Origin of the sequence: Aliidongia dinghuensis, from assembly GCF_014643535.1 — a bacterium.
GTDB lineage: Bacteria > Pseudomonadota > Alphaproteobacteria > ATCC43930 > CGMCC-115725 > Aliidongia > Aliidongia dinghuensis.
The window spans coordinates 168,756-223,100 of the sequence record NZ_BMJQ01000013.1 but is presented as its reverse complement, the minus strand read 5'-3'; the positions used below and the strand labels follow the sequence as shown (position 1 = coordinate 223,100).

Genomic DNA, 54,345 nt, shown 5'->3' with positions numbered 1-54,345 from the left:
CTTCAACAAGCTCAAGCACTTCAGGCGCATCGCCACCAGATATGACCGCAGAGCTATCTATTTCCTCGCCGCCCTGCATCTCGCCAGCGCGATGATCTGGATGCGCTGAATGTCGATTCGTCCTAGGGTCGGATCGAATTGACTGGGATCGCTATGCGTTTCCAGTCAATTCGTGAATCCGTCCCTCATCAAACAGTTAGCGCGCCGCCGTCTCGCTCGGCGGCAGGACGCCGTGCTCCGCGAGCCAGTGCTCGGCCAGCCGAGCCGCCAGGCGATGCCCGGTTGTCGACCAATGGGTGTCGTTCGGCAGATAGAGATCGACGTGCGCCGTCGGATCGAAGCCCTGGTCGAAGCGGACGAGATTGAGCGCTGGATAGTTCGCGAGCAGGTCGAGGCGCGAGACGTGGCGGAACTCCGCCGCCGCGAGGAACGGGCCGTAGGCCGTGAGCTTGTCGGGCGCCACCATGGCGAGGAACAGCGTCCGGCCGTTGGCCTCGACCCGGGCCTGCATCCTGAGCAGGTTGCAGGCTGCCCCCCGCCAGTCCGCCTCGGTCCAGCCGAGCTTGTTGAAATCCTCGCCATAGACCAGGAGCGCGCGGTCGCGACGGCTCGAGAACAGGCCGCCGCGTTCGAGGTCGAGCTCGACCGAGTTCGTCGTCTCCCGGCCCATGATCCAGCGCCGGACATTCTGCGTCAGGTAGGCCGCGGCATAGGATGCCGGCCAGTCGTTCCACGGCCGGTCGGTCGAGCGCATGACGGGCACCGGTGCTGCGGTGGGCGGACCGGGCGTCAGCGCGACCTGCGGCATGGCCGTCTCGGTCGGGCAGGCCTCGCCGGGCGCGCTCGGATGGCCCGGCACGAGGTTGCGCTCGACGATCTCGTAGATGACGACGGCCGGCGGGTCGGTCTTGAACCCATCGCTCGCAAGCAGCCGGCCGACCATGTCGTCATCGCTGTCGAAGATCGCGACCTTGAGGCCGGTGTCGTGCGCCAGATAATGCGGCCAGGTCGTCCCCGGGTGCCAGGGCGATTCGCCGGTGAAACTGTCGCCGATCGCGACGATGTCGTAATGGGCGTCGAGCGTGCCGACGGTGGCCGCGAGCGGCTGGAAATGCTCCTCGGGCCGGGTCCAGCCGAAATCGTTCTCGCTGCGCCAGCCGATGCGCGTGAGGTCGCCCGAGAGCGGCTCCAACAAATGGCCATAGACGCCGAGCGCCGCCGCCAGGCCCAGCGAGAACAGGATCAGCAGATAGGCGTAGCGGCGATGCAAACGGGTGCCCCGGCGACGGAACGGATACGTGGCCGGGATAGCAGGAATCCGACCACGCCGCCATTGGCGCTACACCTGGATGTTCACGCTCACCTGCAGGCCGATCGTCGTGCTGGCGGTCGAGCCCGGGGCGATCTCGGCTGCGCCCACACCGCCATCGTCGGCCTCCGCGGTGTCGCCGAAGCCGAGGCCGGCGTCGCCGCCGGTCGTGCCGCCCTCATTGTTGCCGGCGTTGGGACCGTTGATCACCGCGTCGGCCGCGTCGATCGCCGCCTTGGTTGCCGGGCTCGGCGTGCCGTCGCTGCCGCCTTCGGCCTCGACCTCGCTCTTGGCGAAGTAATAGTCGCCGATCGCATTCACGGTCTTGGCGACCGCGTCGGCGAACTTGTCCTCGGCCTTCTTCGCCTCGCGCGCGACCTTCTTGTCGGGCGAGTTCAGCAGTGGCGGCAAGGCCTTCTTCAAGCCCTTGCCGATCGCGGCCAATGCCGCGACCGCGTCCTTGATCAGCTCGTCATAGGGATCGTCGATCGCGGCGACCGCGGCGCTGGCCGAAACGCCGGACGCGGCGGCGCTGCGCGGGTCGGTAAGCGTGCTTTTGACGTCGAGCGAGGTTGCGACCGTGACGTTGAGCCCGGCGGCCTTGGCGCTCGCCTGCAGCTCTTCAGCACCCTTCAGCGGATTCTGGATCAGGTCCTGCAGCGCCTTCACCAGGTTGGCGCCGTTGACCGGCAGGCCGGCCGTCTGCAGCTGGGCGACCAGCGTCTTTGCGAGGCTGGACGTGACCTTGTTGTCCGCCGTGGTGCCGCTGCCGAGCCCCGCCGCGTTGGCGACGAGCCCCGTCACGGCATTGCCGACCTCGTTCGAATAGCCGCCCTCGACGATATCGGGCACGGACGAGCCATTGCGCGGCGTAGTCGGATTGCTGGCCGCGGCGGTGCCCGCCGTCGCCGTGCCGGAAAGGGTAGGCGAGGTGGGGGCGGCGCCCGCCCCGGCCGACGCCGATGCGCTCGCCGCTTCGGCTTCCGCCGCGGCGCCGATGCTGGCTGCGTCCGCACTGCCAGACGCGCCGCCGGCCTCGGCGATCGCCTGTTCCGCCTGCGCCAGGTCGCGCACGGCGCTTGCGATCTCCTGGGCGATGCGCACCGCCTCCTGCACCGCGCGCAGGCCGCCGCCGAGCAGGTTGAGCGTGCGCAATTGCTGGATCGCGCGGGCGAGCCGGCCGGCGGCGGCATCCTTCGGCGCCTGGGTGCGCTCCTGGGTCGCGACCTGGGTCAAGGTGTTGACCGCGCGCAGCCCGTCCTTGATCGCCTGCGACGCCGGCTTCTGCTTGACGTCGAGCACGATGGCCGAGCCGTATTGCGCGCCGTCGCTGGTACCGACGGTGACCCCGGCCTGCAATGCGCCTGATTGGTTTGTCGACCCGTCGGCATTGGTGTTCGACGTGTATTGCTCATACACGGAAAAGCCGAGTGACGAGACGGCGACCATTTTGGTCCCCTCACAGCAGGTTTAACCTACCGGCGATTGTGCGCCTTGCCCCGGCTCCCGTCAATCGGGCGGGCTTGCTATTTTTAGAAACGGTAATAGAGGAACGGGCTGACGTCGGACATCTGGCCCAGCGCCACGACGAAGCCCAGCGCCAGCAGCAGCGCCCAGGCCGGCGTCGGGCGCCAGGTGAGGTGCCTCCAAGCCTCGGGCCCGCCCAGCACCAGGCTTTGGCTGTTCGGCAGCAGGAAGGCGACGGCGCCGAGCGCGGCGAGCTCGACCCAGACCTCCCGGCCGGGAACGAGGGCGGCGAATGCGCCGCCGTGGCCGGCCAAGGCCGCGAAGATCCGGCCGGCGGTGTCGAACCCGTCGGCGCGGAACAGGACCCACCCCAGCATCACCGCAAGGAAGGTCAAGGCCCAGCCGACCAACCGCGCCGGTGCGCTGGCCGCGACCGTCTCGAGGCCCATGCGCGTGGCGATCGCTCGCCAGGCGTGGTTCAGCATCAGCAGCAGGCCGTGAAAGGCACCCCAGGCGACGAAGGTCCAGGCAGCGCCATGCCAGAGCCCGCCCAGCAGCATGGTCAGGAACAGGTTCAGATAGCGCCGGGCCCGCCCCTGGCGGTTGCCGCCGAGCGAGATGTAGAGATAGTCGCGCAGGAAGCGCGAGAGCGTCATGTGCCAGCGCCGCCAGAACTCGATCGGGCTCGCCGCCTGGTAGGGCGAGGCGAAATTGAGCGGCAGCACGATGCCGAAAAGCCGCGCGGCGCCCAGCGCCATATCGCTGTAGCCGGAAAAGTCGAAATAAAGCTCGAAGCTGTAGGCGAGGGTGGCGGCCCACGCCTCGGCCATGCCGGGCTGGCCGCCGTGCGCGGTCGCATCGAACACCAGGGTCGCGACGGGTGCTATGCCGTCGGCGAGCACGGTCTTCTTGACGAGGCCGATCAGGAACAGGGTGAGGCCGGTCGAGATCATCTGGGCGCTGGGCCGGGCCGTCCGCGGATCGGCGAACTGCGGCATCATCTCGGCATGATGCAGCACCGGGCCGGCCAGGAGATGCGGGAAGAAACTTACAAACAGCAGATAGTCGAGCGGGTCGGCCTCGCGCACCTTGCCGGCGGCGACGTCGACCAGGAAGGCGATCTGGGTGAAGGTGAAGAACGAGATGCCGAGCGGCAGCGCCACGCCCAAGGGCGCCCAGTGGGTCCCGGCGAGCGCTGCCAGGCTCTCGCGGAAGAAATCGGCATATTTGAACCAGCCGAGCAGCGCCAGATCGACCGCGATGGCGCCGCCCAGCAGCAAGCGCCGCCGCTTGAGCTCCGCCGCGGCGATCAGGCGGCCGGCCATATAGTTGAAGGCGACCGAGCCTAGCAGCAGCGCCAGGTAGCGCCAATCCCACCAGCCGTAGAACAGAAGCGAGGCGCCCGCGAGCCACAGCCGCCCGCCGCGCCGGCTCGACCGGGCGAGCCAGAACCAGCCGGCGAGCGTCAGCGGCAGGAATGCCAGGATGTAGGGGAGGGAATTGAACAGCATGGATGTCTAGGCGGGCTCGGGCGGCGACGGTCGCCCATCCTTGCCGCGAGCGACGGCCGGACCCAAGGATTTTTGCGTGGGGGGACCTGCTCGGCTGAGAACCTGCTCAACGGCGACTGGTTCAGGGGATTTCTGCCGGACTGATTACGGGACGCCCGTCCGAATAGCGGTCATTCGGTTCAAGGCTCGGTTGGGCCGCTTTGGGCATCGGCTGCGCGAGCCTCATGCACATGGGCTTGGGCTGTTCGAGGCGACGGTGGCGCGCTGCATGACGGAAGGCCTGGTCGGCGGCGAGGGTTCGCGGTCGATGGCAGCATGATCAAGGCCGGCGCCGGCCGCCCCACCCCAATTGCATCACTTCTGTCAAGCCTGGAACGCGAGTATTAGAGTCGGCAGGTCAGACTTGCGCGATGCAGCGGGGATGATCAGACATGAAGCGCCGCAACTTCATCGCCGCTGCGAGCGTCGTGGCCGGAATGCCGCTCGCGGCCGTGGCGCAGCTGGGTGCAAGCGCGCGCATCGGTTGGATCGCCGGCTACAGACGCCAGATGTCGCAGCCCTTCGTCGCGGCGGTACGGGCCGGCCTCAGCCAGCACGGGTATGTGGAGGGGCGCAATCTCACCATCGAGGAACGGTATCCCGACGACTTGCAGCAGGTTTCGGTCGCGGTTGAGGAATTGCGGCGCATTCCAGTCGATCTGTTTGTGACGCAGGGAGCCGCAACTCGCAGCGTCATCGAGAATGCCGGTCCGATCCCGGTTGTCTACGTCTTCAGCGCCGACCCGATCGAGTATGGACTGGCGCAAAGCCTGGCCCGTCCGACCGGCAACGCGACCGGCATCACGTTGATGATGTTCGACCTCGCCGGCAAGCGGCTGGAACTGCTGCATGAGATCCTGCCGGGGTTGCGTCGCGTCGCGATCGTCGCCAGCCCCGACCATCGCGGCGAAGCCCGCGAACGCCAGAACGCTATCGCAGTGGCAAACCAGCTCGGCATCGAGATCCAATATCTTCCGGCCCGCAGCCGAGCAGAGCTTGATGGTCGGCTCAGTGAGCTTGCCAGCGGAGGGGCGGAGGCGGTCGACGTCTATCCAGATCCGGTCACGACCGGCAACCGAGAGCTGATCATCGAGGTCGCAACGGCGCGGGGTATCCCGGTGATCTCGGGATGGGCAATGTTCGCCGAAAGCGGTGCGTTGTGCACCTATGGGCCTCGGCTGAGTGACTCTTACCAGCGCACGGCCTACTACATTGATCGCATCCTCAAGGGCGCCAAACCCGCCGAGTTGCCGATTGAGCAGCCGACCGTCTTCGATCTCGTCATCAACATGAAGACGGCGAAAACACTCGGCATCGCCATCCCGTCGGCGATCCTGGCTCGCTCGGACCAGGTGATCGAATGAGGGCGGCGCGAAGCCTCTCGAAGGACCGCTATGAGTCGCGAGCGGCCGCTGCTAATTCGGCTTTCAGCCTAGTCCTGATGGCGTGAAGCACGCCAGACGGCCTGGTCTTCGCGCAGCTTGTCGGCCATCGTGTCGGCGGCGCGCTCGAGCCAGGAGCGGCGCCGGCCGTTCAGGTCCTTGCGGATCGCGTCGGCGGCGCCGGCCGTGCCCAGGTGAATGTTCGCGGTTTCCGACCCCATCGCCGTCAGTAGCCGGTCCTCGAGCTTCTTCTTCGGCAGTGCCGCGAGGTCGATGCCGATGCTCTCGGGGGCGAGGCGCCGGATCAGCCATTCGTCTACGGCACCGGCATAGGGGTCGGGGCAGCGGATCGCGCGGGCGAGCAGGTCGTTGTAGCGGATGCGCTTCCGCCCCTTGTCGCGCGCCCAGACCCAGGCGGACGGCAGGAGCGCCTTCGCCTCGCGGGCCACGGTCGAGCCGTGCCATGGGCCAAGCGCCACGTAGCGCGGCCGGCCGAGGCTGCCGAGGCCGGCGGTGCGGTGGACGAAGCGGAGCGCCAGGCCGGTCTGCGGGAAGCGCTTCTCCAGATGCTTCTTCACCTTGTGCGGGATCGTGCCGTCGACATCGGGCAACCCGTTGAGCTTGGCCCAGAACGGCTCCGGATCGCGGAACTCGCCGAACGCGAGCCTGCGCAGCCAGCGGTTCGGCTCCTCCAGCACGAAGGGGCGCGCTTCGCCGTCGAGATGCTTCATATAGCCGGCGAGGATCGTATCGGCGATGCGGTCGCGCGCGATGTCGGCCTGGTTCGATTCGAGCGCCAAGAGGGCCGAGGCGGTGAGGCGCACGAGGTCGAGCGTGTAGGGCGCCATGTGCGCCTCGTCGAAATCATTGACGCCCCAGACGAGCCGCCCCTCGATGTCGCGCCAGGTGCCGAAATTCTCGACATGGAGATCGCCGACCGACAGCACGCGTGGCGCGTCGTTGAGATCCTCGCACAGCCTCGGCCAGAGCTGCGCCCAGCGATAATAGGTCGCGCGCAGGAAGGGAAAGGGGCCCGAGGCCATCGCCTCGTGCTTGCGCGCAAGATCGCTCCGCACCTTGGGAATCTGGGCGAACGCCCAGTGCTCATACGCTTCCGTCGCTTCGATAACGTCCATCATCTGGGCGTTCCTCACTGCGGCATATTGCAACAATGTGATAACGAGCAAATATTACAAATGCTTGTGCAACGCGTCCCGCGACCGCTTGCCGTCATGAACCGGTTCATGTTCCGACAACGGAGGACGTGATGACTTTGATCTTGAACATCCTTTGGCTGATCCTGGGCGGCGGCTTGCTGAGCGGCGCCGCCTGGATCCTGGCCGGCTTGCTGTTCGCGCTGTCGATCGTGGGCCTGCCCTGGGCGCGGGCCGCCTTCAACATCGGCTTCTATACGCTGCTGCCGTTCGGGCAGATGTCGGTCTCGCGCGAGGAACTGTCCGGGCGCATGGATCTCGGCACCGGGCCGTTGGGCACGCTCGGCAACATCATCTGGTTCCTGGTCATCGGCTGGTGGCTGGCGCTGGGTCACCTGGTGCTGGCGGCCGGCTATGCCGTCACCATCATCGGCCTGCCGTTCGCCTGGGTGCATCTGAAGCTGGTGCCGATCGCGCTCTTCCCGATCGGCCAGACCATCGTGTCGACCGACGTCGCCTACGGCCCCCGCTACGGCTGGCGGCGGTAGCGCGGGTGAGGGGCGTGCCGCCGCTCAAAACTGTCCGGTTCCGAACAGGTCTCCGTCCGCTTCCGGACGATCCTCGGCGTTCACCGCTCGGTCAACTCTGAGCAACCTATTGATTTAAAAGGAAACGTACTGCTGGCCCGCGCGTTGCTCCTGATCCTCTCGCAACCCTCGTTGGAGATGGATCATGAACAGCCCCGCTTTCGCCTCTGCCACCAGCTCGCTCCGCCCGGTCCGCGTCGCGTCCGTCCGGAAGCCGGCTCGTGCCGCGCGTTCGAAGAGCCGGCCGGCCACCCTGGCGCCCTCGGTCGGCGGTCGGATCGAGGCGGTGCTGATGGGCGTCACTTTCCTGGCGCTCGCCGGCCTCGCCGTCGCCATGGAAGCAGTCGGCGTTGCGACGGCACTCATCGGCTGAAGCGTTGCTGACGGAGAGCCGTCAATGCCCCGGCAGCGCCGCGATGAAGCGGCGGGCGGCGGCGCCGACCTGCTCGGCCGTGTCGCCGGGCTTGTAGAGCGCCGAGCCCAGGCCGAAGCCGGCGGCGCCGACCTGGAAATAGTCGGCCATGCGCTCGGGCGTGATGCCGCCGACCGGCAGGACCGGCACGTCGGCGGGCAGGACCGCCTTCATTGCCTTGAGGACCGCGGGCGGGTTCGCCTCGGCCGGGAACAGCTTCAGGCCGTCGGCGCCGGCATGGAAGGCCGCGAAGGCCTCGGTCGGCGTCGCGAAGCCGGGCAGCGCCACCATGCGCAGGGCCTTCGCCGCCCGGATCACCTCGGTGTCGGCGTGCGGCATGACGATAAGCCGGCCGCCGGCGGCGCTCACCTCGCTCGCCTGCGTCGGCGACAGCACCGTGCCGGCGCCGATCAGCGCCAGATCGCCGAACTGATGGGCGAGCCGCCCGATGCTGGTGAACGGGTCCGGCGAATTGAGCGGGATCTCGATGATCGAGAAGCCGGCGTCGATGAGTGCCGCCGCAACCGGGGGCGCCTCGTCGGGCTTGATGCCGCGCAGAATGGCGACGAGCGGGCAGCGGGCGAGCGCAGTCTTGAGATCGATCATCGGGGTTACAGTCCTTGTGCCAGGAGGTGGAGACCGGCCGCAGCCCGGTCCGGCGCCAGGGGCTGCGCCACGCGGCCCGTGAGCTCGAGCGCGCGGGCATAGCGCCGGGTCAAATTCTCGTTGCCGATCAGATAGACCGGCCCGGGGATCGCCGCCGTCGCCTGCAGCTCGTGCCCGATCAGCAGGCCCGAGAGATAGGCGGGCAGCGCCGCCGCAGGCAGGTCGTCCATGAGGCCGAGGCTGCGCACGCCGAAGAGATGATGCAGCAGCCCGCCCGCAGTCTTGGCCCGGGCGAGGCCCTCGGCGAAGGCGCGGTCGTCCGGATCGGCCTCGGCCTCCGGCACCGGCATGAGGCGCCCGAGGATCGAATGCTGGCGCAGCACGGCGAACGCCTCGCCGGTCATGTGGGTCTCGAAGCCCGCAATCCGGCCGCCTGAGACCCGCGCCCATTTCGAGTGGGTGCCCGGCAGGCAGACGAGCCCGTCGCCTTGGCCAAGATCGCCAAGCGCGCCCAGGATCTGCACCTCCTCGCCGCGCATCACGTCGGGCACGCCGTGGGCCCGGGTGCTGAGGCCCGGCGCCAGCCAGGTCTGGCCTGGCCAGTCGAAGTCGAGCCGGATCATCGCCTGCCTGATCTCCGCCTCGCCGGCCGGGCAGGGCACATAGGGTGCCTCGCGCCAGCCCTGCCGGCTGCCGATCATGCCGCCGAGCAGCATCAGCCGCTCGGTGCCGAGCCACGGCTCGACCGCCGCACGTAGCACGGCCGCGAAATCGCCGTCGGTCACGGTCAAGATGCCGCGGGGCGAAGCGCAAGCGTCGAGGATCGCGCCGTCCGCAGCGAGCCGATAGGCCCGGAAGCTCGAAGTTCCCCAATCGACGGCGATCATGCAGCCCTCCCACGCGGTGCCTTTTCGTCAGACTATTGGCCCGGCCGGGTCGTTGACAATCGCCGAGAGCAGAGGACACCCTGCCGCAAACAGCGAGGCTCGAGGGAGGGAAGTCGGCATGCGGCTTGATGGATTGCGCGCATTGGTCACGGGCGGCACCGGCGGGATCGGCGGCGCCATCGCCCAGGCGCTTCGGGACGCCGGGGCGGAGGTGCTTGCGACGGGCCTCGGCGCCGGCGAGGTCGCGGCCGCCGAGACGGCCCCTGCCTTCGCCGGCATCGCAGCACGGCCGCTCGACGTCGCCGACCCGGCTGCCGTCCGGGACTTGGTCGACAGCCTCGACCGGCTCGACATCCTGGTGAATGCCGCCGGCATGATCGTGCGCGGTGGTGCCGGTGGGCAGGGCGGCGAGTTCGAGGTCGAGACGTTCCAGCGCGTGGTCGAGGTCAACCTGACCGGCTCGATGCGGCTCGCGACCGCCTGCCGGCCGCTCCTGGCCGAGCGCGGCGGGGCCGTCGTCAACATCGCCTCGATGCTGAGCTTCTTCGGCAGCGGCGCCTCGCCCGCCTACAGCGCCAGCAAGGGCGGCGTCGCGCAGCTCACCAAGAGCCTCGCGATCGCCTGGGCGCCGGATCGCATCCGGGTCAACGCCATCGCGCCCGGCTGGATCGAGACGACCTTGACCAAGCCGCTGCAGCAGGATGCCGCGCGCAGTGCCGCGATCATTGCGCGCACGCCGCTCGGCCGCTGGGGCCGGCCGGAGGACATCGGCGGTGCCGCGGTGTTCCTGTGTTCGCCCGCCGCTGCCTTCGTCACGGGCGTGGTGCTGCCGGTCGACGGCGGCTACGCGATCGCTTGAGGAGAGATGCGATGAAGTTCGAACAGGCGACCGGCATCCAGCCTGAGATCGCGATCCCCGCCATCCCCGAGGATGAGCGGATTTGGGTCCCGCAGGCCGACAATGTGTGGTTCCGGCCGCTCTTGCTCAATACGGTCACCGGCGGCTGGTCCAACCTGCTGCGCGTGCGCAAGTCGGGCGTGCTGAGCCGGCATCGCCACCCGATGATCGTCACCGGCTATGTCATCAAGGGCAGCTGGCGCTACCTGGAGCATGACTGGGTCGCGACCGAGGGCAGCTTCGTCTACGAGCCGCCGGGCGAGATCCACACGCTCGTCGTCGACGAGGGCGTGCCGGAGATGATCACCTTCTTCACCATCTCCGGCGCCATGATCTATCTCGATGCCGAGGGCCGGACGACCGGCTACGAGGACGTGTTCAGCAAGATCGAGATGTGCCGACGGCACTACCACGCCGTCGGCCTCGGCGACTACGTCGATCAGTTCATCAGATGATGAACTGGTCCATCAGGTGAGTGCCTCGAGGTCGGCGCCCGAGATCGGGCGGCGGACCACGAAGGTGTAGACGAGCGCGGAGCAGAGCGCGATGGCGGCGCCCACGATCAAGGCCGGCACGAAGGAGCCGGTGTTGTAGACGATGACGCCGGTCAGCGCCGGCGCCAGCGTGCCGCCCAGGTAGCCGCCGAAATTCTGGATCGAGCCGATCGAGGCGACGTAGTTGGGCGGCGCCGCGGCGGTGACGAGCGCCCAGGACGTTGCGCTCGACACATTGCCGCAGAACACCGCGAGGCAGATGAAGAACAGGGCCAGCTGCCAGCTGTCGGTGAAGGCGGCTGGAATGGTGAAGAGCGCCATACCGGCGAGCCCGCCGATGATCGGGATCTTGCGGCTCATCATCGGCGTATGGCCGCGGGCGGCGAGCCAGTCCGAGATGGCGCCGCCGACGATCGAGCCGATGAAGCCGAACACATAGGGCACCGACGCATAGATGCCAGTCTTCATGATGCTCATGTGCCGCTCGATCTCGAGATAGCCCGGCAGCCAGGTGAGGTAGAGCCAGATCAGATAGACCGTGCCGAAGAAGCCCAGCACCATGCCCCAGGTCGTGCGGAAGCGGAACAGGCGCAGCCATTGGCCGAAGCTGACGCCCTCGGTACGCGGCGGCTCGCCCTCGCGGATAGCGGCCTTGTCGGCCTCGCTGACGCCGGCGTCGCCCGGGTCGCGATAGATCAGGTACCAGATGATCGCCGCCAGCACGCCCATGACGCCCATGGCAATGAACATGGCGCGCCAGCCCCAGCCCAGCATCAGCCACGTCAAGAGCGGCGGCGCGAGGGCCGGACCCAGGGTCGAGGCCGAATTGAAGATGCCGGTCGGCAGGCCGCGGTCGCGCACGTTGAACCAGTTGGAGACGACGCGCGCGCCGGTCGGGAATTGCGGCGCCTCGCCGATGCCGAGCACGATGCGGGCATAGAGGAATTGGGCATAGCCGTTGACGAAGCCGGCCGCCCCCTGTGCCAGCGACCAGATGGCGAGGCCGACGCCCAGGAGCGTGCGCGGGCCGACCCGATCCACCAGGCCGCCGGTCGGCAGCTGCGAGAAGGCGTAGCTTAGCGAGAAGGCGGACAGGAGATAGCCCATCTGCGCCACGTCCAGCCTGAGTTCCGAACGGATCTCCGGATTGCCGATCGCAAGCGTCTGACGGTCAAGATAGTTGATGGCGCCGGTGATCAGCAGCAGCAGCAGGGACAAGCGCTGCATGCGCCGGACCTTCGGCGAGACGGGTGATGCCATGTCACTCCCCTTCGCGCGCCCGCGGCTTCGGCGCGCGTTCGTTCTGGTTGTTCGGCCGCGGCGGTCAAGAGTGCCGATTTGTCCGACAACTGACAATCGGCTTTTGTCAGACAAAACGACGCCTCGAAATTGACGAGATCTCTTCCCATATCGAGGCCGGTCTTTCGTTGCTGGGGGATAGCCATGGGTGCCTCACGCTTGCTTGCCGCAGCACTGCTCGTGACCTTGCCGTCGCTGGGTTTCGCCCAAGGCACCGTGCCGGAGTCGGCATTGGTCGGGCCGACTTTCTCCATGCAGCCTGGCTCCATGCAGCCTGGTGCCAATGGCGCCCAGGCCCCGCAGGTGGCGACGCCCAATCAGAACGTGCTCGGCAACAGCGGCGTGCAGGCCGCGCCGACACTGAAATCGCCGCCTGTTGCACCCGGCACGCCCGGTGCGCTCATCCCGAAACGGCCGATGGGCACGGTGACGGCGGATGACCCGGTCCGTCGTGCCTATGTCCAGTCGCTGCAGGAGCAGCTGCCAGCCCACGGCTACCGGCCGGGACCGGTCACCGGCCGGCTCGACGCCCAGACCGAGCGGGCGATCCGGGCCTATCAGCGCGACGCCGGCATCACGCCCAACGTCCAGTCCGCCTACGTGCTGAAGCAGACGCTCGACAGCGTCAGTTTTGCCCGACCGCCGATCCAGGCGGCGGCGGGCCCCGCGGTGAACAGGGCTGGTGGCGGCTCGATCGCCTTCGTCCAGCGCAGCCTCGCCGCCAAGGGCTATGATCCGGGGCCGGCCGACGGCAAGCTCGGCGCCCGTACGGTGAACGCCATCAAGCAATTCCAGGGCGACCGCGGCCTGCCGCGCGACGGCAAGGTGACGCCGCAGCTGCTGGGGCTGCTGGGCAAGGCCTGAGCCCGATCCGATCCGTTACCGGGGTGGGCGCCGGAACCCCATCCTGGCTCGCTCGACCTCGGCTCTGATCGCGCAGCCTTCCGCATGGTCGTTGATCAGTCCCATGGCCTGCATGAACGCATAGACGGTCGTGGGACCGACGAATGACCAGCCTCGTTTCTTCAGATCCTTCGACAAGGCAATCGATGCGGCGGAGGTCGAGACCGTCTGCGGCTTCGCAAGCTCTTCGGCAGCCGGCTCGTAGCGCCAGACGTAGCGCGCGAGCGATCCCGCCTCCTTGACGAGTTCCTGCGCCCGTTTCGCATTGTTGATGACGGCCGCGATCTTGCCGCGATGGCGAACGATCCCGTCATCCTTGAGCAGACGCTCGACATCGCTGTCGGTGAAGCGGGCAATCCTGTCGAAATCAAAACGGTGGAACGCCGCGCGGAAATTCTCGCGCTTGGCCAGGATTGTGCGCCAGCTCAGACCCGACTGGAAACCTTCCAGGCAAAGTTTCTCGAAGAGCCGGCGGTCGTCATCGACCGGGAACCCCCATTCGGTGTCGTGATAGGGGAGGAACTCCGGCGCCGCCGCACTCCAGCGGCAGCGCGGCTGGCCGTCCGGCCCCGGTGTGGTCTCGCTCATCGATCAGCCTGCAAGAAAGGCCAGCCGTTCATCGGTCCGGCCTGGCGTGATTTCGAGGACATCCGGCGCAACGCGACAAATACTCCAGCCGGTTCTCCTATAAGATGTTTGGGTGAGCATTTCATCCCCGATCCGCTCCCGCCCATCGAGCGACTAATTGAGAAACCTAACTTTCGATTGAGTCGCTGACCCGAAAGCGTCATATCGTCGCGTTAGATTGACTCGGGAATGAGAATTTTCCGAGGAGATCGGCCATGGCAGACGCAGCGGTATTCGAAGGTTCGGCGGGCGGCAGGACACGGCGCCTCAGCCTCGGGATCTTCTTCGCGGTGCTCGCGGTTGGCCTCGGCTATGTCGCGGTGCACCTGTCCGACGATCTGGCTCCGGTCAAGGAAAGCTCGTCGCTGCCGTTCATTCTCTTGGGCATCGCGCTGCTGATCGCACTCGGCTTCGAGTTCGTGAACGGCTTCCACGACACGGCCAACGCCGTCGCGACCGTGATCTATACCCACTCGATGCAGCCGAGCATCGCGGTCGTCTGGTCCGGCTTCTTCAACTTTCTGGGCGTGCTGACCTCGACCGGGGCGGTCGCTTTCGGCATCATTTCGCTCCTTCCGGTCGAGCTCATCCTGCAGGTCGGCAGCCAGGCCGGCTTCGCCATGGTGTTCGCGCTCCTGATCGCGGCGATCCTGTGGAACCTCGGCACCTGGTACTTCGGCCTGCCCAATTCGAGCTCGCACACGCTCATCGGCTCGATCATCGGCGTCGGCCTGATGAACCAGCTGCTGGCCGGCTCGTCCGGCACCAGCGGCGTCGACTGGGGCCAGGCGGTCGGCATCGGCCGAGCGCTGCTGTTCTCACCGCTCGTCGGCTTCGTCCTGTCAGCCGTGCTCCTGTTGATCGCCAAGGCGGTCATCAAGTCACGCAAGCTCTACGAGGCGCCCAAGGGCAAGACGCCGCCGCCGTTCTGGATCCGTGGCTTGCTGGTCTTGACCTGCACCGGTGTCAGCTTCGCCCATGGCTCGAACGACGGGCAGAAGGGCATGGGCCTCATCATGCTGATCCTGATCGGCACGGTGCCGACCGCCTTCGCGCTCAACCGCGCGGTGACGCCGGACCAGACGCAGGTGTTCGTCGCCGTATCGCAGCAGGCAACCGGCGCGCTCGCGCACTATGCTCCGGCCGGCGCGCCGGCCTCGGTCGATGCGCGCAAGGAAGTGACGGACTATGTCCGGACCCGCGAGTTGGCGCCGGTCACCATCCCTGCGCTCGCGGCGCTCGCCACCACGATCGGCCAGAACGTCGCGAAGTACCATGATTTCACTGCCGTGCCGCAGGGCCAGGTGAGCAACGTGCGCAACGACATGTATCTGGCCAGCGAGGCGCTCAGGCTGATCGGCAAGAGTGGCCAGCCGGCGTTCAGCGACAATGACAAGGACGTGCTCAAGACCTACTCGAAGCAGCTCGACACCGCGACGAAGTTCATCCCGACCTGGGTCAAGGTCGCGGTCGCGCTGGCGCTGGGCATGGGCACCATGGTCGGCTGGAAACGCATCGTCGTGACCGTCGGCGAAAAGATCGGCAAGGACCACCTGACCTATGCCCAGGGCGCCTCGGCTGAGCTGATCGCAGCCACGACGATTGCGGCGGCCGACGCGTGGGGCCTGCCGGTTTCGACGACCCACGTGCTGTCGTCCGGCGTCGCCGGCACGATGGCGGCCAACGGCTCGGGCCTGCAGTGGGAGACCATCCGCAACATGATCCTGGCCTGGGTGCTGACGCTCCCGGCCTCGATCATCATCTCGGGCTGCCTGTTCTTCCTGTTCCGCCAGGTGTTCTGACGAGGGGGGCGCTCTCAGGCGGAGCGGACTCGCGCCAGGAACCGCCGGACCTCCTCATCGAGGGTCGTCGCCTGGGTCTTGAGCGAGTCCGCAGCCGTCAGCACATGGCCCGCGGCACTGCCCGTTTCGCTGGCGCCGTTTGCGACCGTGCCGATGATCTGCGTCACTTCCCGCGTGCCGCTCGCGGCCTCCTGGGCATTGCGCGAGATCTCGACGGTCGCCGCCCCCTGTTCTTCGACCGCGCTTGCGATGCTGGTGGCGATGCCGTCGACCTCCTCGATCGTGCGCGAGATCGCGGTGATGGCGCCTGCGGCGTCGCGCGTCGCGGTCTGGATCTCGGCGATCTGGGCGCCAATCTCCTCGGTCGCGCGCGCCGTGCGGTTGGCGAGGTTCTTGACCTCGGAGGCGACGATGCCGAAGCCGCGCCCGGCCTCGCCGGCCCGCGCCGCTTCGATGTTGGCGTTCAGGGCCAGGAGATTGGTCTGGCCGGCGATGTCGGCGATCAGCCCCACGACCTCGCCGATCCGGTCGGTCGTTGCCGTGAGCGCGCGCACGACGTCGTCGGTCCGCCGCGCCTCCGCGGCAGCCTGGCGCGTGGCTGTCGCTGACTGCTCGACCCGCTGGCCGATCTCGCGGCTGGAGGCGCTCAGTTCCTCGACCGCGGCCGCGACAGCGCCGACGCTGTGGGCGGCGAGCTCGGCGGCCGACGCCACGCGCTCCGTCAGCGCCTGCGTCTCACCCGCCGTGCCGTGCATGCCCTGGGCGGTGCCGCGCAGGTCGCCTGCCGCGTGGCCGAGCGTCTCGACCATCACGCCGACGCGCTGTTCGAACTCCTTCGTGACGGCGGCGAGATGGGCGGCGCTCTCCAGCTTCGCGCGGGTTTCCGCCTCGGCCACGCGCCCGAGCCGCTCCGCCTCGGCCGAATGGCCGCGCAGCACCTCGACTGCCGTCGCCATGGCGCCGATCTCGTCGCTCCGGTCGCGGTAGGCGACGTCGAGCTCGAACTCGCCCCGAGCGATACGCGAGACGGTGTCGGTCATGGCCTGCACGGGTGCCACCAGGCGGCGCAGCAGGATCATGAGCGTGGCACCGACGATCGCGACCTCGCCCAGCACGATCAGCAGGGCGACGGTGAGCTTCGCCGCCGCATCGGCGCTTTCCGCCTCGCCAAGGCCGACCGCCTCGTCCATCGCCGCCTCGCGCACGGGCACGATATCGGTCAGCGCCGCGACGGTGAATTTGCGGTAATCGGCGTACGACATTCCCCAGTCGACATGATTGAGCGCGGCGTTGACCAGCGCCTGGTAGTGCGGCTCCGACTGTGCGAAGAAGCCGTCGCGCGCCCGGTCGCGGGCAGCGATGAGCCGGGCGCTCGGCCGGATCTGCTCAATGGTGACGAGCGCCCGCTCCCAGGCGCCGGCGATCCGGCCCGACAGGGCCATGGCCTTGGCGACGTCGTCGGGTGCGAAGGGCTTGCCGTTGATCCAGGGCGTCATGAGCGTGCTGCGCGCCCCGGCATTATCGCGCATCGCCATCATCTGGCTGCCCAGCTGGGCCAGCATGCCGATTGCCGGGTCGGCCTGGACGATGCCGGTCTCGAGCGCGCCGAGGCGCGCGCGGATGCGGTCGGCGAGACCGACGCGCGCCGCGAGCAATTCCTTCGGGAAGTTGGCGTCACGCGCGCCGAGCGGCTTCGCGATCGCGGCGGCCGTCTTGCCGCGCAGGTCCATGATGGTGTTGCGCGCGTCGTCGACGATCGCCAGCGAACCGGCGTCGGCCATCGTCACAGTGCTGCGGGCAAGCGCCTCGTCGGTTGCGGCCTTGGACTTCGCCAGCGCCTCGAGATTGGGCGTCTCGGCGAGCACCGCCTCCTGAAGCTGCCCGGATTCGATTGCGATCGTGGTGAGCACGCGCATGAGATCGCTCATGGCGCGTGCCTCCCGCGTCACGGTGCGGGCGTGGAGCCACTCAGCCGTCGCCGCGGAGGCCATCCAGCCCGAAACGCCGACGGCCGGTACGGCCAGCGCGGCGAGGCCGACCAAAAATAACGTGCGGATACGCATGTCTTCGCTCCAGGATCCCCGTCCCAGGGTGGCGCGATCACGGCGGCGCACCTGGCCCGGGACGAGCTCATCTATGGAGCAGCGGCGGCTTCCGGATGGTTAATGCCGCCGGCAAACGTCGGCCTATCCACTAGGCCCGTGGATAGACCCGCACCTGGCGGGGACGCCAGCGACACCGGTGCCCCTCGGCAAGCGCGTGGCGCCGGGCTTCCTCGACGCCGAGCTCCGCCGTCACCAGCGCGCCATCATGATCGAGCGTCAGGCGCGCACGAGGCCCGATGGCATGCAGATCGACGAGCATGCCGTCGAGCGCCGGCCCGTCGACAAAGGGGGCGAGCTCGACCTGATGCGGCCGGAACCAGGCGACGGCCGGGCCGTCAGGCAGGGCCACACCCTCGTCCAGGACCACGCTGCCCGCGCGGGCGACGCCGGCCGTGATCGTGCAGGGGATCTCGTTCGCATGGCCGAGGAAGCCGTAGACGAAGGGCGAGGCGGGTGCCGCATAGACGTCCGCCGGCGTGCCGACCTGCTCGATCCGGCCGGCGCGCATGACGACGATCCGGTCGGCGAGCTCCATCGCCTCTTCCTGGTCGTGGGTGACGAAGACGGTGGTGACGCCCAAGCGCCGGTGCAGCTCCTTCAGCCAGAGACGCAGCTCGGTCCTGACCTTGGCGTCGAGCGCGCCGAACGGCTCATCCAGCAGCAGGATCTTCGGCTCGACTGCCAGCGCGCGGGCGAGCGCCACGCGCTGCCGCTGGCCGCCCGACAGCTGCTGCGGATAGCGCTGGCCCAGGCCCGGCAGATGAACGAGCTCCAAGAGCTCCGCGACGCGGGCTGCGATCACGGCCTTGCCGGGCCGCCTGGAGCGCGGCCGGATCGTAAGGCCGAACGCGATATTGTCCGCGACGGTCATGTGCTTGAACAGCGCGTAATGCTGGAACACGAATCCCACGCCGCGCCGGTTGGGCGGCAGCGCCAGCGCGTCGGTCTCGCCGAAGTGCAAACTGCCGGCCTCGGGCGTCTCGAGCCCGGCCATCGTGCGGAGCAGCGTGGTCTTGCCTGAGCCGGATGGGCCCAAGAGCGCCAGGAATTCGCCGTCGGCGATCGTGAGATCGACGCCGGAAACGGCCGGCGTCGTGCCGTATCGGCAGACGATGCCGGAAATCTCGATCTGCATGGGTCCTCTTATCGGCCGGCGGTCGACGGATCGCCGCTGAGGCGCCATTCGAGCAGGCTCTTCGCGACCAGGGTCACGAGCGCCAGGAGCGCCAGCAGTGCAGCGACGGTGAAGGCCGCGGGCAGGTTGTACTCGTTATAAAGCACTTCGATGTGCAGCGGCATGGTGTTGGTCAGGCCGCGGATGTGGCCCGACACGACCGAGACGGCGCCGAACTCGCCCATCGCCCGCGCGTTGCTGAGCAGCACACCGTAGAGCAGGCCCCAGCGCACGTTCGGCAGTGTTACGCGGCGGAAGGTCTGCCAGCCGCTGGCGCCGAGCGTGAGCGCCGCTTCCTCCTCGTGCCGCCCCTGGGCTTCCATGAGCGGGATGAGCTCGCGCGCGACGAACGGCAAAGTCACGAACACGCTCGCCAACACGATGCCCGGCACGGCGAACACGATCTTGATGCCATGGGCCGAGAGCCAGGGGCCGAGCAGCCCCTGGGCGCCGAACACCAGCACATAGACGAGGCCCGAGACGACCGGGGAGATCGACAGCGGCAGGTCGATCAGGGTCACCAGCAGGCTGCGGCCGGGAAAGTCGAACTTGGCGATCGCCCAGGAGGCGGCGAGGCCGAAGACGAGGTTGAGCGGCACCGCGATACCGGCGATCAGCAGGGTGAGCCGGATCGCCGACTGGGCGTCCGGCTCCTGAAGGGCGGCGAGCGGTGCCGCGAGCCCCTCGCCGAGCGCGCGGGCGAAGACCAGCACGAGCGGCGCCACCAGAAAGACCAGCAGGATCAGGAAGGTGAGCGCGATCAGGCCCCCTGAGGCAAGGCGGTTTGGCGCGAGGCGGTTAGTGACCACGGCGATGCCGGTTCCAATATTGCAGCCCGTTGATCGCGAGCATGATCGCGAACGAGGCGACGAGCATCAGCGAGCCCAGGACGGAGGCGCCGAGCACGTCGAACTGCTCGAGCTTGACCACGATCAGCAGCGGCACGATTTCCGACAGGCCGGGCACGTTGCCGGCGATGAAGATGACCGAGCCGTATTCGCCGATGCCGCGGCCGAAGGCGAGGGTGAAGCCGGTCAAGAGCGCCGGCCAGAGCGCCGGCAGGATGACCCGGCGGAAGATCTGCCAGGATGTGGCGCCAAGCGTCGCCGCCGCTTCCTCGACGTCGCGGTCGAGGTCGGCCAGCACCGGCTCGACCGCGCGCACGACGAACGGCAGCCCGACGAAGGCGAGCGCCACGCCGATGCCGAGCGGCGTGAACGCGACGGGGATGCCGAGTGCGGCAAGCGGTGCGCCGAACCAGCCGGTCTCGGCATAGAGTTCGGTCAGCGCAATGCCGGCGACGGCGGTCGGCAGCGCGATCGGCAGGTCGACCAGCGCGTCGAGCAGGCGCCGGCCCCAGAAACGGTAGCGCACCAGCACCCAGGCGACGAGCAGGCCCAGGCCGACGTCGAACGTCGCCGTCAGGAACGAGATGCCGAAGCTGGCACGGAACGCGGCCTCGACGCGCGGCTGGGCCGCCTGGGCGACGAAACCGGCCCAGCCGATGCCGCTCGCGCGGAGGACCAGGGCCGCGAGCGGCAGCAGTACCACGATCGAGAGATAGGCGAGCGTGAATCCCAGCGTCACCGGCAGGCCCGGCAGCACCCGGCGGGATCGGCGACGGGGCGATGCACGGGTACGCGAAATCGCGCTGTCCGCCCGACCCTCACCCGGCTCGCGGGAGAGGGCAGGGGCGCGGCCCGTCAGGGCCGGGAAGGGTGAGGGCGCCGCCGCGGGATGGGCCTTCGTCATGGACCCGGCTTGTAGATCTGGTCGAACGTGCCGCCGTCGGCGAAATGCTTGGCCTGCGCCGCCTGCCAGCCGCCGAAGTCGTGGTCGATCGTCACCAGCTCAAGCTTGGGGAAGCGGTCGGCGTATTTCGCCGCGACCTCGGCCAGGCGCGGGCGGAAATAGTGCTTCGCCGCCAGTTCCTGGCCCTCCGGCGTATAGAGGAAGCGCAGGTAAGCCTCGGCGACCTTCGCGGTGCCGTGCTTCTGGGCGTTGGCGTCGACGACCGCGACCGTGGGCTCGGCCAGGATGCTGATCGACGGCACGACGATCTCGAGCCCCTCGCGGCTCATCTCCCGGCTGGCCAGGAACGCCTCGTTCTCCCAGGCGATCAGCACGTCGCCCTGCCGGCGCTGGGCGAAGGTGATCGTGGCACCGCGGGAGCCGGTGTCGAGCACGGGCACGTGCTTGAACAGGTCGGCGACGAACGCCTTGGCCTTCGCCTCGTCGCCGTTGCCGGCCTTGAGGCCATAGGCCCAGGCCGCGAGATAGTTCCAGCGCGCGCCGCCCGAGGTCTTGGGATTGGGCGTGATGACCGAGACGCCCGGCTTCACCAGGTCGCCCCAGTCGTGGATGCCTTTGGGATTGCCCTTCCGGACCAGGAACACGATGGTCGAGGTATAGGGCGCGCTGTTGTCCGGCAGGCGGCTCTGCCAGTCGGCCGGCAGCAGCTTCGCCTGGCGGGCGATGGCGTCGATGTCATAGGCAAGCGCCAGCGTCACGACATCGGCTTCGAGCCCGTCGATCACCGCGCGCGCCTGGGCGCCCGAGCCGCCGTGCGAGGTGCGGATGGCGACCGTCTCGCCAGTCTCGGCCTGCCATTTGGGGGCGAAGACCTTGCCGACCTCGGCATAGAACTCACGGGTCGGGTCATAGCTCACGTTCAGGAGCGTGGTCTCGCCGTGGGCCTGGGCGGTGAGTGCCGAGAGGGCCAGGAGCGCGAGGCCCACCAGGCCGAGCGTCGTCAGTCGGAACGTCATGGGATCGGTCTTTCGCGGCATGGATCAGGCGCGCCTTCGGTCAGGTGCGGGCGAGCGCCTGGGCCACGTCGGCCAGGATGTCGTCGATATGCTCGATGCCGACCGCAAGCCGGACATAGCCGTCGGTCACGCCGGTCTTGAGCCGGTCTTCGGGCGAGAGCTGGGCGTGCGTGGTCGACGCCGGATGGATCGCGAGGCTGCGCACGTCGCCGATATTGGCGACGTGGTAGAACAGCTCGAGCGCGTCGATGAAGGCCCGGCCGGCGTCGGCGCCGCCGGTGAGCTCGAAGCCCACGAGCGCACCCAGGCCGCCCTTGAGGTAGGTCTCGGCGCGGCGCTTGTCCTCGCCGGTCGCGAAACCCGGATAGATCACCCGCTCGACCTTCGGATGGCCGGCCAGATAGTCGGCCACCGCCTTGGCGTTCGCCGCATGGGCCTTGATGCGGAGCGGCAGGGTCTCGAGCCCCTGGATGAACTGGAAGGCGTTGAACGGGCTCAGGGCGGCGCCGATGTCGCGCAGCAACGTCACGCGTGCCTTCAGGATATAGGCGATGGGCCCAAGCGGCTTCGCGGCCTCGGTCCAGATGGCGCCGTGATAGCTGGGGTCGGGCGTGTTCAGGCTTGGGAACCGGTCGGCGTGGGCTGCCCAGTCGAAGGTGCCGCTGTCGATGATCACGCCGCCGATCGAGGTGCCGTGGCCGCCGATGTATTTCGTCGTCGAATGGACGACGACCGCGGCGCCATGGTCGAGCGGGCGGCAGAGGATGGGTGCCGCGGTATTGTCGACGATGAGCGGCACGCCCAGGCGCCGGCCGAGGGCGGCGACCTCGGCGATCGGGAAGACGCGCAGGCTCGGGTTCGGCAGGGTTTCGGCGAACCAGGCGCGCGTCCGGCTGTCGCTCGCTCGGGCAAACGCCTCCGGATCGGCCGGGTCGACGAAGCGTGCCTCGATGCCGAGCGTCTTGAACGTGTTCGCGAACAGGTTCCAGGTGCCGCCGTAGAGGTCGGTCGAGCTCACGAAATTGTCGCCGGCATGGGCGATGTTCTGCAGCGCGATGAAGGCTGCCGCCTGGCCCGAGCTCAGGGCGAGGGCGGCAGCACCGCCCTCGAGCGCCGCCAGCCGCTCCTCGAGCACGGCGGTCGTCGGGTTCATGATGCGGGTATAGATGTTGCCCAGTTCCTCGAGGCCGAACAGGCGGCCCGCCTGGGCCGTGTCGTCGAACTGGAAGGACGTGGTCTGATAGATCGGCACCGCAACCGCGTGGGTCGCCGGATCGCGCCGGTAGCCGGCATGGAGCGCCAGCGTCTCCGGATTTTTCCAATTTGACATTGTAAAATTAGACCCCTCTCGCCGATGTGACAGGTGCGTCCGAACAATGCGATTAAGTCATTGATAAGACGCGTCTCAGCTATCCGAGGCAGGAGACGCCACGCTTAGCCGTACTTGTAGAGCGCCCGCAAGCTCAAGCTCAAATCGGCGCTGACGGCCCTTACGATAGGGCGCTAAGGCCATCTGTCAAATGTATTTTACGACGTGCGTATGTGTAAAAATGACTGAGTACGGTTGTGGAATGTAAGCGAGCCTCGCCCGCTGGCTCGCCGAGGGGCTTGCGTCGGCGGAAACGGGCGACTAGGGTGGCGCCTTCGTGGAATTTGGGCCGGCCGGCTTGCGACCACGTAAAAAATCGCTAAAAGGTCGGAGAGCCGCGGCAAAGCGGCGCTTCCACCGAGGCCGGCATGGCAACGGGAGTATCCCGCGGTGGAAGAATTCGATCCCGAGACCCAATTGATCCGTGGCGGCCTGGCCCGCTCGTCGTTCGGCGAGACGGCCGAGGCGATCTACATGACCTCGGGTTTCGTCTATCAGTCGGCCGAGGCGGCGGAGGCGCGCTTCAAGGGCGAGGAGCCCGGCTTCATCTATTCGCGCTACGGCAACCCGACCGTGCGCATGTTCGAAGAGCGCCTGGCCGGCCTCGACGGGGCGGAGCTGGCCTACGCGACGGCGAGCGGCATGGCGGCGGTGTTCAACGGGCTCTTGGCCTGCGTCAAGGCCGGCGACCATGTGCTGGCGAGCCGGGTGCTGTTCGGCTCCTGCTTCTACATCATCCAGACCCTGCTGCCGCGCTACGGCGTCGAGACGAGCTTCGTCGACAGCGCCGATCCGGCCGACTGGGCGAAGGCCATGCGGCCCAACACCAAGGTCGTGTTCCTGGAAACGCCGGCCAACCCGACCCTGGCGCTGCTCGACCTTAAGGCGATCGCCGACATCGCCCACGCCGGCGGCGCCCGGCTGATGGTCGACAATGCGCTGGCGAGCCCGATCGTGCAGCGGCCGTTCGAGTTCGGCGCTGATATCGTCGTCTATTCCGCGACCAAGCATATCGACGGCCAGGGCCGCTGTCTCGGCGGCGCCATCCTCGCCGACAAGGCGTTCCTCGAGACCGAGTTCCAGCCGTTCCTGCGCCACACCGGCCCGGCCTTGAGCCCGTTCAACGCCTGGGTCCTGGTCAAGGGCCTCGAAACCCTGGCGCTCCGCGTCGAGCGGCAGAGCGAGACCGCGTTGAAGCTCGCGCGCCGGGTCGAGGCGCACGGCGCCGTCAAGGCGACACTCTATCCGTTCCTCGAAAGCCACCCGCAGCACGCGCTCGCGCGCAGCCAGATGACGACCGGCGGCACGCTCTTGTCGCTTGATCTCGGGTCCAAGGCGGCCGCCTTCGCCTTCCTGAACGCACTCGAGATCGTCGACATCTCGAACAATCTCGGCGATGCGAAGTCGCTCGCGACCCATCCGGCGACCACGACCCACCGGGCCCTGCCCGAGGCCGACCGCCGCGCCATCGGTATCGGCGACGGGCTCGTGCGCGTCTCGATCGGGCTCGAGAGCGAGGCAGCACTCGCCCGCGATTTCGAACGCGCGCTCGATGCCGCCCACGCTGCGGCGTGACCTGAAAAAAGGACGTCATTCCCCGCGCAGGCGGGAATGACGGAAAGCTTGTAGACCTTAGGAGAGTGATGATGAGTCTTGGATACGCTGGCGACGTTTCGCCGACTGAAGCCTGGCAGAAGCTCGCGACCGACCCGCGCGCCGTCCTCGTCGACGTGCGCACCAACGCCGAATGGTCCTATGTCGGCCTGCCGGACCTGGCGCAGCTCGGCAAGCCGGTGCACAAGCTCGCCTGGCAGATCTTCCCGGAGATGCAGGTGAATACCGGCTTCGTCGACGGCATCAAGGCGGCCGGCATCGGGCCGGACCAGCCGATCCTGCTGCTCTGTCGCTCGGGCGTGCGCAGCGCGTCGGCAGCCAAGCTCTTGACTCAGTCGGGCTTCACCGCGTGCTACAACGTCCGCGACGGGTTCGAGGGGCCGGGCGATGCGGAGCGGCATCGCGGCCGGGTCGCGGGCTGGAAATTCGAGGGGCTGCCCTGGGCCCAGGGCTGAAGCCCCGGCACAGCGAGAGGAACTGAAGCGAGATGAAGTCGCGGGTGACCTGGGTCGAGAACCGCATGTTCGTCGGCGAGTCGGGCAGCGGCCATTCGGTCGTGATGGACGGAGCGCCTGAAGCGGGCGGCCGCAATGCCGGCATCCGGCCCATGGAGATGCTGCTCATTGGGCTCTGCGGCTGTACGGCGTTCGACGTCGTGCTGATCCTGGAGCGCGGCCGGGAGACCGTGACGAGCTGTGTCGTCGAGGCCGAGGCCGAACGGGCGGAGACCGATCCCAAGGTCTTCACCCGCGTCCATCTCGTCTACAAGGTCTCGGGCCGCAACCTGAAACTCGACAAGGTCGAGCGTGCCGTCGCACTCTCGGCCGAGAAATACTGCTCGGCCTCGATCATGTTCGGCAAGACCGCGGTCCTGACGCACGAGATCCAGCTCCGCGAGGAGTGAGCCTCAGCCGATCCGCTTGAGGCGCAGCGCCGACCAGGTAGCATCGATCGCGATCTGCGCGACGCAATCGAGCCCGACGGTCGGCGCGTAGTCGTGGATCACGTCGCGCTGGATGTCGCTCGCGAGCGGCGTGCCGAGCTTCGGGTAGGCGAGCCACAGGATGGCGCCCGGCGTGAGCTGGGCTGCCAGCGCCGGCAGGCGCTGCTCGAGCTCGGCCTTGGAGCGGGCGAAGGCCAGCACGACCTCGGCCTCGGCGAGATCGCCCGTCGTCGGGACTTCGGGGCCGATCGCGAGTTCGAGCCCTGCCGGCAGATCGACCACAGCGAGCCGGCGGCCATGTTTCACCTGCAGCTTCTCGGCAAGCGGCTTGTCGGACATGGCGTTCCTTACGAAGCGTGGGGCCTTACGAAGCGTCGGGCTGGCTCCGATACTCGTCCTCCAGCATCGACATGATGACGAGGCTGTGGAACCCGTCCAGTTTCAGCGCCGCGTCGCGCATGGTGCCTTCCTCGACGAAGCCCAGGTCGCGATAGACATGGCGTGCCCGGTGGTTCTCGGCGAACACGTCGAGCCAGAGGCGGTGGGCGCCCAGATCGATGAAGGCATGGCGCATGGCGAGCCGCATCAGCGGCTTGCCGTAGCCCTGGCCAGGCTCGGTGACCGCGATGCGCATCAGGTTGATCGCCCGGTCGGTCGACAGCACGTGCTGGAAGATGACGAAGCCGACGGTCGTATCCGCTGCTTCGGCGATCAGATAGGCAAAGTCGCGGTTTTCGAGTGCGGCCGCATGCCGTTCGTGCCGCCAGGGACGTATGAACTTGGCGATCGAGCCACGCGACTCGATGCTGATGATCGCTTCGATATCGCCGGCGAGGGCAGGGCGCAAAACGAGGTCCGCGGTCAAGGAAAGCTCCGGCTGGGGGCGCGTCGACGCGGCAGAATAGGGCGGTCGCCCCCGTTTTGCGTCATGGAAAAGCAAAAAATTAAATGAAAAGGGCGGCGGAGTTGCCTCCGCCGCCCTGATCCGACAGCCGTTTCGTCTAGGTTTACGCGGCCTTCGACGACACGATCTCGTCCGCGACGTTGCGCGGCACCGGGTCGTAGTGGCTGAACTCCATGGTGAAGGTCGCACGACCCGAGGTCATGGAGCGCAGGTCGCCGATGTAGCCGAACATCTCCGACAGCGGCACGTGGGCCTCGACGGCGAGGTTCATGCCGCGGTCGATCTGGCCGAGGATCATGCCGCGGCGACGGTTCAAGTCGCCGATGACGTCGCCCAGATGCGACTCCGGCGTCACGACCTCGACCTTCATCACCGGCTCGAGCAGGATCGGGCTCGCCTTGCGGATCGCCTCGCGGAAGCAGGCGCGGGCCGCGATTTCGAACGCGATCGCCGACGAGTCGACGTCATGGTACTTGCCGTCGATGAGCGAGACCGAGAAGTCCACCGTCGGGAAGCCGGCGAGCACGCCTTCTTCCTTCTGCATCTCGAAGCCGTACTCGACCGCCGGGATGAATTCGCGCGGGATCGAGCCGCCGACGATCTTGTCCTCGAACACGAAGCCCTCGCCGCGCTCGCGCGGGGCGATCTTGACCTTGACTTCGGCGTACTGGCCCGAGCCGCCGGTCTGCTTCTTGTGCGTGTAGATGTGCTCGACGGCGCTGGTGATCGTCTCGCGGTATGCCACCTGCGGCCGGCCGACGTTGGCTTCGACGCCGTACTCGGTGCGGATGCGATCGATGGTGATCTCGAGATGCAGCTCGCCCATGCCGCGCAGGATGGTCTGGCCCGATTCCTTGTCGAGCTCGAGGCGCAGCGAGGGGTCCGCGCGGACCATCTTGCCGAGCGCCTGGCCGAGCTTCTCCTGGTCGCCCTTGGTCTTCGCCTCGACCGAGACGGAGATGACGGGATCCGGGAACTTCATGCGCTCCAGGATGACCGGGTTGTTCGCATCGCACAGCGTGTCACCGGTCTCGGTCTCGGCGAGCGAGACGAAGGCAATGATGTCGCCGGCACGGGTCTCTTCGATCGGGTTCGTGTCCTTCGCGAACACCTCGACCATGCGGCCGATGCGCTCCTTCTTGCCGCGCGTCGAGTTCAGGAGCGTCATGCCCTTCTGGGCGACACCCGAATAGACGCGGGCGAAGGTCAAGGCGCCGAACTGGTTGTTGATGACCTTGAACGCGAGCGCCGCGAACGGCTCGTCGTCCGAGCAGGAGCGCTCGCCGGTCACATTGCCGTCCTCGTCGACGGTCGAGATCGCCTTGACGTCGGTCGGCGCCGGCAGATAGGCGATGACCGCGTCCAGCATCTGCTGCACGCCCTTGTTCTTGAAGGACGAGCCGCACAGCACTGGGGTGAAGGCGCCCAACACGGTGCCGCGGCGGATGCACTTGTTGAGCGTCTCGGCCGACGGCTCCTCGCCCGACTCGAGATAGGCTTCCATGGCCGCGTCGTCCTGCTCGAGCGCGCTGTCGAGCAGCTCGGTCCGGTACTTGGCCGCGTCGTTCAGGATGTCGATGTCTTCCTTGACGACGATGTTGAGGCGCTTGGCGATCGCGGCCGGGTCGACCTCGGCCACCTCCCACTCGGCATCCTTCTCGTCCGAGTGCCAGATGAGCGCCTTGTTCTGGACCAGGTCGATCATGCCGCGGAAATTGTCTTCCGAGCCGATCGGAATCTGCGTGACCAGGGGCTTGGCACCGAGGCGCGTCTTGATCATGTCGATGCAGCGGCGGAAGTTCGCGCCCGAGCGGTCCATCTTGTTGACGTAGCACATGCGCGGCACGTGGTAGTTGTCAGCAAGGCGCCAGTTCGTCTCGGACTGCGGCTCGACGCCGGCAACGCCGTCGAACACGACGACCGCACCGTCCAGCACGCGGAGCGAACGGTTCACCTCGATGGTGAAGTCGACGTGGCCCGGGGTGTCGATGACGTTGATCTGGTGGTTCTTCCAGAACACGGTCACGGCCGCGGACTGGATGGTGATGCCGCGCTTCTGTTCCTGCTCCATGTAGTCGGTCGTCGCCGCACCGTCATGGACTTCGCCGATCTTATGGCTGCGACCCGTGTAGTAGAGAATGCGCTCGGTCGTCGTCGTCTTGCCGGCATCCACATGCGCGATGATGCCGATATTGCGCATGTTCTCGAGGGGCGTCTTGCGTGCCACGTCAGGCTCCTGGTCGATAGCGCGACCGAATTGGGTCGAAAGGAAACGTTGAAGACGGTGTCGGGCACGTTATGCTGAAGCCCGAACGGGTACGATGGAATCGGCCGATCGCCGGGAACGACGAAAGGACGCTGCCGCCACCCGGCACCGACGAGCGCGCAATACGACATAGCCGTGCTTGCGTGTCAAGGAATGGGGCGCGCCCTCGCTTCAACGCAGCCATGAGGCTTGTTCGGGTATCGTCATACTTTTAATTGAATCGAAACGGTTCTTCGACACACCTTCCGCAAGTCTCTGCGTTCCCGGAGCAATTTTTCGACGCCACGCGATTGCCGTTGAAGCGCCTTGCCTTGGCAGTCGAACTGTCATAAAAGCACGTTAAATATTTCCGCTATTCGGAGGGCGAGGGGTTTAACCTTTGCCTCGGGGGAACAACGGGGTTCAGCATTGGTGAAGCCGGGGTGTTACCCTATGAGGCGGAAGGTCGGACTTGCATCCGGCCTTGCGAAGGTGGGCGGCCCCTGGCGCTTGCCCCATGGAAATGGATGACAGGGATCGCAATGGTTGAAGCTGTCGCTCGGCACGGCCAGTCGACTGCCCCGGGAACGGGACACTCGGCCGCCGGAAGCGCCCCGCCGTCGATCTATGACGGCATCCGTCAGAACAACATCGAGGTCCGCATCGCCCGGACCGCGGCCGAGATCGCGGCTGCCCAGCGGCTGCGCTACAAGATCTTCTACGGCGAAATGAATGCGAGGCCGACCGCCGAGGTCGAGGCCGAGGGCCGGGACTTCGACAAGTTCGACGCCTATTGCGAGCATCTCCTGGTGCTCGACCATTCGGAGGGCCTGCCCGAGGGCGAGGTCATCGGCACCTACCGCCTGCTGCGCCGGACGCTCGCGGATCGGCATGACGGCTTCTATACCGCGACCGAGTTCGACATCGCGCCGCTCGTCGCCGTGCCGGGCGAGATCATGGAGCTGGGGCGCGCCTGCGTCGATGCGCGCTTCCGCAACCGGCCGACCATGCAGCTGCTGTGGCGCGGCATCGCGAGCTACGTGCAGTTCCACGACGTCAAGATCATGTTCGGCTGCGCGAGCCTGCCCGGCACCGATCCGGCAGCCCTCGCCCGGCCGCTCTCGTATCTGCACTACAACCACCTGGCGCCGGCCCAGATCCGGGCCCGCGCCCTGCCGGACCGGTTCGTGCCGACCGACATCCTGCCGTCGGGCGAGGTCGATGCCGAGGCGGCGGTTGCCGAACTCGATGCGCGGGCGACGATCGCGGCCCTGCCGCCGCTGATCAAGGGCTACCTGCGGCTCGGCGGCTTCATCGGCGACGGCGCCGTGATCGACCCGGAGTTCCAGACGACGGACGTCTGCATCATCGTCGTGACCGACATGATGGCGGAGAAGTACTTCAACCACTACATCCGCACCCCCTGACGGCATCCGTCATCGGGCGTTCCTCCAAGGGCGCGACTTCCATCCGGAGGTTGCGCCCTTATCTTGTGATCTGATGGAACGCCGAGCCGAAGGGGAGCCCAGGATGGTGGTGGACACGAAGCGGATTGAACTGGCACCGGGATTGTCTGTCCGGGCGATCGGCCAGGGCACCTGGCACATGGGCGAGCGGGCCGCGCGCAAGGATGACGAGGTGGCGGCCCTCAGGCTCGGCCTTGATCTGGGGCTCGACCTCATCGACACGGCAGAGATGTATGGCGACGGCGGCGCCGAGCAGGTCGTGGGCGAGGCGATCGCCGGCCGGCGCGACCAGGTGACGGTGGTCAGCAAGGTCTATCCGCACAACGCGACACGCCGGGGCACGATCGCCGCCTGCGAGCGCAGCCTGCGCCGGCTCGGCACCGACCGGATCGACGTCTATCTGCTGCATTGGCGCGGCTCGGTGCCGCTCGCCGAGACGGTCGAGGCGATGGAGGCGCTGGTCGCCGCCGGCAAGATCCGCCACTACGGCGTCAGCAATTTCGATGCCGGCGACATGGCCGAGTGGGTCGCGGCCGGCGGCCGGGCCGCGACCAACCAGGTGCTCTATAATCTCGGCCGACGCGGCGTCGAATGGGATCTCTTGCCCTGGTGCCGCGCCCAGGGCGTCTCGGTCATGGCCTATTCACCGATCGAGCAGGGCGATCTTGCGGCCAATCGCGAACTGCACCGGCTGGCGGACGAGCTTGGTGTCTCCGCGGCGATGCTCGCGCTCGCCTGGGTCCTGCGGCAGGGCAATGTGGCGGCAATTCCGAAGGCGGTCCGGCCGGAGCATGTCCGGCAGAACCGCGCGGCGCTGGATCTTGAGATTGAACCGGCGGCGCTGGCGGCGCTCGACCGCCTGTTTCCAGCGCCCAGGGGGCCCGAACCGCTCGCCATGATCTAGATCTGGTAGGCGGCTCGGGCGCGGTCGAGGCTCAGCCGACCTTCAGATTGACGGCCGAGGTGCGGCCGTTGGCGCCGCGCTCAAGCTCGAACTCGACGGTCTGGTTTTCCTTGAGGGTCGAGAGGCCGGCGCGCTCGACGGCCGAAATATGGACGAAGACGTCAGCCTTGCCATCGGACGGGGCGATAAAGCCATAGCCTTTGGTCGGGTTGAACCACTTTACGGTTCCAGTAGCCATGGTGAGGCTTCCTTTCAGAGTCGCCGCCGCATCGTCATGACGCGACGTTTGATGACGAATGGGTCGTTGTCGGAGTTGTCGTCAGCACGCGAACCTGGTCGGTGGCTACGTCGGGCAGTCCGGAACTAGCATCCGGCCTGACGATACACGCGCCGCACGGGTCGGCAAAACCAAAATCAGCCGGCCGTCCCGCGCGCCGGGAATGGGTCAGAGCGTGCTCATGCCGCCGTCGATGACGAGCTCGCTGCCGACCGTGAAGGCCGATTCGTCGGAGGCGAAGAACACGACGGCGCGGGCGATCTCGCTGACATCGCCGCGACGGCCGGCCGGAATCTGGCCGACCAGACCGGCGATATCGGCGTCGGTCATGCCGATCTTGCCGTGGAGCGGCGTCGCGATCGGGCCGGGGCTCACCGCATTGACGCGGATGCCGCGCGCGATGAGTTCGCCCGAGAGCGTGCGGGCGAGCGAGATGAGCGCCGCCTTGGTCAGCGCGTAGACGCTCGAATTCGGCATGCCGATATGCGCGTTGATCGACGTGTTGAGCACGATCGAAGCGGGCTTCGCGAACAGCGGCAGCAGCGCCTGGATCAGGAAGTAGGGGCCCTTGACGTTGACCGCGACCGAGCGGTCGAAGCCCGCCTCGTCCCAGGCCTCGACCGGGCGGAAATCGCCGATGCCGGCATTGACGAACAGGACGTCGAGCCCGCCGAACGCCTCGCGCACGGCCGCAGCCACCTTGTGCTGCTGAGCGACGTCGCCGGCGTCGGCCTGGATAGCGACGACATCGCCGCCGAGGGCCGCACGGGCCGCCTCGAGCGTCTGCGGGTTGGAGCCGGTGATCGCGACGCTGGCACCCTCGGCCAGAAACTGGCGGGCGGCTTCGAGGCCGATGCCGCTGGTGCCGCCGGTGACGAGTGCGCGCTTGCCCTTGAGACGTGACATGATGGAAGCCTTTCCAACTTGGCTGGACGCCGACGTTCGGCCGTCCGACCACCCAAACATGGCGTCCACGGCTCGTTCGGATTAGGCTGCAGTTCATGAAACTGCTTTCCGGGATTGCCGAACGATGAAGCTCGATGGCATCGCGGCCTTCGTGGCCGTCGCCGAGGCCCGCTCGATCAGCGAAGCCGCGCGGCGCCTCAGCCTGTCGAAATCGGTGGTGAGCGAGCGCCTGGCCGAGCTTGAGCGCAGCGTGGGTGCGAGCCTGCTGCACCGGACGACCCGCAAGCTGTCGCTGACCGAGGACGGCGCCGCCTTCCTCGAGCGGGCGGCCCGAATCCTGCGCGAGATCGAGGACGCGACGGCGGACTTGGCCCAGCGCCGCGGCACGCTCGCCGGCCCCTTGCGTCTCTCGGCGCCGGTGACGTTCGGCCGCATGCACCTCGGCCCGGCGCTCTATCCGTTTCTCGAGCGCCATTCGCAGATTGAGCTGACCCTGGACCTGGACGACCGGCGGGTCGATGCCGCTGCCGACGGCTACGACGCGGTGATCCGGCACGGGCCGATCGTCGATTCGCGCCTGATGGCCTGGCGGCTGGCACCCAGCCGCCGGGTGCTCGTCGCGTCCGCCGATTATCTTGCCCGTCATGGCACGCCCGAGACGGTCGCCGATCTGGAGCGGCACCGCGGCATCTTCTACACGAACCGCGGCGTCGCCGACTGGCGCTTCCGGCGTGAGGCGGACACCGTGATGGTGCGGGCGCGCGTGGGGCTCCGCGTCAACAACGGTGACGTGATGCGCGATGCGGCGATTGCCGGTCTCGGCATCGCGCTCATGCCGATGTTCATCGTCGGCGAAGCGATCGCGGCCGGCCAACTCGTGCCCATCGAGGTCGATGCGCCGAGCGAGGACGAGTTCGTCTTCATGGCCCATCCCGAAGGCCGCCGGACCTCGGCGAAACTGCGCGCGCTCGCCGACCATCTGCGTGCGACATTCGGCGCGCCGCCCTATTGGGAGCGTGCCGCCAGTAGCCTTTCCGATCCAATCGGGTAAGCTGCCGTTCGATCGGGCGCGGCCCGGTCGAACGAGCCGAGATCGCGACAAGCGACAGCAACTTCAGCAGGGCAGGGGCGCCGATGGACGGAGACAAGGACGGGGTGAAATTCATCCGCGATGTGGCCGATGCCGCCGGCGCCGTCGGGCTCGAGGTGGCGGACATCGCCGGCGTCGTCGACAGCGTGAGCGGCACCGTCGAGGCCCAGTCGCAGGCATTTGCCAGCCTGAACGAAGCCAACGGCGAGATGATCTCGGCGACACGCCAGATCGGCTCCGCGGTCGCGACCGCCGAGCAGGTGACGAAGAATTCGGCCGCGGAGATGACGGCGTCGCGCCGCGCCATGGAAAACGCCCAGTCCGCGATCGAGGCGCTCCTGGAGGCGATCGGCGCCATCAAGGCGGACGCCGGGGCCCTCGGCCAGTCGCTGGCCTCCGTCGGTCGCGTCGCTGGCGATATCGAGGCGATCGCGCGGCAGACCAATCTTCTGGCGTTGAACGCGACGATCGAGGCAGCGCGCGCGGGCGAGGCGGGCAAGGGCTTTGCCGTGGTCGCGACCGAGGTGAAGGCGCTCGCCAAGCGGACCAGCGAGGCGACCAATGTCATCGCCCAGACGCTGGCCGATCTCACGGCCAAGGCCAACCAGCTGCTGGAGAACGCCGCGCGCAGCATCGCCCGGGCCGAGGGCGTGCAGGGCGAGACCGGCACCATCGGCCACGTGATCCTGACCGTCGACCGGGCCTTCCGCGAGGTCGACGCCGAGACTGCCCGCATTGCCGAGGCGGCGGGCCAGATCGACCGCCGGGTCGGTCGGTTCGTCGAGGTGCTGGACGGGCTGGCCCATGGGGTGAAGGAGACGAGCGGCAGCCTGCAGCAAGCGCGCGAGCGGCTCAACAAGCTGGTCGGCATCTCCGAGAACCTGGTGGGTCTCACTGCGGCGAGCGGCATCGAGACGACCGACACGCCGTTCATCCGGGCGGCGCAGGAGGCGGCGGCCCAGGCGGCGGCTCTGTTCGAGGCGGCGATCCGCGACGGGCGCGTGACACTCTCCGACCTGTTCGACGATCGGTACCAGCCGATCGCCGGCTCCAATCCTGCCCAGCTCATGACGCGGTTCATCGCGCTGACCGACCGGGTGCTGCCCGACGTGCAGGAGCCGGTGCTGGGCCTCGACCCGCGCGTCGTGTTCTGCGCCGCGGTTGACCGCAACGGCTTCCTGCCGACGCATAACAGGAAATTCTCGCAGCCGCAGGGCAGCGATCCCGTGTGGAATGCGGCCCATTGCCGGAACCGGCGCCTGTTCAACGACCGGGTCGGCCTTGCCGCCGGGCGCAACACCAGGCCGTTCCTGCTGCAAACCTACCGCCGCGACATGGGTGGCGGCGTTTTCGCGCTGATGAAGGATGTCTCCGCCCCGATCATGGTCCAAGGCCGGCACTGGGGCGGCGTCCGGATCGGCTACAAGATCTGACGACAACGAGAGGACGGGTCGATGAGGGTTCCGGAAAATCGCTTCAAGCGGGCGCTGGCACAGGGCGAACGGCAGATCGGGCTGTGGAGCACGCTCGGCAGCGCCGCGGTGGCCGAGCTCATCGCCCATGCCGGGTACGACTGGGTGCTGATCGATACCGAGCATTCGCCGAACGAGCCGCCGGCTATCGCGGCACAGCTGCAGGCGATGCAAGGCGGCACCGCGTCGGCCGTGGTCCGCCCGGCCTGGAACGATCCGGTGCTGATCAAGCGCATCCTCGATCTGGGCGTGCAGAGCCTGCTCATTCCCTTCGTCGAGACGGCGGAGGCGGCGGAGCGGGCGGTGGCGGCGACGCGCTATCCACCCCACGGCATCCGCGGCGTGTCGACCGGCAGCCGGGCGGCAGGCTACGGCCGCATCAAGGACTACGTGACGACGGCGGGGGCCGAGATCTGTGTGCTGGTGCAGATCGAGACGATGAAGGGCGTCGAGAATATCGAGGCGATTGCCGCCGTGCCGGGCGTCGACGGCGTGTTCGTCGGGCCGGCCGATCTCTCCGCATCGCTGGGTCATCTGGGCAATCCGCAGAATCCCGAAGTCCAGGACACGATCGCCCGCGTGCTCGCCGCCTGCGAGCGCGCCGGCAAGCCGACCGGCTATCTGACGGGCAACGAGGCCGAAGCGCGCAAATGGCTCGACGCCGGCTTCCGCTTCGTCGCGGTCGGCACCGACAACGGCGTGCTGGTCAAGGCGGTCGACGAGCTCCGGGCGCGGTTCCGCTAGAGGCGGCGCAGGGTAGCGCGCGGCGGCAGTTGATCTGTCAATACGCGCTCGCGTCTGTCGCCAGGGCGTCGGAAAGCGCCTTGGCGAGACCGCGCAGTGCGTCGCCGCGGGGGAAGCTGCGGCGCCAGGTGAGGACGAGGGTGCGGCGCGGCTCCGGGTCCTCGAACCGGCGGTAGACCGCCATCGGGCCGAGGCCGAACGGCGGCTCAGTCGCGAGCGCCGGCACGAGGGCGAGCCCGATGCCGGCCATCACCATCTGCCGCAGGGTCTCGAGGCTCGCGGCCTGCACGTCGCTCTGGGCGCCGAGGCCGGACGTGCGGCAGAAGGCCATGGTCTGGTCGCGCAGGCAGTGCCCATCCTCGAGCAGCATGACCGACGCGGTCGAGAGCGCCTCGTGTCGAACGCGCGCGTTGGCGGCGAGCGGGTGGCCGGTGGGCAGCGCCAGCAGCATCCGCTCGTCGTAGAGCGGCTCCATGCGCAGATCCTCGGCCTCGACCGGCAGGGAGAGGATGGCGGCGTCGAGTGCCCCGTCGCGCAGGCGCTCGACCAGCTGGTCGGTCCGGTCCTCGCGCAGATGCAGCTTCAAGGCAGGCCAGTTCGCCTTGAGCAGCGGCAGGAGCCGCGGCATGAGATAGGGACCGACCGTCGGGATGACGCCGAGCTGGAACGGGCCGACGAGCGGGTCATGGGCGGCGCGCGCCAGTTCCTTCAGCCGCTCGACCGCGTCCAGCACGACCGCCGCCTGATGCAGCAGCGCCCGGCCGTTGAGCGTCGGCGTGGCGCCGCGCGGGCCGCGCTCGAACAGCTGCACGCCCAGCTCGTCCTCGAGCTTCGCGATCTGCGCGCTCAGCGTCGGCTGGCTTACGTTGCAACGCTCGGCGGCACGCCGGAAGTGCCCGTCGGCGGCCAGGCTGACGGCATAGGCGAGATCACGCAGGTTCATCGGGCCATCCGGTTGCTTGAAGAACGGGGGACATCCGTCGACGACCGACGGACACGCGGGACAAGATGTAATTTAGGGAAATCTGCTATGGTAGCGCTGACCCCGTGCGCCGGGGTCGCGTAGCATATTGGGTTCCAGCCCTCGGCCGTCACCTCCCGTCGGACGGCAGACGAGAGTGCCGCACCCCAGAGGAAGTTGTTGAGCCTCCTGACGCGTCTGTTCCTGCTGGTCGTTCTGGCCGTCTTGCCGGCTGTCGGCATCCAGGCCTACAACGAATACGACCTCAGGGCCTCGGTCCGGGCCGAGACCTATCGGCATGCCTTGACCTTGACGCGTTTCGCGGCCGCCGAGTCGGACCGTATCTTCGACGGCGTGCGCAACCTGCTGGTGGCGCTGACCAACGACGGGACGATCGTCGGCGGCGACCCGGCTGCCTGCAAGGCCTCGCTCGGCCGGCTGGTCGCCCAATATCCCGAGATCTCGACCTTTGCCGTGTTCGATCCGTCGGGCCGGCCGGTCTGCGCCGACCGGACGCTGCCGGACGGGCTCTCGATCGCCGAGGAGCCCTATTTCCAGACAGCACTGCGCAGCGGCGCCTTCGCCATCGGCGGCTATGACCTGAGCTTCGGCGCGCGGCCGGTGCTGCCGCTCGCGATCGCCTTCGACGGGGCGCCGGGGCGGCGCGGCGGCGTGCTCGTGGCCACGCTCAGTCTCGATTGGCTCAATGATTATTTCGCGGCGAAGGGGCTGGAGCCGGACGCCTCGATCTGCCTTGTCGATCGCAACGGCGTCTATCTCGTCCGCCTGCCGCGCCGGATGAGTGTCGGCGGCCGGGCGACGGCGTCCCTGCTCGCCATCCTGCAGGCGGGGCGCGAGACCACGACAGAATGGACGAGCAACGACGACCATATCGACCGCATCCTCGGCGTCGCCTCGCTCAAGACCGCGCCTAACGGCTTGTGGCTGAGCGTCGGCCTGCCGAAATCGGCCGCCTTCGCGACGCTCGACCGGGCGGCGCAGCGTGCGGGGCTGCTGGTGACGCTCGACATCGTCCTGGCGCTGCTGGCCGCCTGGCTCATCGGGCGGGTGCTGATCGGCCGGCCGATCGGCGCGCTGCTCGCGGCCGCGCGGCGCTGGAGCCGGGGCGAGTACCGGGTGCGGGTCGACCTGCCGGACCAGGCGTCCGACTTCGGCCGCCTGGGCGTCGCGTTCAACGATCTGGTCGAGGCGATCGACCGGCGCGAGCGGGAGCAATACGAGGCCGAAGCGGCGGTCCGCCGCAGCGAGGAGCGCTACCGCTCGCTCATCTCGGCCACGACGGCGATCGTCTGGACGTCGGATGCTCAGGGCCGCTTCACCGAGCCGCAGCCATCGTGGCAGGCGTTCACCGGCCAGGCCTGGCCGGCGCACGAGGGGTTGCGCTGGGCCGAGATGGTGCATCCCGAGGACCGGGCGACGCTGGTCGCCGACTTCCGCAGCTCGGTCGCGCGCGGCGTGGTGTTCGAGACGGTCGGCCGGCTCTGGCACGCGCCCAGCGCCTCGTGGCGCGACTTCGCGGCGCGCGCGGTGCCGGTGCGTGCCGCCGACGGCCATATCCGCGAATGGATCGGGGCCGCGACCGACGTCACCGAACGGCGCAAGGCGGAGGAGGCGCTGAAGCGCCTGACCGAGACGCTCGAGAGCCGCGTCGGCGAGCGCACCGCCGAGCTCGCCGAGGCGAACCGGCTGCTGTCGGCCGAGATCGTCGAGCGGCGCGAGGCCGAGGCCAAGCTCGAGCAGGTGCAGCGCATCGAGGCGATCGGCCAGCTGACGAGCGGCGTGGCACACGATTTCAACAATCTCCTGACCGCGATCCTCGGCAATCTCGAACTGGCGCAGATGCGCCTGCGCAACCATCCGGCCGCCCGCTCGCTCGAGACGGCAGCCCGGGCGGCCGAGCGCGGCGCCACGCTGGTGAGCCAGCTGCTGGCGTTCGCCCGCAAGCAGCGGCTCGAGCCGAAGCCGGTCGACATCAACCGGCTGGTCGATGGCTTGAGCGACCTCCTGGCCCGGTCCATTGGGCCGACCGTCACCGTCGAACGTGCGCTTGCCGTCGGGCTGTGGCCGGCCCTTGTCGATCCAAGCCAGATCGAGCTCGTGCTGCTGAACCTGGCGATCAATGCGCGCGACGCCATGTCGGTCGGTGGCCGCCTGTCGATCGAGACGCGCAACTTCACCCATCGCGGCGGCGGGTCGGCCGATCTCAAGAACGGCGACTATGTGGTCCTGACCGTGTCCGACACCGGGTGCGGCATGAGCGAGGAGGTGCGGGCCCGCGCCTTCGAGCCGTTCTTCACCACGAAGGAAGTGGGCAAGGGCAGCGGCCTTGGCCTCTCGATGGTCTACGGTGTCGTCCGGCAATCGGGCGGCGGCGTCGAGATCGACAGCGTCCTCGGCAAGGGCACGACGATCCGCGTCTATCTGCCACGCGCCGAGACGGTGCCGGAGGTGGTGACGGCCGAGCCGATCGTGCCCGACAAGAACGAACTTGCCGGTATCCGGTTGCTGCTGGTCGACGACGACCCGGCGGTGCGCGAGGTGACGGGGCTCATGCTGGGTGAGCTCGGCTGCGACGTGGTCGAGGCCGGCAGCGGCAGCGAGGCGCTGGCCCGGCTCGACGATGGGCTGGAGGTCGACATCGTTGCCGCGGACGTCGCCATGCCGGGCATGAACGGGCACGAGCTCGTGCGCCGGATCCGCAAGCGGCTGCCCGGTATCGCCGTGCTGCTGATCACCGGCTTCGCCGATCCGGCGCTGATCGACGAGAGCGACGGCGCGCTCGTCACGCTGCGCAAGCCGTTCCGGCGGGTCGATCTTGCGCTCGCGGTCGAGCGCGCGCTCGGGCGCGACCAGGGCGGCAACGTGCTGCCGTTCCGCCTGCCGGCCGGCACGTGAGCCCATGCAGCGGCTCATAAGCCTCTTGCCGCGCCGGCGGCATTCAACAAAACTTAATCGTCTGGATTGAATGTAATTCCCGGGTTTCTCGCGCGGGGTCGCCGGTGGCGCATGCGCACGCCGGCCGGCGGTCGCCGCAGGTTCGACAAGGAATGACCGCCATGACCGATGGGATTTTGGACCAGACGATCCTCGGCATTCTCGAGCAGCGGCTGGGACGCGAGCGGGTCGCGAAGGTGGTGGCAGCTCAGCTGACCCACGGCGTGGAGCAGCTCGCGACCCTGACGGCGTTGGAACAGGCGCCCGATCGGGCGCGGATCCGGGCAATCGCCCATCAGATCGCCGGCAGCAGCGGGTCGATCGGCCTCGTCCGTCTGGGCGAGACGGCGGGTGTTGTCGAGGCCGAGATTGCGGACCTGCCGGCCGACGCGCTCGGAGATGCAGTCCGCCGGCTGACAGACGTCATGCGAGCGTCGTTCGATCGGCTGATCGAGCTTTATCCGCAAGCGGCTCTGGCGGATCTCAAGTCTGACGATCTCAAGTCTGCCGAGCTCAAGTCCTAAGCGACGCCGTTGAGCCGGCGCGCCCAGACGGCGTGCAGCTGGTCCGCAAGCGTCACCGGATCGAACGGTTTCGCGATGACGTCGACCGCGCCCAGGTCGAGATAGCGCCGCTGCTCCTGGGGCTGGACCTTGGCAGTCATGAAGACGACCGGCGGTTGCGGCGTCAGCGGCAGGCGCCGCAGCGCTTCGAGCGTCGTCGGCCCGTCCATGTCGGGCATCATCACGTCGAGCAGGACCAGCTGCGGCTGGATATGGCCGATCCGATCCAGCGCCTCGCGACCCGAGGAGCAGACGGTGAGGTCGAACTCGCCGATGTCGATGAGCGCCATGGATGCGATTGTCTGAACGTCCGGATCGTCTTCGACCAGCAGGATGCGCTTCAGCGGTTCAGTCATGGCGTCTCGTCATCCACTCGCTGAGCGGGTGGTCGCAACCATCCGCCGGGACAGGGCCTGCTCGATCATCTGCGCCAGGCGATCGAGATTGGCCTGGGACTTTACCAGCACTGCCGCCATTTCGTCCCGGCGATCGGGATGCAGCTCCTGCGCCGAGAACAGGATGACGGAAGGCTTGGGACGATCAGTCAACACGTCCAGCGTGTCCAATAGTTCCAGCCCCGAGCCGTCCGGCAGGCCGACGTCGAGCAGGACGACGTCGAACTCGGCCTGCGCCAGCGCCCGGCGGGCTTCGGCAAGCGAGCCGACCGAGGTGAGGCTGGTGCCCGCCCCGAGCGTCGCCGCGACCAGGCCCGCGATGTCGGGGTCGTCTTCGACATGCAGCACGGCCGGCCGCTCGACTTCCTCGACGACCTGGTCGAGGGCGGCGATCAGCCGTTCGGGGATGACCGGCTTCTCGAGCCAGTCGGCGATGCCGAGCCGGTCGCGCCCGGCCTCGGGCCGGCCAGACACGACGACGACCGGCATGTCGGCGGTCGCCGGATCGGCCTTGATCTCGTGGAGCAGGGCGAGCCCGTCCCCGTCGGGCAGGCCGATGTCGAGCGTCATGGCGGCGAAGCCGCCCCGCCGCAGCCGGTCGCGAGCCTCGGCCGCCGACCGGGTCACGACCGGCTCGTAGCCGGCCCGTTCCAGGTGAAGGGCGAGGATGCGCCCGGCGTCTTCGTCGTCCTCGCACACCAGGACGCGTGGGCTTGGGGCGACATCCCACGGCTCGTCCGCTGTTGACGTATCGAGCCGTTCCGGCAGCTCGAACCAGAAGATCGAGCCGGCGCGAACCCGCGAGGAAAACCCGACAGTGCCGCCGTGGCGCTCGACGATCGACTTGACGATCGACAGGCCGAGGCCGGTGCCGCCCTTCTGCCGGCTGTCCGAGGCGTCGGCCTGGGCGAATTTCTGGAAGATCGTCGCCTTGAATGCGTCGGGGATGCCGCGGCCCTCGTCGATGACAGCCACTCTGACCCGGCCGTGGGCGCGCACGGTGTCGAGCGTCACGGTGCTGCCGGCGGGCGAGAATTTGATCGCGTTGGAGACAAGGTTGCCGACCACCTGCATCAGCCGATGGCGGTCGCCCCAGACGATCGCCTCGGGCATCGAGCGCGCGACCGTCAGCGTGACGTCGTATTGCTGGGCGAAATCGGCGGTCTCACGCGCCGCATCGTCGAGCAGCTCGACCAGGTCGACCGGCCCGAACTCGAAGACCAGCCTGCCGGCCTCGATGCGTTCCAGGTCGAGGATGTCGTTGATGAGGCGGACCAGCCGGTCGCAGTTCGAGCGCGCGATCGCGACCAGGCTTTGCGCCTTGTCGGGCAGCGCACCCGCCGTGCCTTTGGCCATGAGGGCGAGCGCGCCCGAGATCGAGGTGAGCGGAGTCCGGAGCTCGTGGCTCACGGTCGAGACGAACTCGTTCTTGAGACGCTCGATCGCCCGGCGCTCGCTGATGTCGCGGACTGAGACGACCCGCAGCGGCCGATCGTCGACGTCGGCGGCGGTGACGGCGAGCTCCATCGGGAAGCGCGAGCCGTCGGCCCGGATGCCTTCGAGCTCCCGCACGGTACCGAGCGCGAATTCGCCCTCTTCAGAGACCAATGAGGAGGGCTCTGCCAGCAGCAGGCGCATGTTCCGCTGTACGAGGCTGCCGGCCGGATGGCCGAACAGGCGTTCCGCCGCCCGGTTCATGGTCTCGATCGCGCCCGACGGATCGATCGTGAGGATGCCGTCCAGGACGCTGTCGTAGACCGCCGAGAGGCGTGCCTCGCGCTCGGCCAGGTGCGCGGCGGCGGCGAGCCGTTCGGCGACGCGGCTCAGCTGCTGGCCGACGAAACGGGCGACCGACAGGCCCTCTGCATCCGCCTCGAGCGGCCGGTCGGCGAAGCATTGCAGGATCAGCTCGATCCGGTCGCCGACCTTGACGGGAACGGCGAGCGCGGCGCCGAGGCCGCAGGTCTCGGCTGCCGCCCGCCGCAGGAAGCCGGGCAGCATACGGACGTCCGATACCCAAACCGGCGCGCCTTCGGCCACGACCCGGCCGGGCAGGCCGTCGCCTTCGCCGAACACGAGTTCCTGGGTCGCGGCTACGAAGGGCGCGAACCGTCGCGTGTCACCGAGCTGCCAGAGCTCGGTCGCGACATATTCGAAGCGCCCGTCCGGTGCGGTGATGATCCGGTGGGCATGGCCGACCGGCCAGCCGAGGAATGCGGTCAACCGTGCAAGCCCGAAGCGAACGGCAGCATCGAGGTCGCGGGCTTCATTCGCCGCCGCCGCGACCTCCTGCATCAGGTTGAGCGCTGCGGTGCGTTGCGCGATCCGGGCTTCGAGCGTGGCGTTGAGCTCTGCGAGGTCGCCGCGCTGGCGCTCCAGCGTCGCCGTCATGGTGTGGATCGAGCGGGCGAGGGAGGCGGTCTCGAAATAGCCGCTGGGCCGGGGCAGCGTCACGTCCGGCTCGCCCTTGCGGATGCGTTGCGCTGCCTCGCTGAGGCGTGTCAGCGGCCGGGCGAGCCGGTCGGCCAGCAGCCAGGCGATCCCGCCAGCCAGCAGCGCGGCGGCGAGACTGAGCCACAGCACGCGGCGCTGGATCGCCTGCGCCTCGGCAAAGGCGAGGCTGCGCGGCTGGCGGACCGTCACGCTCCAGCCGAGGCCCGGGAAGTCGGCGTGTGCCTCGGTGCCGACGCTGCTCGTCAGGTAGGGCGCGGCGTCCGGCCATGAAACGAGCGCGCTCTCGGGCTTTGCCGCGGGCGGAGCGAGACCCGGGAGCGCCAGCGGCTTGTCGAGAAACCCCTCGGGGCCCAGCAGAACGCGGCCGCCGCGATCCAGGATGAAGGCCTCGATGCCTTGCCGGCCGTCGTCGGCCGAGGCCAGCACGGTGCGCTGGAGCCGACGCGCCCATTGCCAGCTGAGATGAGCGCCCAGCACGCCGACGATCTGGCCCGACGGGTTCGCGACCGGGGCGGCCAGATCGATAAAGCGCATCGGTTCGCCCGAGGGGTTGGGCAGCAGTTGCTCGAGCAGCAGGGCGGCATGGACGTCGCCGATGAACGGCGCCTTGAGCCCCTCCGTGAACCAGGGCCTGCCTACGACCGACTGCCCCTCGAGCACGCCATTGGCCGAGGTCACGACCGTGCCGTCGAGACCGGCGAAGCCCAGCCAGGCATAGTCCGGATATGTCGCGAGCACGCGATCGAACCAGGCCCGCCGGATTGGCGTGTTGCCTTCAGCGAAGAGCGGCGACAGGGCCGCCCCGTTGCGGATGTCGCGGAACCGCTCGGCCAGGTCCTGATCGAGCTCGTTGCGAATGGTGACCGCCGCGGCCTCGAGACGCAGCCGGGCGTCATGTTCGGCGAGCGAACGGGCACCGTTGCCCACGACCAAGGCGACCAGCGCCACCGTCAGAAACGCGAGTCCGCCGAAGATCAGGACGATGGAGGTGCGGAGCTTGAGCGGTTTCAGCATGGGGCCCGGTCGATTCGCGCCCCAATTGGCGCTGGCCCGGTCTTAGCTGCAGAAACTTAAGTGATCCTTGGCAATGGGCCGGGGCAATGGGCGGTCGGCGGCGGCGCTCAGCGGCCGCGCACGCGCTGGCCGGCGGTCTCGCCGGCGAGACGGATGAGCGCCGCCATGTCGTCGTCCTTCGCCAGCTGGTTGCGCCGCTCGAAGCCGCAGGTCTCGCAGCGGTGGAGGATCATCGTGCGGCCGCGCACCGTCTCGTGCCCGACAGGCCGCATGGCGCCGCCGCATTCGGCCGCCCGGTCACCCGGGTTGACGTCGACGTGCCGGCTCCACAGGCAGGCGGGACAATGGTTGGTGAAGCCGTTGCCGCTGACCGCCCGGCCGCAGTGCAGGCAGACGAAATCCTCGATTCGGCGCTGGAAGCGCTTCTCCATGACCAGTCCGGCGAACGCTTGTGGAACGAACTGGAAAGAATGAACGAGCAGCCGGGCGAGGGCAAAGCGAATCCTCAGCACGCTTGTCGGCCATGCATCGCTCAGCCTAGACTCGCCGAGGGGTTAGCGCGGGGAACGGCAATGCCAATCGAAATGCGGGTGATGCTCTACAATGACCAGGAGGTCGTCGCGGCATTGGCGAGCTTCTACCGGAAACTGGGCCGGCCGCTCACGGTCGGCCAGATCGCCCGCTACACGGTCCACAACGAGGACAAGATCACCGTGTCGCTCGCGGTCGAGACCATCGACGGCGAGATCGTCGAGCACGACATTTCCGAGGCTGACCTGGCGGCTGCGATCATCATGCAGGCGATCGGCGCCAAGATCCCGCTGCCGGCCGAAGCGGACAAGCGGATCGTGGTGATCGAGAATCAGATCACCCTTGTCATCCACAAGCGACGCGGCAAGCCGGATTCGGGCCGGGTTCCCGGCCCGCGCGCGCGCCCTGGCGCGCGGGCCGAGGATGCTGCGCGCGAGGCTAGATGAGGCTGATGATGAGCGACACGACGACGGCGGCGACCGCGACATAGGCGATCAGCCGCTGCGTCGCCGCCTCGAGATTGGGCCCGAGAATGGTCGCGAGGCGATCATCGGTATCTTGGGGTGACAAGGTTCGTCTCTCCCGGCGGCAAGTCCCTGATGCAACGCATTTGACGGTCCTGCTCGCCCTCGGTCAAGGGCTGCCCGGAGCTGCTGGCCCGACGTCTTTGAAATGACATTTTAGAATCATTCCAAGCCGGGTTGACGGGCTGTCGACGGCTGATACATGATTTGCCAAGGCGTTAGGGCAGCACGCCCGCGCCGCCGTGATCAACCCTCGTGATCCACTCCTGGGGAGGCACTTGATGAGCAAACTTGCGGGTAGCAAGACCGAAGACAATCTGAAGGAAGCGTTCGCGGGCGAAAGCCAAGCCAATCGTCGCTATCTCTATTTCGCGCAGAAGGCCGACGTCGAAGGCTTCAACGATGTCGCCGCCGTGTTCCGCTCGACCGCCGAGGGCGAGACCGGCCATGCGCACGGCCATCTTGAGTTCCTCGAGGCCGTCGGTGACCCGGCGACCGGCAAGCCGATCGGCTCGACCGACAAGAATCTGGTCGCCGCCATCGCCGGTGAGACCCACGAATACACCGATATGTATCCGGGCATGGCGCGCACCGCGCGCGAAGAAGGCTTCGACGAGATCGCCGACTGGTTCGAGACGCTCGCCAAGGCCGAGCGTTCGCATGCCGGCCGGTTCCAGAAGGCGCTCGATTCCCTGAACGCCTGACCCTGTACAGGGCCGGCGGGCCTGCCCGCCGGCTTTTCTTTCCGATCCGATCCCGTTCGAACGGAACCTTCAGGAAGAGGGAGCACGGCCTATGGCCGAAGGCAGTCTGGAAGCGCCGGTTCGCCATCCGCTCGATTGGCAGAACCCCGAATTTTACGACATGGCGGCGATCGAGAAGGAGATGCATCGCATCTTCGACATCTGCCATGGCTGCCGCCGCTGCTTCAACCTGTGCGACTCCTTTCCGCGCCTGTTCGATCTCGCGGACAATTCGCCGACGGGCGAGCTCGATGCGGTCGATCCCAAGGATTACAAGCCCGTCGTCGACGCCTGTACCTTGTGCGACCTGTGCTTCATGACGAAGTGCCCCTATGTGCCGCCGCACGAGTTCAACCTCGACTTCCCGCATCTGATGCTGCGTTACCGCGCCGCCGAATTCGCCCAGGGCAAGACGGACAAGGTCGCCCAGGCGCTGACGCACACGGACCGCAACGGCAAGCTCGGCTCGCTCGTGGCGCCCATCGCCAACTGGGCAACAGACCGGAACAATGCCGTGACCCGGCCGATGCTGCAGGCGATGGCCGGCGTCGCCCGTGAGGCGGAACTGCCGAAATACGCGGTCCAGACCTTTCAGCAGCAGGCGCTCGACGCGCCCAAGGTCAACCGGAATGCTCCCGGCTTCGGGCGCAAGGCCGTGCTCTATGCGACCTGCTTCGTCGAGTTCCATGATCCCGGCATCGGCCTCGCCGCGCGCGCCATCCTCGCGCACAACGGCGTCGAGACGGAGGTGGCATATCCGGCGTGCTGCGGCATGCCACAGCTCGAGGCCGGCAACATCGCCGATGTGGCGGAGCGCGCGCGCACCGTGTCGCAGGCCTTGAAGCGCTATATCGACGAGGGCTACGAGGTGATCGCGCTCGTACCGTCCTGCGCGCTCATGCTGAAGTTCGAGTGGCCGCTCATCCTGCCCGACGACCCCGACGTGAAGCGCTTGGCCGAGCATACGAGCGACATCAGCGAATATATTGTGGCGATCGCCAAGAAGGAGGGGCTGGCGCCCGGCCTTGCAGCACTGCCTGGCGGCGTCACCGTCCATATCGCCTGCCATGCCCGTGCCCAGAACATGGGGCAGAAGGCGAGTGAGCTCCTGCGCCTCATCCCCGATACCAAGATCGACGTGGTCGAGCGCTGCTCCGGCCACGGCGGTTCGTGGGGCGTGATGGAGGGCAATTTCGAGGTGGCGCTCAAGGTCGGCCGGCCGGTTGCGCGCTCGGCCATCAACAACGAGAACCCGTTCGTCGCGTCGGAATGCCCGCTCGCGGCACCCCACATCCTGCAAGGGATCGAAAAGCTGGCCGGTGACGCGCCGCTGCCGACCCACGCCCATCCGGTCGAACTGTTCGCGCGCGCCTACGGCCTCGTCGCCGGCTGAAGAGGAATTGCTTATGACGATCCAACCGAGGCGCCGCATCGAGCGCGCCGACATCCTCGACCGTGCCGATTATCTGCCGATCCGCAAGGAGCAGCGCGCGCGCATGGCCGCGCTGAAGCAGAACCGCCGCGTCGAGGTCGGGCCGTTCGCGACCTTCTATTTCGAGAACTGGGACACGATCCGGCACCAGATCCTGGAGATGCTCTATATCGAGAACGGCGGCGAGACGCAGATCGCCGACGAGATCGAGGCCTACGGGCCGCTCGTGCCTGCCGGTGGCGAGCTGGTCGCGACCGTGATGTTCGAGATCGACGACCCGGTCCGGCGGACGACCCAGCTTAACCGGATCGGCGGCATCGAGCATAAGACCTTCCTCCAGGCGGGCGGCGAGCAGCTTCGCGGCATTCCCGATCCCGATCGCGAGAACACCTCGCCCGAGGGCAAGGCTTCCTCGGTGCAATTCTTCCATTTCCCGCTGTCGCCGGCGGCGATCGACGCCTTCCGCACGCCCGGCGCCCAGATCCTCCTGGGCTTCGACCACCCGAACTACGGCCATATCGCGCTGGTGCCGGAAGCGGTCCGCGCGACGCTGGCGGCGGATCTTTGATCCCGTGATCTGATGCTGATCGTCTTTGGCGGGCTGCCCGGCACCGGCAAGACGACACTGGCCCGCGCCATCGCGGTGGAGCGCCAGGCGACATACCTGCGGGTCGACACGATCGAGCAGGCGCTGCGCGATTCGGGAATGTTGGCGGTGGACGTTGGCCCGGCAGGCTATCTCGCCGCCTACGCCCTCGCTGAGGAAAATCTGCGTCTCGGCCGGGTCGTGGTGGTGGATGCGGTCAATCCGCTCGCGATCACGCGCCAAGCTTGGCGACGGGTCGCTGAACGCACGGATGCGGCGATGATCGAGATCGAGGTGATCTGCTCCGACCGCGTGGAGCACCGTCGGCGGGTCGAGACGCGGACGACCGACATCTCAGGGTTGGTCACGCCAACCTGGCAGCAAGTGCTCGCCCGAAAGTACGAGGCTTGGGAGCCGGTGCCGTTTGTCCTCGACACCGCCGGCTGCTTGCCCGCGGTCTCGCTCGACCGGTTACGATCGCGGATCGCCGAGACGGCTGCCTAGCAGACGGTTCGGCACATTGCCGACCGGGTGTCGGCCGCATCCGAGGATGAGCAGCAGGCAAGCGGCCGTGACGAACGCCAGGGCCGAGCGCCGGAAGCGATCGCCGCGCTCGGCCGACAGGCGCGCCTGCTCGATCGCGGCATTGCCGTCGTCGAGCGCGTGGCCGAACGAGGCGAGAGCGGCCGCGGCCTCGCCGCCGAGCGACGCCGCGACGGTGCGGGCCCGGTGAGCCGCGTCCTGATCGTTCGAGCGGATCTCGAAGCGCAGCTCGGTCCAGGCCGCCCGATAGCGGGCGAGCGTCGCCAGCGTCTCGCCCAGCATCGTCGCCTCGTCGGCCGACGCGACCATCTCGCGGAGCGCGATCATATCGCTGCCGAGCGCCGCGCGGGCTTGGCTGAACGCGTCGTCCGGCGCGCCGATCCGCGCGCGCAACGCGTCCAGATCGTCGGTTGCTCGGAGCGCCGTCTCGTGACGTAGCGCCGGATCGGCTGCCGCCGGTCCGCGCGGCATCTCGATGCTGCCCATCAGCCACAGCAGCGTTCCCGCGCCGAGCAGGACAGCAGCCGTCCGGCCGGCGTGGTCGAGGAGGGAAGAGAACGGATGCGGCATTCGGGCAATCTTTCTCGGGCCAGGCTCTCAAGGGCCTGCTTCATGACAGAAAGATTGCGGCGTCAAACCTTATTCGGTCATTAAAAAAATTGCTGAAATCGGTGATTTTGCAGTGCAAAAATATCAGCTTGAACGCGTGGCTGCACCCGTTTGTTACCAGATGCCTGTCCGCTCCAGCACCGGCGAATAGTTCGGCGCCGACCAGCGGAACGGCAGGGCGCCGGGCAGCCGGACCACGCGCGTGACATTGAAGCGCGTGAGCCGCTCGGCCCCCTGGAAGCGCTCGACCTCGGGCCCATCCCAAATCATCTCGCCGGTCGCGGCCAGGTAGAGCAGATCCCCGGTTGCGAAATCGGGGAACAACAGGCCGGTGCGCGGCTCGACGAGCAGGTTGCCGAGCGTGTTGAACAGGAAATTGCCGACGAAGTCCGGCACGGTCAGCCGATTGCCATCGACCCGGACGAAGCCGGGCTTGCCGCCGCGGTGCGACACGTCGGCCCCGCCGGCGAAGCCTGCCTCCGCGGCCGTGTGTGCGGTCGCGAGGAAGAACGTGTCGGCTGAGGCGATGAGCGCGCGATCCCGCTCGCTCAATTCGGCAGCGACCTCAGGCGGTGCGACCGATCCCGGCTCGACCGGTTCCGGCAAGCGGGCCTGGATGTATTTCGGGCAATTGCCGAAGCTCTGCCAGACCGCGACGGTGAAGCCGTCCGGAGCGAGCGCCGTCACCACGCCGTTCGCCCGGTTGCGCCGGCGCGTCGGCAGTTCGATGCCGAGGAGGCCGATGGGGGCCTCGGTCTCCAGGCCGTCGGCGGCCGGATCACCCGGCAGCGGCCGGGCGCCGATCGTAAGCGTCCGGTCGTCGGGTGTTGCGACGAAGCCGGGCCGGCCGGTGAGGATCGTGGCCCAGGGTTGCCCCGTCCGGTCGACCGTGCCCGCGACCAGGAACGGCAGCTGGGCGAAGAAGAGGCGGTGCTGCTCCGGCATGAAGGAGCGGATGGCGCGGCGTCCGTGCGGCGCCATCTTGTCCGCGACGCCCGCGCGCCGCTGGATCGCGATCTCGCCGGCATGGAACGGCGATTCGGCCCGTCCCCAGCCGTCAAGCGGCACGAATGACTCGGACATGGGTGATCCTCCGCGAGCGGTCAGGCGGCGAGCCCGGCCTTGCTCGCCGGCATGACGACGAAGCCCGGCAGGTCCGCGATCCGGGCGAGCCAGGCGCGGATGTGCGGATACGGCTCGAGCGAGACGCCGCCCTCCGGCGCATGGGCAATATAGCTGTAGCCGGCAACATCGGCGATGGTCGGCCGGTCGCCGACCAGGAACGCCCGGCCTTCGAGATGCGCATTCATAATGGCGAACAGATCGTGCGCGATCGTCCTCGCGCGCTCATGGTCGAGCGGGGCGCCGAACACGGTGACGAGCCGGGCGGCGCAAGGGCCGGCAGTGATCTGGCCGGCGGCGACCGAGAGCCAGCGCTGCACCTCGGCGAAGCGCACCGGATCGCGCGGCAGCCAGCCCTCATCGCCGTAGCGGGTCGCGAGATAGACCAGGATCGCGTTCGAGTCCGCGACGATCGTGCCGTCGTCGTCGATGACCGGCACCTGGCCGAACGGGTTGAGCGCCAAGAAGGCCGGCTGCTTCTGCGCACGGTTCGGCAGATCGACCGTGATCTGCTCGTGCGGCAGGCCGAGCAGCGACAGGAACAGCGCCACGCGGTGCGCGTGGCCGGACAGTGGGAAGCCGTAGAGGGTGATGGGGCGGGCAGGCCGGGCGAGAGCGGTCATGGCGGCTCCGATGAAATGAATATGAACCGAACGATCGGTACATATTCATCCAAGCGACAGCCGTCAAGAGGGATCACTCAGGCGAGCAGACGGTCGGGCAATTCGGCGAGCACGCGGCGGAAGGGCGCGTTCGTTCCGCCGGCGCGGGTGAGCACGAGCGCGCCTTGGATGGCGATCAACGCATCCTCGGCGCGGCGCCGGGCGACGTCCTCGGCAAGGCCGGCTTCGATCAGCACCTCGGCGATGGCGCCGGTGATGGTCGCAATGGAGATCGTGAGCCGCGGCACGAATTGCAGGCCGGTCGTCCCGACGCCGAACAGATCGATCAGGCAGGAGTCGCGGCCGGAATCGTAGAATTCGGCATAGCCCCGGGCCATCGCCTCGAACCGCGGCCGCGCTGGGCCGGGGGCGGAGAGCGGTTCCAGCACCAGCCGGGCGAAGCGCTGGCGCGAGGCGTCCATTACCGCCTCGGCCATGTCCTCCTTGCCCCGCGGGAAATGGTGATAGAGGCTCGACCGGCCGAGCCCGGTTGCGGCCGACAGGCGGGCGAGGCTGGCGCCGTCATAGCCTTCCCGCCGGAACACGCGCATCAGCCGATCGACCACTTCTTCCCTGGGCAGGTTCGGATGCGCCATGGGGCAGGGACTCCATTTGTACCGATCATTCAGTCAAGCGGATATGCGACAGGGATGGCGCGATGCAAGGGCCGTGCACCTCGAGCGTCATGTTCCTGGGCTTCCTGCCGGCAGCGGCGGGTCGGTGCGAAGCTCGTCCGCGATGAAGTCGATGAACGCGCGGGCCGCCATGCGGGTCGTTCGCCCCATCGGGAAATAGGCGTGAACGGGGAATTCCCCCGATTGCCAGCCGAGCAGGATCGGCACGAGTTCGCCGCTCTCTATTTCGCGCCGACACGCCCATGAGGTGGTGGGCGTGATGCCGAGCCCGCTGGTCGCCGCCGCCAGCGCGCCGGCGGTATCATTGATCGAGACATGTGGCTGCACCTCGACCACCACGGTCTGGCCGTCGCGCTCGAACTTCCATGACCGTGAATGGGGCGCGACCGGGCCGGCGATGAGACGATGCCGTTCAAGGTCTGCCGGCTGTTCCGGAAGGCCATGGCGTGCGACGTAGGCCGGTGCGGCGACGAAGACCCGGCGCATCGTACCGATCAGCCTTTTGGTCCCTGACGCATCGGGGAGATCGCCGACCCGGATACCGACATCGACCGCCTCCCGCGCCAAGTCCCGCCAAGTATCGTCGAGCAACAGCTCGATTCGGAGCAGCGGATGCCGTTCCGTGAAGGCCGACAATCTCGGCATGATCACGCGCATGCCCATCGTCGCGGGCATGCCGACGCGGATCAGCCCGCGCAGTTCGCCCGTTTCGCGCACGCTGTTCGCTGCATCCTCGATCGCCGCCAGGGCCGGATCGATCCGCGCGAGAAATTCGAGGCCCGCCTCGGTCGGCGCCACGTTGCGGGTCGTCCGCGACAGCAGGCGGGCACCGAGGCTCGCCTCGAGTTCCGCGATCATGCGCGACACCTGCGACTGAGCAAGGCCGCATTCCCGCGCCGCGGCGGAGAAACTGCCGAGCCGGGCAACGCGCGTGTAGAGCCTGAGCGTGAGGATGTCTTTCAAGGCTTGTCCGCGCTCCTTCGCGATGCCGCGATGATCAAGCGGCACGAATGCTTTCATAGCATAAATCCGTGACCAGAAAGTGCTGGCCGACGAGCCGATCGAATCACAAAAACGCTAGAGGCGGGCGATCTTGCTGCAAGATTGGCTGGGATCTTAGCTTTCCGATTGGGGCGTTCAGGGATCAATATATGCTGTTCTGGCATAAATGTTAGCCGAAATGACCGGCTACCGATGGCGCGCTCCTGGCCCGATCTTCCTTCCATCGAAAGCGCCCAAGGCCGTGCAGGCGATGATGCTGACCCGGTTGCCTTAGCCACTGGAAGGGTCGAGCCGGTCGTGCCGCCCGCGCCCCTTCGCTCATAGAGAGGAAAAGACAATGAAAGCCGTTCTCGCCGCCGGCGTAGCCCTGGCCTCCTGCCTTATTGGCCCGCGCACCGGCCACGCCCAGTCTGCAGCGCCGTCGACAGCCGCGCCCACAGCCGCGCCAGCACCGACGCCGACCACGAAAATTCTCGCCATCGGCACCATCAATCCCGGGGTCGACCCGGCCAAGGTGTTCGCCATCCTGCCGGACGAGGTCCGCGATACCGTGAACCTCTATCTGGCTGGCAAGGTCGACCAATGGTATTCGCAGCAGAACGCCAAGGGGGTGGTGTTCATCCTGAACGTCGCCGATCCCGCCGCCGCCCACGACATGCTCGAGAAGCTCCCGCTCGGCCAGGCCCATCTCATGAGCTTCGAGCTGATTCCGCTGGGTCCGCTTGCTCCGCTTCGCCAGCTACCGGGGATGGCCATGAAGCCTTAGCAGGGGACGACTGCCGGACAGCCCGCTTCCGGCCTGCGGAAGACGGGTGCCAATGTCCGATTTTCCATTGGGGTGCCCGAAACCGGACCAACCGCCTCCCATCCGTCTCGGTCCTTCCCGACTGGGTCTTCACCCTAGCCGGTGAAGCGGCCGAGCCGCACGGCGGTCTGGCCCTTGGCGAGGCGTCGCGACGGCATGATCAGCACGCATTCGTCATAGGGCGTGCGGATCTCGCGGCCGCCGTCATGGCCGATCACGGTGCCGGCCTTGGCGATCACCTCGAGCCCCAGGAACGGCTCGGTGAAACGGAAGCTGTTGGTCTCGATCGTGACCGCGGTCGTCACCTCGATGACCCGTGGGGCAGGGGGCGTCGCCTTCGGCAGGTGCTCTGCGGCATAGGCCGGCTCGAGCAGATCGAGGCAGGCAAGGAAGCGCAGCGTCACGTCGCGCGCGACGGTGAAGGATGCCGCCTCCCAGTGCTGGCCGCATTCGACGAGCAGCGCCGCCTTCGGGCTCGCAGGATCGTCGAATGCGCCATAGTCGCGCATGCGCCGGCCGGCGGCATGGCCCTGGTCGCGCACGATGAGCTCGGGCTCGCCGACGCGGCGGGCGAGGTCCACGCCCTTGTCCTGCATGCCGGCCAGCATCAGGGGCGCGGTCGCATGCTGCATCGAATGGATGTCGAGCAGATAGTCGACCTGGTCGATCAGCGGCCGGATTTCGCGGGCCCGCGCGAGCTCGGCCGAGTTGCGCGGCCCGTCCAGGGTCGCCACATCCCAGACCCGGTTGAAATCCTCGTCGACGAAGCGCGACGCGTTCGGCTGGGCCGGGTCGAACCGCTCGAACGCGGCGACATTGGTGAAGCCCAGCGTCACCCGCCCGCGCACCGGCCGGAAGCCGGTCTCGCTGAGGTACTCGATCGCGAGCGCACCGCACAGTTCGTTGCCGTGGGTGATCGCGTTCACCATCGCGTGCGGACCGGGCCGGCCGCTGTCGAGCGTGGTCATGTAGGGGATCCCGGTATTCCCGTCGCGCCACCGGGAAATGTCCGGAGCGCGCAGCTCGACCGGATATGCCGTGTCCTTGTCGTGGGCCAAGACGCCGCTCCTTCCAGCGATAACAGGCGTTTGCGGCCGCAAGTTTAGGCAGACTGGCGGCCGAGCGCGAGCAAGAAGCGTGCGGCCTCTCGTTGCAGTGCGAAATTGACAAGGTAACGGACAGGCTGAAAATGCCGGGCTGCCGGTAAGTTTCGACCGGAAACCCGTGACCGAAGGATCCATTCTGCTATGTCGAAGCCTGTCGTCGCCATCGTCGGTGCCACCGGGGCCGTCGGTGTCGAATTCCTGCAGCTCCTCGAGGAGCGCAACTTTCCGCTGGCCGAGCTCCGCCTGCTCGCCTCGCCGCGGTCGGCCGGGAAGAAGATGGGCTTCAAAGGCACCGAGATCACCGTCGAGGCGCTGACTGCCGAGGCGTTTCGCGGCGTCGACATC

The 54,345-nt window shown here is 67.9% G+C and carries 54 protein-coding genes, 1 pseudogene and 1 riboswitch (1 of these 56 cut by a window edge); of the genes and pseudogenes, 25 read left to right on the top strand and 30 right to left on the bottom strand.

Features of this window, described 5'->3' with window-relative positions; genetic code table 11:
• Positions 1 to 109: pseudogene (locus IEY58_RS34460) on the top strand (IS5-like element ISNeu3 family transposase); the annotation flags it as partial.
• Between the two features lie 87 nt (positions 110 to 196).
• Here the strand turns inward: IEY58_RS34460 and IEY58_RS23850 are convergent.
• From IEY58_RS23850 to IEY58_RS23840, 3 genes are all read right to left on the bottom strand, one after another.
• Positions 197 to 1,270, bottom strand: a complete 1,074-nt coding sequence (locus IEY58_RS23850; RefSeq protein ID WP_189050466.1) for a hypothetical protein — start codon at positions 1,268 to 1,270, stop codon at positions 197 to 199.
• Between the two features lie 69 nt (positions 1,271 to 1,339).
• Positions 1,340 to 2,758, bottom strand: a complete 1,419-nt coding sequence (locus tag IEY58_RS23845) for a hypothetical protein (protein WP_189050465.1) — start codon at positions 2,756 to 2,758, stop codon at positions 1,340 to 1,342.
• A gap of 83 nt (positions 2,759 to 2,841) precedes the next feature.
• A complete protein-coding gene (locus IEY58_RS23840; protein ID WP_189050463.1) occupies positions 2,842 to 4,287 on the bottom strand; it encodes an MBOAT family O-acyltransferase in 1,446 nt (481 codons plus the stop codon).
• A gap of 431 nt (positions 4,288 to 4,718) precedes the next feature.
• Between IEY58_RS23840 and IEY58_RS23835 the strand changes: the two genes are divergently transcribed.
• The gene (locus IEY58_RS23835; RefSeq protein WP_189050461.1) at positions 4,719 to 5,690 is read left to right on the top strand and encodes an ABC transporter substrate-binding protein; all 972 of its coding nucleotides are present in this window, start codon (positions 4,719 to 4,721) and stop codon (positions 5,688 to 5,690) included.
• 68 nt (positions 5,691 to 5,758) lie between these two features.
• Here IEY58_RS23835 and IEY58_RS23830 read toward each other — a convergent pair whose 3' ends face one another.
• Positions 5,759 to 6,847, bottom strand: coding sequence for a DUF2252 family protein (locus tag IEY58_RS23830; protein ID WP_229743912.1), 1,089 nt, complete (start codon positions 6,845 to 6,847; stop codon positions 5,759 to 5,761).
• 128 nt (positions 6,848 to 6,975) lie between these two features.
• On the opposite strand from IEY58_RS23830, the gene IEY58_RS23825 reads away from it, so the two are divergent.
• Positions 6,976 to 7,410, top strand: coding sequence for a YccF domain-containing protein (locus tag IEY58_RS23825; protein ID WP_189050459.1), 435 nt, complete (start codon positions 6,976 to 6,978; stop codon positions 7,408 to 7,410).
• 184 nt (positions 7,411 to 7,594) lie between these two features.
• On the top strand, positions 7,595 to 7,822 hold the full coding sequence (locus tag IEY58_RS23820; protein ID WP_189050457.1) for a hypothetical protein: 228 nt from the start codon (positions 7,595 to 7,597) through the stop codon (positions 7,820 to 7,822).
• Between the two features lie 21 nt (positions 7,823 to 7,843).
• Here IEY58_RS23820 and IEY58_RS23815 read toward each other — a convergent pair whose 3' ends face one another.
• Both IEY58_RS23815 and IEY58_RS23810 read right to left on the bottom strand, forming a co-directional pair.
• Positions 7,844 to 8,467 (bottom strand): 2-dehydro-3-deoxy-6-phosphogalactonate aldolase, encoded by a 624-nt coding sequence (locus tag IEY58_RS23815; protein ID WP_189050455.1) that lies wholly within the window; start codon positions 8,465 to 8,467, stop codon positions 7,844 to 7,846.
• 5 nt (positions 8,468 to 8,472) lie between these two features.
• The gene (locus IEY58_RS23810) at positions 8,473 to 9,354 is read right to left on the bottom strand and encodes a 2-dehydro-3-deoxygalactonokinase (RefSeq protein ID WP_189050453.1); all 882 of its coding nucleotides are present in this window, start codon (positions 9,352 to 9,354) and stop codon (positions 8,473 to 8,475) included.
• Between the two features lie 118 nt (positions 9,355 to 9,472).
• Here IEY58_RS23810 and IEY58_RS23805 point away from each other — a divergent pair, with 118 nt between their 5' ends.
• Both IEY58_RS23805 and IEY58_RS23800 read left to right on the top strand, forming a co-directional pair.
• Positions 9,473 to 10,213, top strand: coding sequence for an SDR family NAD(P)-dependent oxidoreductase (locus IEY58_RS23805; protein WP_189050451.1), 741 nt, complete (start codon positions 9,473 to 9,475; stop codon positions 10,211 to 10,213).
• A gap of 11 nt (positions 10,214 to 10,224) precedes the next feature.
• On the top strand, positions 10,225 to 10,707 hold the full coding sequence (locus IEY58_RS23800) for a 2,4'-dihydroxyacetophenone dioxygenase family protein (RefSeq protein WP_189050449.1): 483 nt from the start codon (positions 10,225 to 10,227) through the stop codon (positions 10,705 to 10,707).
• A gap of 12 nt (positions 10,708 to 10,719) precedes the next feature.
• On the opposite strand, the gene IEY58_RS23795 is transcribed toward IEY58_RS23800, so the two are convergent.
• Positions 10,720 to 12,006: an MFS transporter gene (locus IEY58_RS23795; RefSeq protein WP_189050447.1), complete on the bottom strand. Its 1,287-nt coding sequence runs from the start codon at positions 12,004 to 12,006 to the stop codon at positions 10,720 to 10,722.
• A 183-nt stretch (positions 12,007 to 12,189) separates the two neighbouring features.
• On the opposite strand from IEY58_RS23795, the gene IEY58_RS23790 reads away from it, so the two are divergent.
• A complete protein-coding gene (locus IEY58_RS23790) occupies positions 12,190 to 12,909 on the top strand; it encodes a peptidoglycan-binding domain-containing protein (protein WP_189050445.1) in 720 nt (239 codons plus the stop codon).
• Between the two features lie 15 nt (positions 12,910 to 12,924).
• On the opposite strand, the gene IEY58_RS23785 is transcribed toward IEY58_RS23790, so the two are convergent.
• The gene (locus IEY58_RS23785) at positions 12,925 to 13,536 is read right to left on the bottom strand and encodes a DNA-3-methyladenine glycosylase I (RefSeq protein ID WP_189050443.1); all 612 of its coding nucleotides are present in this window, start codon (positions 13,534 to 13,536) and stop codon (positions 12,925 to 12,927) included.
• Positions 13,537 to 13,790: 254 nt separating this feature from the next.
• Here IEY58_RS23785 and IEY58_RS23780 point away from each other — a divergent pair, with 254 nt between their 5' ends.
• A complete protein-coding gene (locus IEY58_RS23780) occupies positions 13,791 to 15,377 on the top strand; it encodes an inorganic phosphate transporter (protein ID WP_189050441.1) in 1,587 nt (528 codons plus the stop codon).
• 14 nt (positions 15,378 to 15,391) lie between these two features.
• On the opposite strand, the gene IEY58_RS23775 is transcribed toward IEY58_RS23780, so the two are convergent.
• The 6 genes from IEY58_RS23775 to IEY58_RS23750 form a co-directional block, all read right to left on the bottom strand.
• Positions 15,392 to 17,440, bottom strand: a complete 2,049-nt coding sequence (locus tag IEY58_RS23775; protein WP_189050439.1) for a methyl-accepting chemotaxis protein — start codon at positions 17,438 to 17,440, stop codon at positions 15,392 to 15,394.
• A 130-nt stretch (positions 17,441 to 17,570) separates the two neighbouring features.
• Entirely contained in the window at positions 17,571 to 18,617 is a 1,047-nt protein-coding gene (locus tag IEY58_RS23770) for a sulfate/molybdate ABC transporter ATP-binding protein (RefSeq protein WP_189050437.1), read from the bottom strand.
• 8 nt (positions 18,618 to 18,625) lie between these two features.
• Positions 18,626 to 19,465: a sulfate ABC transporter permease subunit CysW gene (cysW, locus tag IEY58_RS23765; RefSeq protein WP_407648436.1), complete on the bottom strand. Its 840-nt coding sequence runs from the start codon at positions 19,463 to 19,465 to the stop codon at positions 18,626 to 18,628.
• Positions 19,455 to 20,261 carry a sulfate ABC transporter permease subunit CysT gene (gene cysT, locus IEY58_RS23760; protein ID WP_229743911.1) on the bottom strand — a complete coding sequence of 269 codons (807 nt, stop codon included), beginning with the start codon at positions 20,259 to 20,261 and terminating at the stop codon, positions 19,455 to 19,457. The genes cysW and cysT overlap by 11 nt, the downstream gene beginning before the upstream one ends.
• A 143-nt stretch (positions 20,262 to 20,404) precedes the next feature.
• On the bottom strand, positions 20,405 to 21,424 hold the full coding sequence (locus IEY58_RS23755) for a sulfate ABC transporter substrate-binding protein (RefSeq protein WP_189050433.1): 1,020 nt from the start codon (positions 21,422 to 21,424) through the stop codon (positions 20,405 to 20,407).
• A 40-nt stretch (positions 21,425 to 21,464) separates the two neighbouring features.
• Complete coding sequence (locus tag IEY58_RS23750) at positions 21,465 to 22,754, bottom strand: O-acetylhomoserine aminocarboxypropyltransferase/cysteine synthase family protein (protein ID WP_189050431.1); 1,290 nt, start codon at positions 22,752 to 22,754, stop codon at positions 21,465 to 21,467.
• A 306-nt stretch (positions 22,755 to 23,060) separates the two neighbouring features.
• A riboswitch (SAM riboswitch) is annotated at positions 23,061 to 23,136 on the top strand.
• A 47-nt stretch (positions 23,137 to 23,183) separates the two neighbouring features.
• Here IEY58_RS23750 and metZ point away from each other — a divergent pair.
• The 3 genes from metZ (at position 23,184) to IEY58_RS23735 (ending at position 25,311) form a co-directional block, all read left to right on the top strand.
• Positions 23,184 to 24,368: an O-succinylhomoserine sulfhydrylase gene (gene metZ, locus IEY58_RS23745; RefSeq protein WP_189050429.1), complete on the top strand. Its 1,185-nt coding sequence runs from the start codon at positions 23,184 to 23,186 to the stop codon at positions 24,366 to 24,368.
• A 68-nt stretch (positions 24,369 to 24,436) separates the two neighbouring features.
• The gene (locus IEY58_RS23740; protein ID WP_308422451.1) at positions 24,437 to 24,862 is read left to right on the top strand and encodes a rhodanese-like domain-containing protein; all 426 of its coding nucleotides are present in this window, start codon (positions 24,437 to 24,439) and stop codon (positions 24,860 to 24,862) included.
• A gap of 32 nt (positions 24,863 to 24,894) precedes the next feature.
• A complete protein-coding gene (locus IEY58_RS23735; protein WP_189050427.1) occupies positions 24,895 to 25,311 on the top strand; it encodes an OsmC family protein in 417 nt (138 codons plus the stop codon).
• A gap of 3 nt (positions 25,312 to 25,314) precedes the next feature.
• Here IEY58_RS23735 and IEY58_RS23730 read toward each other — a convergent pair whose 3' ends face one another.
• The 3 genes from IEY58_RS23730 to fusA form a co-directional block, all read right to left on the bottom strand.
• Positions 25,315 to 25,689 carry a DUF3052 family protein gene (locus IEY58_RS23730; RefSeq protein WP_189050425.1) on the bottom strand — a complete coding sequence of 125 codons (375 nt, stop codon included), beginning with the start codon at positions 25,687 to 25,689 and terminating at the stop codon, positions 25,315 to 25,317.
• Positions 25,690 to 25,714: 25 nt separating this feature from the next.
• Positions 25,715 to 26,215, bottom strand: coding sequence for a GNAT family N-acetyltransferase (locus IEY58_RS23725; protein ID WP_189050423.1), 501 nt, complete (start codon positions 26,213 to 26,215; stop codon positions 25,715 to 25,717).
• Positions 26,216 to 26,357: 142 nt separating this feature from the next.
• Positions 26,358 to 28,481 (bottom strand): elongation factor G, encoded by a 2,124-nt coding sequence (gene fusA, locus IEY58_RS23720; RefSeq protein ID WP_189050421.1) that lies wholly within the window; start codon positions 28,479 to 28,481, stop codon positions 26,358 to 26,360.
• Between the two features lie 560 nt (positions 28,482 to 29,041).
• Here fusA and IEY58_RS23715 point away from each other — a divergent pair.
• Both IEY58_RS23715 and IEY58_RS23710 read left to right on the top strand, forming a co-directional pair.
• Positions 29,042 to 29,926: a GNAT family N-acetyltransferase gene (locus tag IEY58_RS23715; RefSeq protein WP_189050419.1), complete on the top strand. Its 885-nt coding sequence runs from the start codon at positions 29,042 to 29,044 to the stop codon at positions 29,924 to 29,926.
• A gap of 103 nt (positions 29,927 to 30,029) precedes the next feature.
• Entirely contained in the window at positions 30,030 to 30,869 is an 840-nt protein-coding gene (locus IEY58_RS23710) for an aldo/keto reductase (protein WP_308422450.1), read from the top strand.
• A 31-nt stretch (positions 30,870 to 30,900) separates the two neighbouring features.
• Here IEY58_RS23710 and IEY58_RS23705 read toward each other — a convergent pair whose 3' ends face one another.
• Together IEY58_RS23705 and IEY58_RS23700 are read right to left on the bottom strand one after the other, a co-directional pair.
• Entirely contained in the window at positions 30,901 to 31,107 is a 207-nt protein-coding gene (locus tag IEY58_RS23705; protein ID WP_189050417.1) for a cold-shock protein, read from the bottom strand.
• Between the two features lie 207 nt (positions 31,108 to 31,314).
• Positions 31,315 to 32,052 (bottom strand): SDR family oxidoreductase, encoded by a 738-nt coding sequence (locus IEY58_RS23700; protein ID WP_189050415.1) that lies wholly within the window; start codon positions 32,050 to 32,052, stop codon positions 31,315 to 31,317.
• Between the two features lie 124 nt (positions 32,053 to 32,176).
• Between IEY58_RS23700 and IEY58_RS23695 the strand changes: the two genes are divergently transcribed.
• The 3 genes from IEY58_RS23695 (at position 32,177) to IEY58_RS23685 (ending at position 35,358) form a co-directional block, all read left to right on the top strand.
• Positions 32,177 to 33,103 (top strand): LysR family transcriptional regulator, encoded by a 927-nt coding sequence (locus IEY58_RS23695; RefSeq protein ID WP_189050413.1) that lies wholly within the window; start codon positions 32,177 to 32,179, stop codon positions 33,101 to 33,103.
• 83 nt (positions 33,104 to 33,186) lie between these two features.
• Positions 33,187 to 34,575 (top strand): methyl-accepting chemotaxis protein, encoded by a 1,389-nt coding sequence (locus IEY58_RS23690; protein ID WP_189050411.1) that lies wholly within the window; start codon positions 33,187 to 33,189, stop codon positions 34,573 to 34,575.
• A gap of 21 nt (positions 34,576 to 34,596) precedes the next feature.
• Positions 34,597 to 35,358 (top strand): HpcH/HpaI aldolase family protein, encoded by a 762-nt coding sequence (locus IEY58_RS23685; protein WP_189050409.1) that lies wholly within the window; start codon positions 34,597 to 34,599, stop codon positions 35,356 to 35,358.
• 37 nt (positions 35,359 to 35,395) lie between these two features.
• Here IEY58_RS23685 and IEY58_RS23680 read toward each other — a convergent pair whose 3' ends face one another.
• Positions 35,396 to 36,301: a LysR substrate-binding domain-containing protein gene (locus IEY58_RS23680; RefSeq protein ID WP_189050407.1), complete on the bottom strand. Its 906-nt coding sequence runs from the start codon at positions 36,299 to 36,301 to the stop codon at positions 35,396 to 35,398.
• 198 nt (positions 36,302 to 36,499) lie between these two features.
• Between IEY58_RS23680 and IEY58_RS23675 the strand changes: the two genes are divergently transcribed.
• Positions 36,500 to 39,235: an ATP-binding protein gene (locus IEY58_RS23675; RefSeq protein WP_189050405.1), complete on the top strand. Its 2,736-nt coding sequence runs from the start codon at positions 36,500 to 36,502 to the stop codon at positions 39,233 to 39,235.
• Positions 39,236 to 39,396: 161 nt separating this feature from the next.
• Positions 39,397 to 39,798, top strand: a complete 402-nt coding sequence (locus IEY58_RS23670) for an Hpt domain-containing protein (RefSeq protein ID WP_189050403.1) — start codon at positions 39,397 to 39,399, stop codon at positions 39,796 to 39,798.
• On the opposite strand, the gene IEY58_RS23665 is transcribed toward IEY58_RS23670, so the two are convergent.
• The 3 genes from IEY58_RS23665 to IEY58_RS23655 all read right to left on the bottom strand — a co-directional run bounded on the left by IEY58_RS23665 (position 39,795) and on the right by IEY58_RS23655 (position 44,212).
• A complete protein-coding gene (locus IEY58_RS23665) occupies positions 39,795 to 40,193 on the bottom strand; it encodes a response regulator (protein WP_189050401.1) in 399 nt (132 codons plus the stop codon). The genes IEY58_RS23670 and IEY58_RS23665 overlap by 4 nt on opposite strands.
• Before the next feature lie 9 nt (positions 40,194 to 40,202).
• Positions 40,203 to 43,700, bottom strand: coding sequence for an ATP-binding protein (locus tag IEY58_RS23660; RefSeq protein WP_189050399.1), 3,498 nt, complete (start codon positions 43,698 to 43,700; stop codon positions 40,203 to 40,205).
• A gap of 107 nt (positions 43,701 to 43,807) precedes the next feature.
• Positions 43,808 to 44,212, bottom strand: coding sequence for an RNHCP domain-containing protein (locus tag IEY58_RS23655; protein WP_229743910.1), 405 nt, complete (start codon positions 44,210 to 44,212; stop codon positions 43,808 to 43,810).
• A gap of 60 nt (positions 44,213 to 44,272) precedes the next feature.
• Here IEY58_RS23655 and IEY58_RS23650 point away from each other — a divergent pair, with 60 nt between their 5' ends.
• Entirely contained in the window at positions 44,273 to 44,677 is a 405-nt protein-coding gene (locus tag IEY58_RS23650; protein WP_189050397.1) for a hypothetical protein, read from the top strand.
• Here the strand turns inward: IEY58_RS23650 and IEY58_RS34680 are convergent.
• Positions 44,670 to 44,801, bottom strand: coding sequence for a hypothetical protein (locus IEY58_RS34680; RefSeq protein ID WP_268237593.1), 132 nt, complete (start codon positions 44,799 to 44,801; stop codon positions 44,670 to 44,672). The two genes, IEY58_RS23650 and IEY58_RS34680, sit on opposite strands and share 8 nt — an antisense overlap.
• Positions 44,802 to 45,036: 235 nt before the next feature.
• On the opposite strand from IEY58_RS34680, the gene IEY58_RS23645 reads away from it, so the two are divergent.
• From IEY58_RS23645 to IEY58_RS23630, 4 genes are all read left to right on the top strand, one after another.
• Positions 45,037 to 45,459, top strand: coding sequence for a rubrerythrin family protein (locus tag IEY58_RS23645; RefSeq protein ID WP_189050395.1), 423 nt, complete (start codon positions 45,037 to 45,039; stop codon positions 45,457 to 45,459).
• A 91-nt stretch (positions 45,460 to 45,550) separates the two neighbouring features.
• Positions 45,551 to 46,891: a heterodisulfide reductase-related iron-sulfur binding cluster gene (locus tag IEY58_RS23640; protein WP_189050393.1), complete on the top strand. Its 1,341-nt coding sequence runs from the start codon at positions 45,551 to 45,553 to the stop codon at positions 46,889 to 46,891.
• A gap of 13 nt (positions 46,892 to 46,904) precedes the next feature.
• The gene (locus tag IEY58_RS23635; RefSeq protein WP_189050391.1) at positions 46,905 to 47,498 is read left to right on the top strand and encodes a DUF3501 family protein; all 594 of its coding nucleotides are present in this window, start codon (positions 46,905 to 46,907) and stop codon (positions 47,496 to 47,498) included.
• 12 nt (positions 47,499 to 47,510) lie between these two features.
• Positions 47,511 to 48,020: an AAA family ATPase gene (locus tag IEY58_RS23630; protein WP_189050389.1), complete on the top strand. Its 510-nt coding sequence runs from the start codon at positions 47,511 to 47,513 to the stop codon at positions 48,018 to 48,020.
• Here IEY58_RS23630 and IEY58_RS23625 read toward each other — a convergent pair.
• From IEY58_RS23625 to IEY58_RS23605, 5 genes are all read right to left on the bottom strand, one after another.
• Positions 47,988 to 48,629 (bottom strand): hypothetical protein, encoded by a 642-nt coding sequence (locus IEY58_RS23625; protein WP_189050387.1) that lies wholly within the window; start codon positions 48,627 to 48,629, stop codon positions 47,988 to 47,990. The two genes, IEY58_RS23630 and IEY58_RS23625, sit on opposite strands and share 33 nt — an antisense overlap.
• Before the next feature lie 153 nt (positions 48,630 to 48,782).
• On the bottom strand, positions 48,783 to 49,751 hold the full coding sequence (locus IEY58_RS23620) for a pyridoxamine 5'-phosphate oxidase family protein (RefSeq protein WP_189050385.1): 969 nt from the start codon (positions 49,749 to 49,751) through the stop codon (positions 48,783 to 48,785).
• Positions 49,752 to 49,771: 20 nt separating this feature from the next.
• Positions 49,772 to 50,413 (bottom strand): glutathione S-transferase family protein, encoded by a 642-nt coding sequence (locus tag IEY58_RS23615; RefSeq protein WP_189050383.1) that lies wholly within the window; start codon positions 50,411 to 50,413, stop codon positions 49,772 to 49,774.
• Positions 50,414 to 50,490: 77 nt separating this feature from the next.
• A complete protein-coding gene (locus IEY58_RS23610) occupies positions 50,491 to 51,048 on the bottom strand; it encodes a TetR/AcrR family transcriptional regulator (RefSeq protein WP_189050381.1) in 558 nt (185 codons plus the stop codon).
• 87 nt (positions 51,049 to 51,135) lie between these two features.
• On the bottom strand, positions 51,136 to 52,107 hold the full coding sequence (locus tag IEY58_RS23605; RefSeq protein ID WP_229743909.1) for a LysR family transcriptional regulator: 972 nt from the start codon (positions 52,105 to 52,107) through the stop codon (positions 51,136 to 51,138).
• Positions 52,108 to 52,426: 319 nt separating this feature from the next.
• Here IEY58_RS23605 and IEY58_RS23600 point away from each other — a divergent pair, with 319 nt between their 5' ends.
• Positions 52,427 to 52,855, top strand: a complete 429-nt coding sequence (locus IEY58_RS23600; protein WP_189050379.1) for a hypothetical protein — start codon at positions 52,427 to 52,429, stop codon at positions 52,853 to 52,855.
• Between the two features lie 134 nt (positions 52,856 to 52,989).
• Here the strand turns inward: IEY58_RS23600 and IEY58_RS23595 are convergent, their stop codons facing one another.
• Positions 52,990 to 53,952, bottom strand: a complete 963-nt coding sequence (locus IEY58_RS23595; protein ID WP_229743908.1) for a M14 family metallopeptidase — start codon at positions 53,950 to 53,952, stop codon at positions 52,990 to 52,992.
• 189 nt (positions 53,953 to 54,141) lie between these two features.
• Between IEY58_RS23595 and IEY58_RS23590 the strand changes: the two genes are divergently transcribed.
• On the top strand, positions 54,142 to 54,345 hold the start of the coding sequence (locus IEY58_RS23590; RefSeq protein ID WP_189050377.1) for an aspartate-semialdehyde dehydrogenase. Its footprint extends 801 nt past the window's final position; only the first 204 of its 1,005 coding nucleotides appear in the window; its start codon is at positions 54,142 to 54,144; its stop codon lies off the right edge, out of view.

Coding starts and splice junctions, on each gene's coding strand:
- IEY58_RS23695 (WP_189050413.1), top strand. CDS start 32,177: ATGAAGCTCGATGGCATCGCGGCCTTCGTGGCCGTCGCCGAGGCCCGC.
- IEY58_RS23750 (WP_189050431.1), bottom strand. CDS start 22,754: ATGTCAAATTGGAAAAATCCGGAGACGCTGGCGCTCCATGCCGGCTAC.
- IEY58_RS23690 (WP_189050411.1), top strand. CDS start 33,187: ATGGACGGAGACAAGGACGGGGTGAAATTCATCCGCGATGTGGCCGAT.
- IEY58_RS23635 (WP_189050391.1), top strand. CDS start 46,905: ATGACGATCCAACCGAGGCGCCGCATCGAGCGCGCCGACATCCTCGAC.
- IEY58_RS23735 (WP_189050427.1), top strand. CDS start 24,895: ATGAAGTCGCGGGTGACCTGGGTCGAGAACCGCATGTTCGTCGGCGAG.
- IEY58_RS23665 (WP_189050401.1), bottom strand. CDS start 40,193: ATGACTGAACCGCTGAAGCGCATCCTGCTGGTCGAAGACGATCCGGAC.
- IEY58_RS23630 (WP_189050389.1), top strand. CDS start 47,511: ATGCTGATCGTCTTTGGCGGGCTGCCCGGCACCGGCAAGACGACACTG.
- IEY58_RS23650 (WP_189050397.1), top strand. CDS start 44,273: ATGCCAATCGAAATGCGGGTGATGCTCTACAATGACCAGGAGGTCGTC.
- IEY58_RS23620 (WP_189050385.1), bottom strand. CDS start 49,751: ATGTCCGAGTCATTCGTGCCGCTTGACGGCTGGGGACGGGCCGAATCG.
- IEY58_RS23780 (WP_189050441.1), top strand. CDS start 13,791: ATGGCAGACGCAGCGGTATTCGAAGGTTCGGCGGGCGGCAGGACACGG.
- IEY58_RS23615 (WP_189050383.1), bottom strand. CDS start 50,413: ATGACCGCTCTCGCCCGGCCTGCCCGCCCCATCACCCTCTACGGCTTC.
- IEY58_RS23645 (WP_189050395.1), top strand. CDS start 45,037: ATGAGCAAACTTGCGGGTAGCAAGACCGAAGACAATCTGAAGGAAGCG.
- IEY58_RS23820 (WP_189050457.1), top strand. CDS start 7,595: ATGAACAGCCCCGCTTTCGCCTCTGCCACCAGCTCGCTCCGCCCGGTC.
- IEY58_RS23840 (WP_189050463.1), bottom strand. CDS start 4,287: ATGCTGTTCAATTCCCTCCCCTACATCCTGGCATTCCTGCCGCTGACG.
- IEY58_RS23755 (WP_189050433.1), bottom strand. CDS start 21,424: ATGACGTTCCGACTGACGACGCTCGGCCTGGTGGGCCTCGCGCTCCTG.
- IEY58_RS23785 (WP_189050443.1), bottom strand. CDS start 13,536: ATGAGCGAGACCACACCGGGGCCGGACGGCCAGCCGCGCTGCCGCTGG.
- IEY58_RS23605 (WP_229743909.1), bottom strand. CDS start 52,107: ATGAAAGCATTCGTGCCGCTTGATCATCGCGGCATCGCGAAGGAGCGC.
- IEY58_RS23625 (WP_189050387.1), bottom strand. CDS start 48,629: ATGCCGCATCCGTTCTCTTCCCTCCTCGACCACGCCGGCCGGACGGCT.
- IEY58_RS23810 (WP_189050453.1), bottom strand. CDS start 9,354: ATGATCGCCGTCGATTGGGGAACTTCGAGCTTCCGGGCCTATCGGCTC.
- IEY58_RS23830 (WP_229743912.1), bottom strand. CDS start 6,847: ATGATGGACGTTATCGAAGCGACGGAAGCGTATGAGCACTGGGCGTTC.
- IEY58_RS23815 (WP_189050455.1), bottom strand. CDS start 8,467: ATGATCGATCTCAAGACTGCGCTCGCCCGCTGCCCGCTCGTCGCCATT.
- IEY58_RS23685 (WP_189050409.1), top strand. CDS start 34,597: ATGAGGGTTCCGGAAAATCGCTTCAAGCGGGCGCTGGCACAGGGCGAA.
- IEY58_RS23770 (WP_189050437.1), bottom strand. CDS start 18,617: ATGCAGATCGAGATTTCCGGCATCGTCTGCCGATACGGCACGACGCCG.
- IEY58_RS23600 (WP_189050379.1), top strand. CDS start 52,427: ATGAAAGCCGTTCTCGCCGCCGGCGTAGCCCTGGCCTCCTGCCTTATT.
- IEY58_RS23670 (WP_189050403.1), top strand. CDS start 39,397: ATGACCGATGGGATTTTGGACCAGACGATCCTCGGCATTCTCGAGCAG.
- IEY58_RS23790 (WP_189050445.1), top strand. CDS start 12,190: ATGGGTGCCTCACGCTTGCTTGCCGCAGCACTGCTCGTGACCTTGCCG.
- IEY58_RS23715 (WP_189050419.1), top strand. CDS start 29,042: ATGGTTGAAGCTGTCGCTCGGCACGGCCAGTCGACTGCCCCGGGAACG.
- IEY58_RS23740 (WP_308422451.1), top strand. CDS start 24,437: ATGATGAGTCTTGGATACGCTGGCGACGTTTCGCCGACTGAAGCCTGG.
- IEY58_RS23730 (WP_189050425.1), bottom strand. CDS start 25,689: ATGTCCGACAAGCCGCTTGCCGAGAAGCTGCAGGTGAAACATGGCCGC.
- IEY58_RS23710 (WP_308422450.1), top strand. CDS start 30,030: ATGGTGGTGGACACGAAGCGGATTGAACTGGCACCGGGATTGTCTGTC.
- IEY58_RS23825 (WP_189050459.1), top strand. CDS start 6,976: ATGACTTTGATCTTGAACATCCTTTGGCTGATCCTGGGCGGCGGCTTG.
- IEY58_RS23795 (WP_189050447.1), bottom strand. CDS start 12,006: ATGGCATCACCCGTCTCGCCGAAGGTCCGGCGCATGCAGCGCTTGTCC.
- IEY58_RS23640 (WP_189050393.1), top strand. CDS start 45,551: ATGGCCGAAGGCAGTCTGGAAGCGCCGGTTCGCCATCCGCTCGATTGG.
- IEY58_RS23835 (WP_189050461.1), top strand. CDS start 4,719: ATGAAGCGCCGCAACTTCATCGCCGCTGCGAGCGTCGTGGCCGGAATG.
- IEY58_RS23800 (WP_189050449.1), top strand. CDS start 10,225: ATGAAGTTCGAACAGGCGACCGGCATCCAGCCTGAGATCGCGATCCCC.
- IEY58_RS23700 (WP_189050415.1), bottom strand. CDS start 32,052: ATGTCACGTCTCAAGGGCAAGCGCGCACTCGTCACCGGCGGCACCAGC.
- IEY58_RS23775 (WP_189050439.1), bottom strand. CDS start 17,440: ATGCGTATCCGCACGTTATTTTTGGTCGGCCTCGCCGCGCTGGCCGTA.
- IEY58_RS23705 (WP_189050417.1), bottom strand. CDS start 31,107: ATGGCTACTGGAACCGTAAAGTGGTTCAACCCGACCAAAGGCTATGGC.
- IEY58_RS23680 (WP_189050407.1), bottom strand. CDS start 36,301: ATGAACCTGCGTGATCTCGCCTATGCCGTCAGCCTGGCCGCCGACGGG.
- IEY58_RS23610 (WP_189050381.1), bottom strand. CDS start 51,048: ATGGCGCATCCGAACCTGCCCAGGGAAGAAGTGGTCGATCGGCTGATG.
- IEY58_RS23805 (WP_189050451.1), top strand. CDS start 9,473: ATGCGGCTTGATGGATTGCGCGCATTGGTCACGGGCGGCACCGGCGGG.
- IEY58_RS23660 (WP_189050399.1), bottom strand. CDS start 43,700: ATGCTGAAACCGCTCAAGCTCCGCACCTCCATCGTCCTGATCTTCGGC.
- IEY58_RS23845 (WP_189050465.1), bottom strand. CDS start 2,758: ATGGTCGCCGTCTCGTCACTCGGCTTTTCCGTGTATGAGCAATACACG.